Here is a 56000-nt window from a genome sequence, read left to right as displayed (position 1 = left end):
GCGCGGCGACATGAGCCTGGTCGGTCCGCGTCCGCCGCTGCCCCGCGAGGTCGCGAAGTACGAGCAGAAGGTGCGTCGTCGGCTCCTCGTCAAGCCCGGCCTCACCGGGCTGTGGCAGGTGGGCGGGCGCTCCGACCTGTCGTGGGAGGAGAGCGTGCGTCTCGATGTGTACTACGTCGAGAACTGGACCCTCTTCGGCGACTTCCTCATCCTCGCCCGCACCGCGCGGGCCGTGTTCTCCGGACACGGCGCCTACTGAGGTCCTGGGGTGGTGCACCGTGCGCGTCTCCGTCGTCGGGTGCGGGCGCCGCGGCGTCCTGCAGGCGGCGTGCCTGGCCGCCGCGGGCCACGAGGTCGTCGTGCTCGAGTCGGACGTCGAGGCGCGCCGTGCGCTCCGGGCGGGCCTCCCGGGCACCGCTGAGCCCCGGCTGCGCCGGCTGCTCGCCCGCGCGCTCGTCAGCGGCCGGCTGCGCGTGACCGGCGACCGGACCGCCGTCGCCGGCTCGCGCGTGCACCTGCTGTGCACGGGACGCGGCGCGGGGCACGTCGGCGCGACGGGGGCGGACGACGACGCACGGTCGCGCGCGGTGGTCGACGCCCTGGACGTGCTCGCGCCGCACCTCGGATCGGGCGACCTCGTGGTGGGGCGCGAGCGCGTGACGCCCGGGACGGCGGCCTGGCTCACCGCCGGGCTCGCCGCGGACGGTGTGCCCGCCGAGGTCGTCTGGGTACCGGACGAGCACCGCTCCGGGCATGCCGTCCTCGACACCCTGCGCCCCGCCCGCCTCGTGTACGGCGTGCCGACGGGAGCGCGGGGCGAGCGCGCGACGGCGATCCTCGACGCCCTGCACCACGTGCAGCTGGCCGCCGGGACGGAGCGCAGGACGACGGACCTCGCGGCCGCCGAGCGCCTCGGCGGGGACCTCGCGGCACCGCTGCGGCCGAGCGGCCCCACCGGCGTCGACCGGGCCCTCGCCACCGCCGGCGTCGCGTGACGTGGACCGCGTTACCACGCGGACACGCCGCTCTGGCAGCATTCTCCCCATGCCCTCACCCAGCTCCGTCCGCGAGGACGCGCGGGCGTCCTCGCCCGCCCCGAACGCGATCGACCGGTTCTTCAAGGTCACCGAGCGCGGCTCGACCATCGGCACCGAGGTCCGCGGCGGCCTGGTCACGTTTTTCGCGATGGCCTACATCATCGTCCTCAACCCGCTCATCATCGGGACGGTGCAGGACGGCACGGGGGCGTTCCTCGGCGGCGGTGCGGAGCCGGACCTCGGCAAGGTCGCCGCCGCGACGGCGCTCGTCGCCGGCGTCATGACGGTCGCGATGGGCGTGTTCGCCAACTTCCCGCTCGGTCTCGCCGCGGGGCTGGGCCTGAACGCGGTCGTCGCCTACTCGATCGCGTCGCTGCCGGGCGTCACCTGGGCGGACGCGATGGGGCTCGTGGTGATCGAGGGGCTGATCATCCTCGTCCTCGTGCTCACCGGCTTCCGCGAGGCCGTGTTCCGGGCCGTCCCGGTCGAGCTGAAGACGGCGATCAGCGTCGGCATCGGCCTCTTCATCGCGCTCATCGGGCTCGTCAACGCCGGGTTCGTCACCGCGGGCAGCGGCACGCTCCTGGCGCTCGGCAACCTCGGCACGTGGCCGATCCTCGTGTTCGTCGTGGGTCTCGTCCTGACGATCGTGCTGTGGGTGCGCAAGATCAAGGGCGCGCTGCTCATCGCGGTGCTCACGGCGACCGCGCTCGCCGTCGTCCTGGAGAACACGCTGCGCATCGGCGCCAAGGCGCCCGACGGCTCGAACCCGAACGGCTTCAACCTCAACGCGCCGACGTTCGACGGCGTCGCGCAGGTCCCGGACTTCGGCCTCATCGGCCAGTTCTCGCTGCTGGGGTCGTTCCAGAACATCGCGACCGTGTCGGTGATCCTGCTCGTCTTCTCGCTGCTGCTCGCCGACTTCTTCGACACGATGGGCACGATGGTCGCCGTCGGCGCGGAGGCGAAGCTGCTCGACGCCGAGGGCACCCCGCCCCGCTCGCGCGCGATCCTCGTCGTCGACTCGCTCGCGGCGGCCGCCGGTGGTGCGGGGTCCGTCTCGTCGAACACGAGCTTCGTGGAGTCGACGACGGGCGCGGGCGAGGGCGCGCGGACCGGCCTCGCGTCCGTGGTGACCGGCGTCGCGTTCCTGCTGGCGACGTTCCTGTCGCCGCTCGTCGCGCTCGTGCCGTACGAGGCGGCGGCACCCGCGCTCGTGTTCGTCGGGTTCCTCATGATGACCCAGATCGCGGGCATCTCGTGGCGCGACGTCGAGATCTCCATCCCGGCGTTCCTCACCATCGTCGTCATGCCGTTCACGTACTCGATCGCGGACGGGATCGGCGCCGGCTTCCTCGCCTTCGTCCTCATCAAGCTCGCGCTGGGCAAGGTGCGCGCGATCCACCCGCTCATGTGGATCGCGTCGGCGATGTTCGTCGTGTACTTCCTGCTCGGACCGATCCAGGAGGCGCTCGGCCTGTAGGGCCGTGCGCGCGGGCATGACGACGGTCGGGGAGCAGGTGGCGTTCTTCCGCCTGCGCAACTCCGTCCAGCGCTACGACTGGGGCTCCACGTCGGCCATCCAGGAGCTCCTCGGGCTGGAGGTCGACGGGCGCCCGGCCGCAGAGCTCTGGATGGGGGCGCACCCGTCGGCCCCCTCCGTCGCGGTGCCCCTCGACGGCGTGGGCGGTGCCTCGTCCGGCGGCGACGCCGCCGGCACGCTGCTCGACCTCGTGCGAGCGCAGCCGGTCGCGATGCTCGGTGCGCGCGTGCTCGACACGTACGGGCCGCGGCTGCCGTTCCTGCTCAAGGTGCTCGCGGCCGAGCGGGCGCTGTCGCTGCAGGTGCACCCGCACCCCCACCGTGCCCGTGCCGGCTTCAACCGCGAGAACCGTGAGGGCGTGCCCCGCGACTCGCCGCTGCGCAGCTTCCACGACGACCAGCACAAGCCGGAGATGGTCGTCGCGGTCTCCCGCTTCGACGGGCTGTCCGGCTTCCGCCGCCCGAGACGGGTCCTCGAGCTCCTCGACGGGCTCGACGGCGACCTCGTCGCGCGGATGCGCACCGTGCTCGCCGCCCGGCCCACCGAGGCCGGCGTGCGCGAGGCGTTCACCCTCGCCCTGCACGCCCGCACCGAGCCCGACGTCGCGGACGACCTCGCGCGGACCGTCGCCGCGGTCCGCGCCCGCCACGGAGCGGGGTCGGCGGGGACAGGTCCGGGCACAGGTCCGGGCGCCGGGTCCCGGCGCGCCGACTCGACCGTCCTCGCCCTCGCCGAGCAGCACCCGGGCGACCCGGGGGCCGTCGTGTCCCTCATGCTCAACCGCGTGACGCTCGAGCCCGGGGAGGCGATGTTCGTGCCGTCCGGCCACGTGCACGCGTACCTGTCGGGGTGCGCGGTCGAGATCATGGCCAGCTCGGACAACGTGCTGCGCGCCGGGCTCACGAGCAAGCTGGTCGACGTCGACGCGCTCCTCGAGTGCGCGACGTGCGAGCCCGGGCCGGCCGCCCGACCGCGCGTCGTCGCGGACGCCTCGTCCGGCCTGACGACGTACCGGCCGCCGGTCGCGGAGTTCGCCCTGGGGGCGGGCGAGGTGCTCCCCGGGGGCGCGGTCGACCTGCCGGACGCCGGCCCGCGCGTCGTCCTGAACCTCGCCGGGGAGCTCGTGCTCGCCGCCGGTGCCGACGGCGAGGCGCTGCTGCGGCGGGGGGAGTCGGTGTTCGTGCCGCACGCGGCGGGGCCGCTGTCGGTGCGGGGCGACGGACGGGTCGTCGTGGCGTACGTGCCCTGACCCTCACCCGCCACGGGTGAGGCCTCCGGGCCGGTCCGGCTGTGACCGTGGACCGAGCACCGGAGAGGAGCCCACGATGACGGCTGCGCAGGTCTCACGGCAGCAGGTCCCTCCCGACCCCGGCCCGTGGCACACGGCGACCGCCGAGTCGGTGTGCGCGGGTTTCGGGGTCGACCCGGGCGTCGGGCTGACGTCGCAGGAGGTGGCGCAGCGCCGCGCACGGTACGGGCCCAACGCGCTCGCGGTGGAGCGCAAGGAGCGCCCGTGGCAGGCGTTCCTGCGGCAGTACCGGGACCTCATGCAGCTCGTGCTCGTCGGTGCGGCGGTCGTGAGCATCGTCGCGCTGGGCGACGTGACGACCGGCGTCGTCGTGCTCGGGCTGACGGTGCTCAACGCGCTCATGGGCCTGCACCAGGAGGGCAAGGCGGCCCAGAGCGTCGCGGCGCTGCGCGAGATGCTCGTCATGACGGCGCGCGTGCGGCGCGACGGCCGCGAGGTGCAGGTGCCGGCGGAGGAGCTCGTCCCGGGCGACGTCGTGGGCTTCGAGGCGGGCGACAAGATCCCGGCCGACGGGCGCCTGCTCGTCGCGGCGTCGCTCGAGATCGAGGAGGCGGGCCTCACGGGGGAGAGCACGCCCGTGGCCAAGGGTGTCGAGGCCGTCGTGGCCGACGACGCCCCGCTCGGCGACCGCACCGACATGGCGTACATGAACTCGCAGGTCACGCGGGGCCGCGGCGAGATGGTCGTGACGGCCACGGGCATGACGACCGAGGTCGGGCGCATCTCGGGGATGCTCAGCGGGGTCGAGCAGGACAAGACGCCGCTCACGCGTCAGCTCGACCGCATCACCGTGATCATCACCGTCATGGCGGCCGTCGCGCTCGTGGTCGTCGTGGTGCTCGGCCTCGCGCGCGGCGAGGACTTCGACAGCCTCTTCGTCGTCGGGATCAGCCTCGCGATCGCCGCGATCCCGACCGGCCTGCCCGCCGTCGTCACCATGCTGCTCTCGCTCGGCACGCGCCGGCTCGCCGACGAGGGGGCGATCGTCAAGCGGCTCAAGTCGGTCGAGACGCTCGGCTCGACGTCCGCGATCTGCTCGGACAAGACGGGCACGCTCACGCTGAACCAGATGACGGCGCGGCGCCTCCTCCTGGCCGGGCGGCGGTTCTCGGTCGACGGCGAGGGCTACTCGACGACCGGCCGGGTCCTCGCCGCCGCGGGCTCGACGGACGTCCCGCTGGAACCGTTCGCGCTGCCCATGGCGCTCGCGAGCGACGCGGTCGTGCGCGACGGCGAGTGCCTCGGCGACCCGACGGAGGGCGCGCTCGTCGTGCTCGCCGCCAAGACGGGGCTCGACGTCGAGGAGACGCGGCGCGAGCACCCGCGCGTCGCCGAGGTCCCGTTCGACGCCGAGTACAAGCTCATGGCGACGTTCCACGAGATCGACGGCGCGATCCGCTGCTACGTCAAGGGCGCGCCCGACGTCCTGCTCGCCCGCTCGGCCACCTTCCTCACGGCCGACGGCACGACGGCACCCCTCGACGACGACGCCCGGGCGCGCGTCGCGCGGGAGAACGACGGTCTGGCGCGCGAGGGCATGCGCGTCCTGGCGGTCGCGCGGCGCGACGTCGCGCGCGCCGACCTCGGCGGCGACCTCCTCCCGCTCGTGCGCGACCTCGAGCTCCTCGCGCTCGTCGGCATCGTCGACCCGCCGCGGCGCGAGGCGCGCGACGCGATCACCGAGTGCAAGGAGGCCGGGATCCGGGTCCGCATGATCACGGGCGACCACGTGACGACGGCGGCGGCGATCGCCGGGCAGCTCGGGATCGAGGGGCGCGCGCTCACGGGCGCGGAGTTCGCCGCGATGCCCGACGCGCAGCTCGACGCCGAGGTGGACTCGATCGGCGTGGTCGCGCGCGTCGCCCCGGAGGACAAGGTGCGCCTCGTCGACGTGCTCAAGCGCCGCGGCGAGGTCGTCGCGATGACGGGCGACGGCGTGAACGACGCCCCCGCCCTCGCGCGCGCCGACATCGGCGTGGCGATGGGGATCACCGGCACGGAGGTCACGAAGGACGCCGCGGAGATGATCCTCACCGACGACAACTTCGCGACGATCGTCGCGGCCGTCGAGGGCGGGCGCGGGCTCTACGACAACCTCATGAAGTACATCCGCTTCCAGATGGTCGTGCTCGTCGGCTTCATCCTCACGTTCGTCGGTGCCGGGATCTTCACCATCGCGGCCGGGACGCCGCTCACGCCGCTGCAGATCCTGTGGATCAACTTCGCCATCGACGTGCTGCTCGCGATCGGCCTCGGGTTCGACGCGGCCACGCCCGGCCTCATGCGGCGCCGGCCACGGCCCCCGAGCGAGCCGGTGATCGGGCGCGCGCTCGGCGTGCGGCTCGCGGTCGGCGGCGTCCTCATCGCCGTGGGGACGCTCGTGGCCGTCGCGTGGGGCGAGGCGAACGCCGACCTGGCGGTCGCGACCACGATGGGCCTCACCACGATGTCCCTGCTGCACGTCGTCGCCGCGCTCGAGTGGCGCGACCCGTACGCCGGCATCCTGTCGCACGAGACCCTCGCCAACGGCCGGTTCGTCGTGCTCCTGCTGTCGTCGCTGGGCCTCACGTTCCTCGTCACGACGCTCGACGGGCTCGAGCGCATCTTCGGCACGGTGAGCCTCGACGGCGGGCAGTGGGGCGTGTGCGCGCTCGTCGCGCTCGCGTTCTTCGTGCTCGTCGAGCTCGGCAAGCTCGTCCTGCGGCACGTCCGGCCGCGGCGCGCTGCCGAGTCCCACGTGGCGGCCCACGCGCTGCGGGCCTGACCGTGACCGAGAAGGGGGCGGCGGCCGGCGCGGGCGGGCCAGGGGCGCCGCAGGCCGTCGACCGTCGCCTCGCGGTCCTGCTCGCGATGGCGATGTTCGTGCTCGTCGTCGACACCTCGTTCATGAACGTGTCGATCTCGGCGGTCGTCCACGACCTCGGGACCACGGTGAGCGGCGTCCAGACGGCGATCGCGCTCGAGGCGCTCGTCTCCGCGGCGTTCATCCTCATCGGCAGCAGAGTGAGCGACCTCGTCGGCCGGCGGCGCGGCTACGTGCTCGGGCTGCTCGGCTACGGCGTCGGGGCCGTCGCGATGACGCTCGCGCAGAGCCTCGTCGCCGTCGTCGTGCTCTGGTCCGTCGTCGGCGGCCTCGGCGCGGCGCTCCTCCTGCCGTCGATGCAGGCCCTCGTCCACGGCAGCTTCGAGGGCACGGCGCGCACGAAGGTGTACGCGCTCGTCGGGGCCTCCGCGTCCGTCGCCGCGGCCGTGGGCCCGCTGCTCGGCGGGTTCATCACCACCTACCTCTCCTGGCGCGTCGCGTTCGGCCTCGAGGCCGCGGTGATCGCCGTCGTGCTCGCGGGCGTCCGGCTCGTGCGCGACGTCCCGTTCACGGGCGACCGGTCCGTCGACGTCGTCGGGGCGGTGCTGTCCGTGCTCGGCATGGGCGGCGTCGTGCTCGGGGTCCTCGTGTGGCAGGAAGGCGGCGAGGCCGTGGGCGTGACGATCGCGGTCGGCGTCGTCGCGCTCGTCGGGCTCGCGCGCTGGGTCGTCGTGCGCGAGCGCCGGGGCGCCGCGCGGCTCCTCGAGCCGGACCTGTTCCGCTCGCCCGCGTTCCGCGTCGGGGTCTCCCAGCAGACGCTCCAGCAGGTCGCACTCGGCGGCGCCATGATCGCCCTGCCCGTCTACCTGCAGATGGCGCTCGGCTACGACGCCATGCTCGCCGGCCTGTCGCTCGCACCGCTGTCGCTCAGCATGTTCGCCGCCGCGGTCGTCGCGGGGCGCCGGGCGGGCCGGCGACGGCCCGCGACGCTCGTCCTCGCCGGCTTCGCGCTCCTCGTCGTCGGGGTGCTGCTGCTCCTGCCCGTGGTCCCGCGCGCGACGTCCGGCTGGTACCTCGCCGCGCCCCTCGTCGTCGCGGGCTGCGGCCTCGGCCTGCTCGTCAGCCAGCTCAACGCCTTCACGCTCTCGCCCGTCGCCGAGGAGCGCGTCGGGGAGGCCGCCGGCGTGAACTCCGCGGCCGGGTCGTTCGGGCTGTCGTTCGGCCTGGCGCTCGCGGGCGCCGTCATGCTCGCCTCGCTCGCGGCGGGCTTCACGGCCGACGCGCAGGACAGCGCCGTGCTGCCGCCAGAGGACAAGGCCCGCGTGAGCGAGGTCCTCGAGGACGACGCCGAGGTGATGAGCGACGCCCAGCTCGGCGCGCTGCTGGCCGACGAGCCGCCCGAGGTGCGCGCGGAGATCCTGCGGATCAACGACGACGTGCGCGCCCGGGCGCTCCAGGTCGCGCTGCTCGTGCCGCTCGTCGCCGGGCTGCTCGGCGTCGGGCAGGCGTTCCGGATGCGCCGTCTCCCGGACCCGCCGCAGGGCGCCGGCGCGCCCCCGCTCGGCTGACCCGGCCCGCCCGCTACGGGAGGAGGCCGAGCTCGCGCCCGCGCCGCACGGCGTCGCGCCGCGTCCCGACGCCGAGCTTGCGGTAGACCGACTTGAGGTGCGCCTTGACCGTGTTGACGGACACGAAGAGGTCCGCGGCGATCTCGACGTTGCTCTCCATGGTCGGGAGGGCACCCAGGACGGCGAGCTCGCGCTCGGTGAGCGGCTCGACGAGCGGTACGGGCTCGGGCGCGGGTCGGGAGCCGTCGAGGCGGGTCTGCAGCGCGAGCGCGAGCGCGTCGCCTCGCGCGGCGACCGCCCGCGCGAGGACCGGGCGCAGCTCCGGCACGGGGAGCGTGAGGAACGGGCGCGCGAGCCGTTCCGCGACGGCGAGGTCGAGCGCGCGCGCCAGCAGCACGCCGGCGCGCCGGGCACCGCTCCGCGCGAGGGCGGACGCCTCGACGAGCGCCGCCTCGACGCGCACGAGATCGCCGGTGTCGCCGGCCTCCGCGAGCCCCGACACGGCGTGCAGCGCTGCCCCGGTGCGCCCGGCCGCGAGCAGCTCCCGGGCGTGACCCACCGCGGCGGCCGCGGGCGACCCGAGGAGGTCCCGGTCCACGCGCAGGGGTGAGAGGGGGAGCGCGTCGTCGAGCAGCCGCACCTCGGTGGCGGCGCGGAGCCGGAGATCGGCGAGCAGGGGAGGCGTCCCGACCGGCTCCAGCGCGCGGTCCGCGGCCGCGAGCGCCTGGCTCGCGGTGCCGCGGTGGCCCTTCGCCGCGGCGACCAGCGCCTGCAGGAGGCGCACGGCGGCCTCGGAGGCGGGCTCGCGTCCGCCGGCGTCGGCGGCCAGCGCGCGGGCGAGCTGTCCGTCGAGGCCCTCGTCCTCCGCCCGCAGGTACCGCACCCAGGCGAGGGCTGCGTAGGCGGGGCGCGCGTGGGCGTGCGTGTCCCAGCCCCGGGCCTCGGCGAGCGCGACGACGTCCTGGGCCGATGCGGCGCCCTCGCCGAGGTGGCCCTCGGCGACCGAGCGCAGGGCCGCGACCGCCTGCGCACCGAGGCCGATGAGCGCGGGGCCGGTCGCCGCCGTCCCCGCGCCGATGCCGCGGGCCCGGGGCGGACCGGACGAGGCGTGCGCGGCCTCGGCGGTCGTGGCGCCGCACCAGGCGAGCCCCGCCGCGCGGTGCGCCGCGGCGACCGCGCGGTACACCCCGAGCGCGGGGAACGGGTACGCGGCCCTGTCCGCCGACGCGAGAGCCGCGGCGGCTGCGGTCGCCAGCCTGCGCACGTCGCCCGTCGCGCGCGCGACCGACGCGTCGAGCAGCTCAAGGAGCACGGCGTCGGCGGTCCGTCGGTCGCCCCCGCCGAGGAGCGCCCGCGCCTGCGCGACGTGACGGCGCGCGGCGTCGTACCGCTCGTCGACGACGGCGAGCGAGCCGGCGCACAGGTGCAGCCGGGCGTCGGGCTCGAGGCTCTCGTACGGCACCGTCGCGAGCACGACGGCGATCGCCTCCCGATGCGGTCCGGCGAGCCGCGCCGCGGCACCCTCGACGAAGACGTCGGCGAGGAGGGGCCAGTCGCGCGCGGCGGCGGCGTGGTCGAGCGCCCGCAGGGGATCGTCGTTGGCCGCGAACCACCGGGCCGCCGTGCGGTGCGCCTCGCGCAGCGCCGCCGGGTCCTCCTCGGCGAGCTCGGCCTCCAGCATCTGGCGCAGGAGCGGGTGGTACCGGTACCAGACGCGGTCCTCGCCCGAGCTGGTCACGAACCCGTCGGCGGCGGCGAGGGACGGCAGCAGGTGCGTCGCGCGCGCGCCGGCGTCCAGCTCCGCGGCGAGCTCGGCGCACAGGGCCGGGACGACGCTCGTGCGCAGCAGGAACCGGCGCACGGCCGGCGTCTGCCGGTCGAGCACCTCGGCGAGCAGGAACTCCGCGGCGGAGCGGTCGGCGCGGACGCGCTCGAGGGGGTCGGCGGCCTCGAGCCGGAGCCGTACCCCGACCGCCCAGCCGCCGGTCTCGTCGAGCAGCCGGCCGAGCTCCGCGCCGTGCAGCGCGCGGCCGTGCGACGTGGCGAGGGACTCCGCCGCGGCGGCGTCGAACGCGAGCTCGGCGGCGCCCACCTCGGCGACCTCGCCCTGCCCGCGGAGCCGCTGGAGGCCGAGCAGGGGGTCGGACCGGGTGAGCACGACGAGGTGCAGCGGCAGCGGGTAGCGCAGGAGGTCGTCGATCGTCGCGGCGACCTCCGCGCCCACGTGGTGGAAGTCGTCGAGCACGAGGACGACCGGTTCGGGGAGGGTCTCGAGCGCCGCGAGGACGCGGCGCAGCACGCCGGGCTGGAGGCGGCCGGAGACGGCGAGCGTCTGGAGGGGGTGGCCGGCGGGGACCGCGCCGGCGTCCCGGAGCGCCATGACGACGTCGGCCCAGAAGGCGGCCGGGCGGTCGTCGGACGGCTCGAGCGTCAGCCACGCGGTCCGCGGGCTCGTCGTGGACCGCGCCCACCGGGCGACCACCGTGGTCTTGCCCCAGCCAGGGCCCGCGGACACGAGGGTGAGCCGACGCGCGAGCGCCTCGGCGAGCCGTGCCTCCACCGCAGGACGGGCGACCGTCGGGCCGCGCAGCCGGGGGACCGCCGTCCGGGCGTGGACGGACCCCGGGGCGCCCGGCGCGCGGACGAGCACCTCCGGCTCGGCACGCTCCTCGACCGAGGCCATACCGGTAGGCTACGCGCGCGGTGGGGGTCGTGCGAGGGACGCGCGGAGCCCTGCCCGCCTACGCGAGCGCCTTCGCCTTGAGCCGCACGAACTCGGTGTGGTCGATCGTCCCGGCGTCGTACAGCGCCTTGGCCTCCGCGATCTCGGACGAGGGGGCCCGGCCGGTGCCCGCGGTCGCGCGCACGTAGTCGTCCATGATCTCCCGCCGCCGGCGCTCCTCCACGGCGTGGCGCTCGGCCATCCCGCGGCCCCGGGCGATCACGTAGACGAGAGCCGACAGGTAGGGCACGAGCACGAGGGCGACGACCCACAGGGCCTTCCACCAGCCGCTCAGCTCCTTGTCGCGGAACAGGTCCGCCACGATCTGGAACAGCACGACGAGGTAGGCGATGAGGAAGAACCACCACACCATGAGCCAGAACCAGTCCCAGAACCCGTCCATCGGGCCCTCCTCACGTCGGGTCACGGTCGTCCGTGACGCTCTCCACGGTCGACGCCGCGTCCCGTCGGCTCCACACCCCTCGCGGGTAGTCGTCGGCCGCGGCCGGTCCGCGCCCGGCGCGCTACCCGCGCCGGGTGATCTGCCCGCGGGTCCCCGCCCGCATGCTGGGGCGAGGCGCGGGACGCGGTGGCTCGCCGCCGGAAGGAGGAGGCCGTGACGGGCACAGCGGTCGAGCTGGTGGTCCTCGGGGCCGTCGACGGGATCGACGTCGACCTCGCCGAGATGGGTGTCCACCGCACGGTCGAGTGCACGCTGCTCGAGACGACGGTCCGCGACCAGTCGGCGCTGTACGGGCTGATCCAGCGGCTCTCCGCGCTCGGCCTCGACCTCCTCGAGCTGCGGACCGCGCGCACCGGCGGCCCGCCCGACGTCGCGATCCTCGTCCGGGGTCCCGTCGGTTCCCTCGCCCGTGAGGTGGTCGTCGGCGACGGGCGCGCCGTCACCGGGACGCTCTCCTCGGGGCAGGTGGAGGGTGCCGACCTGACGCGGCTCATCACCACCGCGTGGGAGCGCTCGTTCCCGGCGGCGCCGACGTCGCCGGGCGACGAGCGCCCGGTGGACCCCGAAGGCGGTCGTGAGCGATGAGCGCACCGCAGGAACCGATGAGCACACCGCAGGAGGCGACGACGGGGAGACCGGGCGGGGACGCCGGCCACCACCACAGCGCGCTGCACCACGCGCCGAGCGAGACCGTCCGGCGGCGGTCCGCCTACCTGTACGGCCTCGTCATCACCGGCTCCGTCCTCGCGGCCGCGCCCACCGATCTCGGGCTCGTGCGGGTCGCGGCGCTCCTCGGCGGGACGCTCGTCGTCTACTGGTGCGCCGAGACCTACGCGCACCTCATCGCCGCGCGGACGCTCGCCGGCCGGGCGCTGAGCCCGGTGGAACGTCGCGAGGTGGCCGCGGGCGGCCTGCCGCTCGTCGCGGCGTGCGCGGTGCCCGTCCTCGTCCTGCTCGCGGAGGCCCTGCTGCAGGTGGAGCCGTCGCTCGCCGTCGACGTCGCGCTGACCGTCAACGTGGCCCTCCTCGTGGTCGTCGGCTGGCGCATGAGCTCGGCGGGCGGGCTGACGGGCGCCCGACGCGTCCTGACGACCGCGGGCGCCGGGCTGCTGGGCGTCGCGATGATCGCGCTCAAGCTGTCCCTCCACCACTGACCGGCCCGCCGACGACGCGAGGACGACATGGACGACTACCCGCTCATCGCGGACCACGGGCTCATCGGCGACCTCCAGACGGCCGCGCTGGTCAGCACGGACGGCTCGATCGACTGGTTCTGCTCGCCCCGGTTCGACTCGCCGAGCATCTTCGGCTCCCTCCTCGACCGCCGCGGCGGCGGCCACCTGACGATCCGGCCGTCGCAGGCCGCGTTCAGCGCCAAGCAGCTCTACCTCCCCGACTCGGCGGTCCTCGTCACGCGGTTCCTCACGGAGGTGGGCGTGGGGGAGGTGGTCGACTTCATGCCGGTCACCGGCGCCGTCGCCACCACGCGGCACCGCATCGTGCGCCTGGTCCGGTGCGTCCGCGGCCGGATGGACTTCGACCTCGACGTCTCGCCGCGCTTCGACTACGGGCGCCGTCCGCACGAGCTCACCGTGACCGAGAACGGCGCGGTGTTCCGGAGCGGGAGCTCGTCCCTGACGCTGCACGTCGTGCGCGAGCCCGACGACGTCCGGCTCGCCACCCCGCGCGCCGCCCCCGGCGACAGCGTCCACGCGTCCTTCCCGCTCGAGGCGGGGCAGGTGCGCGGGATGGTCGTCGAGACGGACGCCGACGGCCCGCCCCGCGCGGTGCGCGTGGCGGAGGTGGAGCGGCTCATGGACGAGACCGAGCGGTACTGGCGGTCCTGGGTCGCCCGGTCCACCTACACGGGACGCTGGCGCGAGATGCTCGACCGGTCGGCGATCACGCTCAAGCTCCTCACCTACGCGCCGACCGGTGGTCTGGTGGCCGCGCCCACGGCCGCGCTGCCGGAGCAGGTCGGCGGCGAGCGGAACTGGGACTACCGGTTCACCTGGATCCGGGACGCCTCGTTCTCCGTCTACGCCCTCCTGCGCATGGGGTTCACCGACGAGGCGGTGGCGTTCGCCGGGTGGCTGCGCGACCGCGTCGAGGAGAAGGCCGGCGGTGCCGGCGGCCCGCTGCGGATCATGTACCGGATCGACGGGACGAGCGACCTCGCCGAGGAGACGCTTGGGCACTGGGAGGGCTACCGGGGGTCGCGGCCGGTCCGCGTCGGCAACGGCGCGGCGGACCAGCTCCAGCTCGACATCTACGGCGAGGCGATGGACAGCCTCTGGCTCGCGGAGCGCAGCGGCCTGACGATCGGCCACCGCGGCTGGGTCGCCGTCCGCGACATGCTCGACTGGCTGCTCGAGAACTGGGACCGTCCGGAGGAGGGCATCTGGGAGACGCGCGGCGGGCGCAAGGACTTCACGTACGGCCGCGTCATGACGTGGTGCGCGTTCGACCGCGCCGTCCGGCTCGCGACGGCGCTGGGCCGGCCGGGGCCGGTCGACCGCTGGGTGCGCGCGCGGGACGCGGCGTACGAGCAGGTGATGAGCCGGGGCTGGCGGCCGGAGCGCGGCGCGTTCGTGCAGGAGTACGGCAGCGACGTGCTCGACTCCTCGCTCCTGCGCATGCCGACGGTCGGGTTCATCGCGCCCCAGGACCCGATGTGGCTCTCGACCCTGCGCGCGATGGACGCCGAGCTCGTGTCCGACAGCCTCGTCTACCGCTACGACCCGGCCGCGTCGCCGGACGGGCTGCTGGGCACGGAGGGGACCTTCTCGCTGTGCACGTTCATGTACGTCGACGCCCTGGGGAAGGCCGGCCGGCTCGACGACGCGCGCCTGACGTTCGAGAAGATGCTCACCTACGCGAACCACCTCGGGCTGTACTCCGAGGAGATCGCCCTCACGGGGGAGCAGATCGGCAACTTCCCGCAGGCGTTCACCCACCTCGCCCTCGTCGACGCGGCCATCACGCTCGACGAGCGGCTGGACCGGTCGGAGCGCTACCGGCGGACGCCGGCGTAGCGCTGCAGGAACAGGGCCGTCGCCGTGGCCAGCCGCTCGATCTCCCTGGGGTCGACGCTCTCGTTCGGGGCGTGGATGAGAGCGAGCGGCTCCTCCACGCCCATGAGGATCAGCTCGGCGTCCGGGTAGGTCTCGGCGAACACCGTGCACAGGGGGATCGACCCGCCCTGACCGAGCCGGACGACGTCGCGCCCGTACGCCTCCTTCATCGCCGCGGCCACGGCCGCGTGCGCCGGGCCGTCGGTGCCGGCGCGGAACGGCGCGCCCTTCGACTCGGTCCGGACGGCGACCTCCACGCCCCACGGCGCGGCCCTGCGGAGGTGGTCCGTCAGCGCGGTCTCCGCCTCGTCCGGGTGGGTCCCCGGCGGGATGCGGAGGTTCAGCCGGGCGCTCGCCCGGGGGACGATCGCGGCCGACGACCCGACGACCGGGGGGCAGTCGACGCCGAGGACGGTGAGCGCCGGCCGCGCCCAGAGCATGTCCGACACGGTGCCCGAGCCGAGGAGGGACTCCTCCGGGGTCACGCCCGCGTCGCGGCGGAACGCCTCGGGGTCGTACGGCGCACCCGTCCAGGTCTGGGAGCGGTCCAGGCCCACCACGGTGGTGTCGCCCTTGTCGTCACGGAGCGACGCGAGGACGGACACGAGCGCTGCGAGCGCGTCCGGGGCCGGCCCGCCGAACATGCCGGAGTGCAGCTCGGACGGCAGCGCCACGACGTCGACGACGACGTTGACCATCCCGCGCAGGCTCACGGTCACGGCCGGCTCGCCGACCGCGGCGTTGCCGGTGTCGCAGACGAGGATCGCGTCGGCGCGCAGCAGGTCCGCGTGCCCCGGCACGAACTGCTCGAGACCGCCCGTCCCCTGCTCCTCCGAGCCCTCGACGACGAGCCGGAGGTTCACCGGGACGTCGTCCCCGAGCGCCCGCAGCGCGGTGAGCAGCATGACGACGTTGCCCTTGCAGTCGGCCGCCCCGCGCCCGTACCACCGCCCGTCCACCTCGGTGAGCTCGAACGGCGGAGTGCGCCACGCCGCGTCGTCCAGCGGCGGCTGGACGTCGTAGTGCGCGTAGAGCAGGACGGTCGGGGCACCGGGGACCGCGGCCGGCCGCGACCCGACCACCGCGCGGCTGCCGTCGGGGGTCTCGTGGAGCGCGACGTCCTCGAAGCCCAGCCCGGCGAAGGCGTCGAGGACCCAGCGGGCGGCACGGGCGCACTCCTCGGGCGGGAACTGGCGCGGGTCCGCCACGGACCGGATGCCGACCAGCTCGGCGAGCTCCGACCGGGCCTGCGGCATCAGGGCCCGTACCCGTGCGCGGACGTCCTCGGCCGTCATCCCTGCACCACGTCCCTCAGGTCGAGGCCGGACACCGCGTCCTGCAGGTCCTGCAGCTCCTCCGGGCAGTAGATCTCGACGATCAGCAGCTCGCCCCGGACGGCTCGGCCGTCCGCGAGCACGGGCCGCGACCCCGGACCCGTGGCGCCGTTCGTCAGCTGGGCGAGCAGGTTCGCCTTGCGCAGGGCGTTGCCCGGGTCCTCGCACGCCGCCCCGCCGTCCTCGCCGAGGACCCGCACGACCTGCTCCTGCGACGGCGGCCGGACGCCCGCGTCCTCGAGCGCGGCGATGAGCTGGTCGGCCTTGTCCTGCGCCTGCGCGGTCGACCGGGCCGCCTGGAAGGTGAGCAGGGCGACCACGGTGAGGACGACGAGCAGGCCGAGCGCCACCCCGTAGACGACCCGGCGCTTGGGGTCCGGACGCTCCGTCCCGTGCTCCGTCATGACGACGTCACCTCCCCGGCCGGGGTCTCCGGCTGCTTCCACGACGGCTTGCGGAGCTTGTAGAAGAGGAACGGCACGAGCAGCCCCAGCCCCAGCGCCCCGCCGCCGACGACCAGCAGGTAGACGAGCGGGTTGCTCCCGCCGAACTGCGAGGGCGGGACGAAGCCCACGAGCAAGGCGGCGAGCGAGGCGGCGAACCCGACGCCGCACAGCCCGACGAGCATCGGCGCCCGGTAGCCCCGGGGGTGGTCCGGGTGGCTGCGGCGGAGCCGCACGGCGGCCACGAACATCAGCAGGTACATGATGAGGTACACCTGCGTGGTGATCACGGAGAAGATCCAGTACGCGCTCGAGACGTTCGGGATGAGCGCGTAGCCCAGGGCGATGACGGTCGTCACGACCCCCTGCGTCACGAGGATGTTCTGCTGCACGCCGTGCTTGTTGAGCCGCTGCAGGAACGGCGGGAGGTAGCCCTCCTGCCGGGAGATGAGCAGCAGGCCCTTGGACGGTCCCGCGAGCCACGTGAGCATGCCGCCGAGCGAGGCCGCGACGAGCATGACGCCGAAGACGGGCGTCAGCCACTGCGTGCCGAACTGGGCGAACACGGCGTCGAAGGCCTGCATCACGCCGGCGGTCAAGGAGAGGTGCTCGGCGGGGACGACCCAGCTGATCGCGAGCGCCGGCAGGATGAAGATGAGGAGCACCAGTCCCATCGCCAGGAACATCGACCTCGGGAACTCCTTGGCGGGGTCGCGCAGGGAGCCGACGTGGACGGCGTTCATCTCCATGCCGGAGTAGGACAGGAAGTTGTTGACGATGAGGACGAGGCTCGCCAGGCCCGCCCACGCGGGCAGGATGTGCGAGGAGTCCATCGGGGCGGCCGAGGGGTTGCCCTGGCCGAGGAACACGGCGCCGAGCACGACGAGCACGGTGCCGGGGATCAGCGTCCCGATGACGAGCCCCGCGCTCGCGAGGCCGGCGACGCCCGAGGTGCCCCGTGAGGAGACCCAGACGCCGGTCCAGTAGACGACGACGATGACGAGCGCCGTCCACACCCCGCTCGACGCGAGCGCCGGGTTGATCACGTACGCCAGCGTGCTCGCGACGAACCCGAGGAGGCTCGGGTAGTAGAAGATCGTCATGGCGAACTGGCACCAGATCGCGAGGAACCCCATGGGGTTGGAGATGCCGAGGGACACCCACTTGTAGACCCCGCCCTCCCAGCCCGAGGCGAGCTCGGCGGAGACGAGCGAGGTGGGGAGCAGGAACACGATCGCCGGCACGATGTAGAGGAAGACGCACGCCAGGCCGTAGACCGCCATCGTCGGGGCCGCGCGCAGGCTCGCGACCGAGCTCGTCGTCATCAGCGCGAGAGCGATCCACGAGATCCAGACCGTCGTGGTCGGCCTCGCCCGGGCCACGGCCTGGGGGATCGACCTGTCGGCCGGCAGGTCCATGGTGCTCATGGGGCCGCTCCTCCCGCTCGGGGACCGCCTCGTCCGCCCGGAGCAGCAGGTGCCGCGCCGCGGGCCCGCGGTTCGGCCCCATGGTCGCGAGACGCGCTCGGGGCCCGCCTCACCTGCGGCGGGTGATCCCACCGCTCATTACCCGAGGTAATGAGTTAGGGTAATGATCATGCCCGTTGCGGATCCCACTGTGCCTGATCGTGACCAGTGCCGGCCCGCGACGCTCGGCGGCGAGCTGCGCGTCGCGCTCACCCGGATCTCGCGCCGCCTGCGCGCCCAGCGCGGCGAGGCCGACCTGCCCGAGGGGCAGTTCGGCGTCCTCACCGTGCTCCACAAGGAGGGCGCCATGTCGCCCGGCGAGCTCGCCGCGCACGAGCGCGTCCGGCCGCCGTCCATGACGCGCGCCGTCAACCGGCTCGTCGAGCTCGGCCTCGTCGAGAAGGTCGAGCACGAGACCGACCGCCGTCAGGTCGTCGTCCGGCTCACCGCCGCGGGCGTGGACGAGGTGACCGAGACGCGCCGCCGCCGCGACGCGTGGCTCACCCAGCAGCTGACCAGCCTGACCCCCGACGAGAGAGAGACCTTGGCCCGCGCCAGCGAGCTGTTGATCAGGATCGCCGCCCGATGAGCGCGACGTTCTCCTCCCTCCGCTACTTCAACTACCGCGTCTGGTTCGGCGCCGCCCTCGTCGCCAACATCGGCACGTGGATGCAGCGCGTCGCCCAGGACTGGCTCGTCCTCACCGACCTCACGGAGGACTCCGGCGTCGCCGTCGGCATCGTCACCGCGCTGCAGTTCGCGCCCGTCCTCGCGCTGTCCGCCTGGGCGGGCCTGCTCGCCGACCGGCTCCCGCGCCGCCGCCTTCTCATGGCCACTCAGGGCGCGATGGGCCTCCTCGCGCTCGGCCTCGGCGCGCTCGTGCTCTCCGGGCACGTGCAGCTGTGGCACGTCTACCTGTTCGCCGGGCTCCTCGGCGTCGTCACGGCGTTCGACAACCCCGTGCGGCAGACCTTCGTCGCCGAGATGGTGCCCTCCGAGCGGCTCTCCAACGCCGTCGGGCTCAACAGCGCGTCGTTCAACGCGGCCCGCCTCGTCGGCCCCGGAGCCGCCGGCCTGCTCATCGCCGTCGTCGGCACCGGCTGGATCTTCGTCATCAACGGCGTCACGTTCGCCGCCACCATCGCCGCGCTCGGCCTCATGCGCGCCCGCGAGCTCCACGCCATGCCCAGCGCGCCACGCAGCAAGGGACAGATCCGCGAGGGCATCCGGTACGTGCGCAAGCGCACGGACATCGTCGTCATCATGGTCGTCGTCGGCGTCGTGTCGACCTTCGGCCTCAACTTCCAGCTGACCTCCGCGATGATGGCGCGCGTCGAGTACGGCAAGGGCCCGGAGGAGTACGGCATCCTCGGGTCCGTCCTCGCCATCGGGTCGCTCACCGGTGCCCTGCTCGCCGCACGCCGCGAGCGCCCCCGCGTCCGCCTCGTCATCGGGTCCGCGTTCGCCTTCGCCGTCACCACCGGCGTCATGGCGCTCATGCCGACCTACGAGAGCTTCGCCGTCGCGTGCATCCCCGTGGGGCTCGCGTCCCTGACGATGATGACCGCCGCGAACTCCACCATCCAGATGTCCGTCGACCCCGTGATGCGCGGGCGCGTCATGTCCCTCTACATGATCGTCTTCCTCGGCGCGACGCCCGTCGGCTCACCCCTCGTGGGCTGGGTCGCCGAGGTCCTCGGGCCGCGCTGGGCGATCGGGATCGGCTCCCTCAGCGCCGGGCTCGTCGCCGTGGGTGCCGCGCTGTGGGCGGTGCGGCGCTGGAACCTGCAGGTGCGCTACCGCGTCCTCTAGCGGCCCCACCTGCTCGTGCGCTACCTCGACGCCGGGACGTCGGCCGAGGACGAGGCGCGCGCCGAGACCCGACGCCGACTCCGCTCCGACGACGCGGAGGACGCCGCGCGCGCGGCCTGAGCCGTCGATTCTGCGGGCGGGTTCGGGAGGCGGTCGGGGACGCTCGCGCCGGGTCTACCATCCGCGCCGCTCGTCCCTCGCGCCGCTCCCGCCAGACCCGCCACGACCCGGCGCAAGCGCCCCCGACCGCCCACGTCACCTCACCCGCGCAGGCGTCCAGCAGGCCGGCTGACGTCACCGTGCGAGCGCAGCGCAGCGAGCCGGGCGACGCGACGGCCGTGCGGGCAGGGCCATGCCGGTAAGCACGACGGTCGAGCGGGTTCGGCCGCGGTGGTGACGTGGCGGACGAGCGGGTGGGACGCGACGTCGGATGCGAAGGGCGTCAGAGCCGCGCGCGGTCGCTGACAGCCGACCGCGGGAGGTGACGGCGCGGCAGCCCGAGCACCGACGGCGCCCCGCGCGCGGACCCCGCCCCCCGGAGCGTGCGGACTCAGGCCAGGCGCTCGACCACGTGGTCGACACAGGCGGTGAGGGCGCGGACGTCGTCGGGCTCGATCGCCGGGAACATCGCGACGCGGAGCTGGTTGCGGCCGAGCTTGCGGTAGGGGAAGACGTCGCGGATGCCGTTCGCGCGCAGGGCAGCGATGACCTGGGTGGCGTCGACGGTCGCGTCGAGGTCGACGGTGCCGACGACGGTCGAGCGCTCGGCCGGGTCGGCGACGAACGGCGTGGCCCACTCGCGCGACTCGGCCCAGGCGTACAGGTGGGCGGCGGACTCCGCCGAGCGGGCCGACGCCCACGGCAGGCCGCCCTGCTCGAGGAGCCACTCGACCTGCTCGGCGAGCATGACGAGCGTCGCGATGGCGGGGGTGTTGAGGGTCTGGTCCTGCCGCGAGTTCGCGGCGGCGGTGCGCAGCGACAGCGACTCCGGCACCCAGCGCGTGCCGCTCGACCCGACCTCGTCGGCGCGGGCGAGCGCGTCGGGCGAGCACAGCGCGAGCCACAGGCCCCCGTCCGACCCGAACACCTTCTGCGGGGCGAAGTAGTAGACGTCGGTCTCCGCGACGTCGACCGGCAGTGCGCCCGCGCCCGAGGTGGCGTCGACGAGCGTGAGGGCGCCGCGGTCGCGGGACCCGGGGACGCGTCGGACGGGGGCCATGGCGCCGGTCGAGGTCTCGTTGTGCGGCCAGGCGTGGACGTCGACGTCGTCCGCGGGCTCCGGGTGCGCGACCGCGCCGGGCGCGGCGGTGATCACCTGCGAGTCCTCGAGGAACGGCGCGGCCGTCGTCGCGGCGGCGAACTTCGCGCCGAACTCGCCGAACGCGGCGTGCTGGGCCTTGCGCCGCACGAGGCACGCGGTCGCGACGTCCCAGAACGCGGTCGAGCCGCCGTTGCCCAGCACCACCTCGTAGCCGTCGGGCAGGTCGAACAGGGCCGCAAGGCCCTCCCGCGTGCGGCGCACGAGCGAGCGCACGGGCGCCTGCCGGTGCGACGTGCCGAGGAGCGAGGTGCCGGCCTCGGCGAGGGCGCGTACCTGGGCGGCACGCACCTTGCTCGGGCCCGAGCCGAACCGGCCGTCGGACGGCAGGAGGTCGGACGGGATCGTCACCAGGGTCGGGTTCACGGGCTCGCTCACGCCGTCACCCTACGCGCGCGCGCCGCGCGCGAGGCGCGGCGTCCGCCGCCTGGTCGGGCCGCGTGCGGCGCGCCGGGACCGTCGGCTCGGGCACGGCTTCTCCCGGAACGCGTCAGGAGCGCCCCATAGACTGGTCGTGGCGCACCGGTGCGCCGGTGCGGGCAGGCCGTGGGCGGCCCCGGGCCCACGAACGACAGGAGCGTGGCGTGACCGACCTGATCGACACCACCGAGATGTACCTGAAGACGATCTACGAGCTCGTCGAGGAGGGGATCGTCCCGTTGCGCGCCCGCATCGCCGAGCGGCTCGGGCACTCGGGCCCAACCGTGTCGCAGACGGTCGCCCGGATGGAGCGCGACGGGCTCGTCGTGGTCGCGGGGGACCGGCACCTCGAGCTCACGCCCGCGGGGCACGACAAGGCGATGCGGGTCATGCGCAAGCATCGACTTGCCGAACGTCTCCTCACGGACGTGATCCGCCTCGACTGGGAGCACGTCCACAACGAGGCGTGCCGGTGGGAGCACGTGATGAGCGAGCTGGTCGAGGAGCGGCTCGTCGGCCTGCTCGACCACCCGCACCACGACCCGTACGGCAACCCCATCCCCGGTCTCGCCGAGCTGGGGGAGCCCGGCGGTGCCGCCGGCTTCCTGGACGGGGTCGTCTCGCTGCCCGTGCACCTCGCCGGCGCCGCGCCGGGCGACGAGGTCGAGGTGGTCCTGCGCCGCATCGGGGAGCCGGTGCAGGTGGACGACGAGCTCCTCGCACGGTTCGCCGCGGCGGGGCTCCTGCCCGGGCGCACCCTCCTCGTGCGCCGTGGCGAGCGCGGGATCGCCGTGCGCGAGCCCGGGTCCGCGGCTCGGGACGGGGGTCAGGACGAAGGCCCGGACGAGGCCGGGCTCGACCTGCCGGACGACGTCGCGCGTCATCTCTTCGTCGCCCGCCGTTAGCCGGGCCGCCGGGCGAAAAGCGGCTCTGACCAGGCGCGATGCCGTTCGCGGCGCGCGACCGTGATGGGAACGTGACTTTTGCCGAGGGCTCATGTACGGTCAGTGCTGCTCCACCGGAACATCCGTCCGGCGAAGCCCTCGAGCGGAACGCCTAACCCTGTCGCCGCAAGAGGTTCACGACGACCCGACGACAGGGGCGGGGGACCCACTTCCGGGCGCTGGAGACAGCGTCCTCGGGGTGAAGCCCCGCGGATCTCGATCCGCAGGGCCGGGTGTTTCTCCCACCCGAACCCGACAGCTGACTTCGTAGGCGTCCAGGAGAGGCAACAGTGACCGTGAGCTCGACTCGCGCCCGCCACCGTGCGGCGCGGCGTCCCGTGACGCCACTCAGCACCATCGCCCAGGCCGCATCCGAGCAGATGTCGACCGTCGGTCGTCGGACCGCCGTCGTCGCCGCGTCCTCCGGCCTCGTCGTCTCGATGATCGGTGCGGCCGCCCCGGCCAGCGCCGCCCCCGTCGACAACGAGAACAACAAGCTCAACTCCGTCGACCTCAGCGCCGTGACCGCGCAGGCGCGCCAGGCGCTCGAGGCCGCACCGGCCGTGACGGTCGCCGCGGACGCCGCCTTCACGATCGAGGCCGCCCCCGTGACGGTCACCCCGGCGCCCGAGCCGGAGCCCGAGCCGGAGCCGGAGCCCGTCGTCGAGCGGGCCGAGAGCACCAGCCGCACGCAGGAGCGCCAGTCGGTCGAGCAGGCCGAGGCGCCCGCGCAGGAGGAGGCGGCTGTCTCCGTCCCCGCCTCGGCGTACGGCAGCACGATCGTCTCGATCGCCGCGCGCTACGTGGGCGTCCCGTACGTCTACGGCGGCACCACGCCGGACGGCTTCGACTGCTCTGGCTTCACGAGTTACGTCTACGCCCAGGTCGGCATCAACCTGCCGCGCACCTCCGGTGCGCAGGGCTCGGTCGGCACGAAGGTCCCGCGCTCGCAGGCGCAGCCCGGTGACCTGATCTGGACCCCCGGCCACATCGCCATCTACGCCGGCGACAACATGCAGATCGACGCGCCGCGTCCGGGCAAGACCATCCAGTTCCGTCAGATCTGGCAGTCGAACCCGACGTTCATCCGCGTCGCCTGATTCTCGACCTCTCCCGTCGGCCGGCTCGACCTGACGGCGGCGGTCCACCGAACCCCGTCCACCGCGCGACCTTGTCGCGGGTGGGCGGGGTTCGTGGCATTCTTGACTTGTTCGTGACCTGCCCTGGGCGTTAGGGTCCAGGTCACCTCGGCAGGGTTGGCCGCCGGATGGGAACCCTGCCGTCGAGAGGAGAGTCATCGATGACCCGCACGGAAACGGTCCTTGTCGGCGTGGATGGATCGGCGCCGAGCCTTCACGCTCTCGACTGGGCGGCCGCCTACGCCCGGCGGGTCGGGTGGCCGCTGCACGTCGTGTGCACGTACTCGCTGCCGTCCTTCACGGCGGCGTCCCTGGACGGCGGGTACGCCGCGCTCGACGATTCGGCGATCCAGGAGGGTGCTCGCGCGGTCCTCGAGGAGGCGCGTGCGCGGGCCGAGGCGTCCGGCGTGCGGACGACGGCGACCGTCACCACCGGCGACGCCGCCGGGGTGCTCGTGGAGATGTCCCGTGAGCACGCGCTGGTCGTGGTCGGGACGCGCGGACGCGGCGGGTTCACCGAGCGGCTGCTCGGCACGGTCTCGTCCGCCCTGCCCGCGCACGCCCACTGCCCGACCGTGGTCGTGCCGTACCGCGGGGAGGGTGCCGGGGCCGGTGAGCTGCCGCCCGTCCGGCCGCTGCGACGCATCGTGGTCGGCGTCGACGGCTCACCGTCCGCGGAGATCGCCCTGCGGCACGCCATCCGGCAGGCGCAGGCGTGGGAGGCCGAGCTCGTCGCGGTCGCGGGCGTGCCCGTCGGGGCGGGAGCCGGTCTGCTCGCGTGGCTGCCCGCGTCCATCGACCACGAGCAGGTCCTCGCCGACATCACCGAAGGGCTCAACGTGATCATCGACCGGCACGAGGCGGAGAACCCCGGTCTGTCGATCAAGCGGATCGTGCTCGACGGGACGGGCGCCGAGCTCCTCACGGAGTTCTCGTCCGCGTCCGACCTCATCGTCGTCGGGTCGCGCGGACGCGGCGGGTTCCGCGGCCTCCTGCTCGGGTCGACGAGCCAGGCCGTGCTGCACCACTCGTCGTGCCCGGTGATGGTCGTGACCAAGAAGTGCGACGAGGAGGAGCCGGCGCAGGGCGACTGAAGCCCGCGCCGGCCCTCCCCGCGGTCAGCTGCGGTTGCGGTACAGGCGCATCGTGATGGGGGCGAGCACGGCCGTGAGCACCACGGACGCGACGAGGACCCACATGATGCCGGTGAGGTCCGGGTCGCCGCCCATGAGGCTGCGGACCGCCGTCACGAGGTGCGTGACCGGGTTGACGTCGACGAAGCGCTGCAGCACGACCGGCATCGTCGACGGGTCGACGAAGATGTTCGACGCGAACGTCAGCGGCATGAGCACGAGCATCGACGTGCCCATCACGGCGTTGGGCGAGCGCAGGACGAGCCCGAGCGCCGTGAAGACCCAGCTCAGCGCGAACGCGAACACGAGCAGCAGCACGATGCCGAGCGCCACGCCCACGACGCCGCCCGGCGGACGGAAGCCCAGCACCAGGCCGAGCGCGAGGGTCACGAGCGAGGCGATCGTGTAGCGCACGGTGTCGCCGAACAGGGCGCCGACGATGGGTGCGGGCCGCCACACGGGCAGCGAGCGGAAGCGGTCGAACACCCCCTTGGAGATGTCGGTGTTCATCGTGTAGCCGGTGTAGATCGTCGTGAAGAGCACCGCCTGCACGAGGATGCCGGGCAAGAGGAACTGCAGGTAGCTCTGCACGTCGCCGGCCAGCGCCCCGCCGAACAGGTACGTGAACATCAGCGTGAAGATGATCGGCGACACGGTGACGTCGAACAGCTGCTCGGGCACGTGCTTGATCTTCAGCAGGGCGCGCCAGGTGTAGGTGAGCGTCGCGGAGACCGGCGAGGGCCGGCTCGGGCGGGTCTCGAGCGCGACGGCCTCGCGCAGCGCGCTCGCCTCGGGCGCGCGCAGCTCGGCCGTGGTGGTGGGTTCGGTCGCCATCAGGCCACCTCCTCGATCGTCTCGTCGGCGTCGTCGACGGGCTGGCCGGTCAGGGCGAGGAAGACCTCGTCGAGGCTCGGCTGGCCGAGCGTGAACTCGGGGACGGTGATGCCCTCGTCCCCGAGGGCGGGGAGGATGCGTGCGACGGCCGGGCCGCCGTCGTCGGGCACGCGGGCGGAGAACGCGTACGGGTCGTTCGCCAGCGACACCTCGGTGCCCAGCAGCACGCCCACGACCTCCGCGGCGCGGGCACGCTGGGCGGAGTCGGCGAGCCGCAGCTGCACCGATCCCTCGCCGACGGACCGCTTGAGCTCGGTCGCGGTGCCCTCCGCGATGACCTTGCCGTGGTCGATGACCGCGATCTTGTCCGCGAGCTGGTCCGCCTCCTCGAGGTACTGCGTCGTCAGCAGCACGGTGGCGCCGTCGGCGACGAGCACGCGCACGATGTCCCAGACCTGGTTGCGGCTGCGCGGGTCGAGACCGGTGGTGGGCTCGTCGAGGAACAGCACGCGGGGGCTCATGACGAGGCTCGCCGCGAGGTCGATCCGCCGCCGCATGCCGCCGGAGTAGGTCTTGACCTGCCGGCCGCCCGCGTCGCCCAGGCCGAACGCCTCCAGCAGTTCCTGCGAGCGCCGCCGCGCCGTCCCGCCGAGGAACCCGTACAGGCGGGCGAGCATCACGAGGTTCTCGGTGCCGGTGAGGTCCTCGTCCACGGACGCGTACTGGCCCGTGAGCCCGACGACGGAGCGCACCTTGTCGGCGTCGTGCACCACGTCGTGGCCGAGCACGGTCGCGGTCCCCGCATCGGGCTGCAGCAGCGTCGCGAGCATGCGGACGGCCGTCGTCTTCCCCGCGCCGTTCGGTCCGAGCACCCCGAGGACCGTGCCCTCGGGGACGGCCAGGTCGACGCCGTCGACGGCCTTGGTGACGGACTTGCCGGACGTGAAGTGCTTGACGAGCCCGCGCGCCTCGATCGCCAGGCCGCTGCTCGACGATGAGCTCATGTCCCCTCCTCTGGTCGCGGAGCGCGGGTCGTCGCGCTCTCGGGTGGTCACACCCACGCTCCGACCGTGGCGGGGCCGCGAACTCATCGGGTGCTCGCACTCCATCGTGCTCCCCGGGGGTGACACGGGACCAGTGAGTTTCGTCAGCGCCCTCGAGGGGCGGGCGCTACCTCGCGGCGGCCTGCTCCGCCGCGGCGAGCAGCACGCACGTCGCGACGCCGTCCATCGCGACCCGGACGTCCTCGAGCGGGGGCAGGGACGGGGCGAGGCGCAGCACCTTGTCCTCGGGGTCCTTGCCGTACGGGTAGGCGGCGCCCGCGGGCGTCAGGACGATGCCGGCGGCCTTCGCGAGCTCGACGACGCGTGACGCCGTGCCGGACGGCACGACGAGGCTCACGAAGTAGCCACCGCGCGGGGTGTTCCATGTGGCGACGTCCCAGGGGCCGAGGCGTTCGGCGAGGGTGTCGGTGACGGCCTGGAACTTCGGGGCGAGGATGCGGCGGTGCTCGCGCATGTGGGCGCGGACGCCGTCGGCGTCGCCGAAGAAGAGGGCGTGGCGCAGCTGGTTGACCTTGTCCGGCCCGATGGACTGCGCGGACAGGTGCTTGCGGAACCACGCGACGTTCGCGGGGGAGGAGCCGAGGAACGCGACGCCGGCGCCGGCGAAGGTGATCTTCGACGTCGAGGCGAAGAGCACGACGCGGTCCGGGTGGCCGGCGTCTGCCGCCATGCGGATCGCGTCGGCGCTCGTCACCTCCTCCTCGGTGAGGTGGTGCAGCGCGTACGCGTTGTCCCACAGGATCCGGAAGTCCGGCGCGGCCGTCGGCATCGACACGAGGCGCCGGGCGACGTCCTCGCTGACGACGGAGCCGTCCGGGTTGGCGTACGTGGGCACGACCCACATGCCCTTGATGCTCGGGTCGTCGGCGACGAGCGCGGCGATCGCCTCGGCGTCCGGGCCGTCCGGGGTCATCGGGACGGACACCATCTCGATGCCCAGCTCCTCGCACACGGTGAAGTGGCGGTCGTAGCCGGGCACGGGGCAGATCCAGCGCACGCGCTCCTCGCGGCCCCACGGGCGCTCGGAGCCGGGGACGCCGAAGAGCGTCGCGTAGACGAGCGTGTCGTACATGAGGGTGAGGCTCGCGTTGCCGCCCGCGAGGAGCTGGTCGGCAGGCAGCCCCAGCAGCTCGGCGAAGATGCGACGCAGCTGCGGCAGGCCGTCGAGCCCGCCGTAGTTGCGCACGTCGGTGCCGGTGTCGTCGGTGTGCACGCCCTCGCCCGGGAGGGCGAGCAGCGCCTCGGACAGGTCGAGCTGCTCGGCCGACGGCTTGCCGCGCGTGAGGTCGAGACGCAGACCGAGGGACTGCAGCTCGGCGTAGGCGCGGCGCAGGTCGTCGAGGGACGCGGCGAGCTCGGTGCGCTCGCTCGTCCCGCTCGGCGCGGCGGCGGGGACGTGGGGCTCGGACGGCTGCGCGGTGGTCACCCCCAGGACTCTACCGAGCACCCGCCAGCCACGTCAGGGCGTCCTCGAGCGCGGACAGCCCGACGTCGAGGTCGTCGGCCGAGACGGTCAGCGGCGGGGCGAGCCGGATCGTCGACCCGTGGGTGTCCTTCGCGAGGACGCCGCGCGCGAGCAGCGCCTCGCACAGGTCGCGCCCGGTCCCGCGGTCCGGCGCCAGGTCGAGGCCTGCCCACAGCCCGACGCCGCGCGCCCTCTCGAGGAGCCCGCGCCCGACGAGGCCGGCGAGCCGGTCGTGGAACCGCTCGCCGAGCAGACGCGCACGGGCCTGCGGCTCGCCGGAGGCCAGCAGGTCCACGACGGCGAGCCCGACGGCGCACGCCAGCGGGTTGCCGCCGAACGTGCTGCCGTGCGTGCCCGGCGTGAGGACCTCGAGCACGTCGCGGCGCCCGACGACCGCGGACACGGGCAGGATGCCGCCGCCGAGCGCCTTGCCGAGCGTCACGAGGTCGGGCCGCACGTCCCACAGCTCGCACGCGAGCGTCGTGCCGGTGCGCCCGAGGCCGGACTGGATCTCGTCCGCGACGAGCAGCACGTCGCGCTCGGCCGTGAGCCGGCGCAGCGCGGGCCAGAACCCGTCCGGCGGCACGACGACGCCCGACTCGCCCTGGACCGGCTCCATGAGCACCGCGACGGTCGTGTCGTCGATCGCGGCGGCGACCGCGTCGACGTCGCCGTACGGCACCACCCGGAACCCGGGCGTGTACGGGTCGAAGCCGCGGCGCGCGTCGGGGTCGTCGGAGAACGACACGATCGTCGTCGTCCGGCCGTGGAAGTTGCCGGACGCGACGACGATCGTCGCCTTCCCGGGGGCGACGCCGCGCACGTCGTAGCCCCACTTGCGCGCCGTCTTGATCGCGGTCTCCACCGCCTCGGCGCCGGTGTTCATGGGCAGGACCATCGCGCCGCGGCCGTCGGGCCCGCCGGCCGCGGTCAGCGGCCCGACCAGGCCGGCGAGGGCGTCGGCGAACGGGTGCAGCAGGTCGTGGTCGAACGCCCGCGACGTCAGGGTCACCCGCCCGAGCTGGCGGGTGGCCGCGTCGACGAGCGCGGGATGGCGGTGCCCGAAGTTCAGCGCGGAGTACCCGGCGAGCAGGTCGAGGTAGCGGCGGCCCGCGACGTCGGTCACCCACGCGCCCTCGGCGGTCGCGACCGTGACGGGCAGCGGGTGGTAGTTGTGCGCCAGGCTGTCGGTGCGCGGCGCCCCGGGGGAGCGCAGCTCCTGGGTGGTCATGGCCGGCGGTGCGCGGACGGGCGGATCTCGAGCGTGCAGCACTTCGCGCCGCCACCGCCGCGCAGGAGCTCGGACGTCTCGACCGGCACGGGCTCGTAGCCGCGCTCGCGCAGCGCGCCCGCGACGTGCTCGGCGCGCGGGTTGAGCACCACGTGGTGCCCGTCGCTCACCGCGTTGAGGCCGAGGACGACGGCGTCCTCCTCCTTCGCGTGCAGCGCGTCCGGGAACCGCTCGCGCAGCACCTCCTGCGACGCCGGCGAGAACGCCGCCGGGTAGTACACGACGTCGACGCCAGCGCCGAGCGCCTCGCCCGCGTGCGCGTCCGCCGGGGTGCTGCGGGCGGACGTCGTGCCGGTCCCCGCAGCGGGTCCTCCGTCGTTGCCGCGCAGGACCGTGAGCGCGGTGTCGAGGTGGTAGAAGCGCGGGTCGACGAGCTCGAGCGTGACGACCTCGCGCCCCCACAGGGCGGCGGCCTCGGCGTGCGCCGCGCGGGTCGTGCGGAAGCCGGTGCCGGCGAGCACGACGTCCCCGGCGACGAGCAGGTCGCCCTCGCCCTCGTTGACGTGCTCCGCGAGGTGGGTCACGTACCCGTGGTCGGCGAACCACTTGAGGTAGGCCGGCCCCTCGGGGCCGCGCTCGGCGTGGTGGAACCGGGCGGAGTAGACGAGCCCGTCGACGACGGTCGCACCGTTCGCCGCGTAGACCATGTCCGGGAGCCCCGGCACGGGGTCGATGGTGTCGACGGTGTGCCCGAGGTCGCGGAACGTGTCGCGCAGGCGCTCCCACTGGGCGACGGCGAGGGGCGTGTCGACCGGCCTGCTGCGGTCCATCCAGGGGTTGATCTCGTAGCTGACGGTGAAGTACGTCGGCCGGCACATGAGGTAGTGCCTGGGGTGCATCGTCGCCTCCGATCTCGTCGGCCCGCGCGGGTGGTGCGGTGCCGGGCGTCGCCCGGGCGACGGGTGTCCGCCGGGCGGCGTGCTGGACGCCAGCGTACGTCCGCCACGCGCGCCGGTCTCGGTGACGCGGGCGCGGACGTCGGACGACGGCGATCGTTGACGACGATAGATCAGCGATATATCGTTAGCGTGTCGTCGACAGGAGGAGCCCCGCTCCTCCCGGCGCGACGCCCACCACGGCACGGCGGGCCGCCCGCGAGAGACCGGCCCCGCACGCCGCACCACAGCCCGCCGGACCCCCGGCCCGCTGCACCGCCCGAGGCACGGCCCGGGCCCACGTCCCCCGGTGCGTCCTCGAGGACGCACCCGCACGACCACGCAGGAGATCGACCATGAATCGCGCACACGACCACGGTGGCCACGGCCACGCGTCCGACCCCTACTTCCCCCGCTCCGCGGCGCCCCGCCGCCGGGGTGGTTTCCCGCCCGTGCCCGACGACGCGGGCTGGTTCCGCGGCGACGGCCCCTCCGCACGCCGCCCCGGCGGACCCGGCGGCCGCGGCGCCGCGCGCGGCCCCGGCCGTGGCGGCTTCGGCGGCCCTGGAGACGGCGGCCGGGGCTTCGGCCCGGGCCCCGAGGGCCGGGGCGGTCCCGGCTTCGGGCCGGGCTTCGGGCCGGGCGGCCGTGGCGGCTGGCGCCACGGCGGCCGCGGGCCCCGCCGCGCGGGCCGCGGCGACGTCCGCGCCGCGATCCTGCTGCTCCTCGCCGAGCAGCCGATGCACGGCTACCAGCTCATCCAGGAGATCGCGGAGCGCAGCGAGGGCCAGTGGCGCCCGAGCCCCGGCGCGGTGTACCCGGCCCTCAACCTGCTCCAGGACGAGGGGCTCGTCGAGCTCTCGTCGGAGGGCGGGCGACGGCTCGCGTCGCTCACGGAGGCCGGCCGCACCGAGGTCGCGGAGCACGCCGACCGGCTCGGGGACCCGTTCGCCGAGGCCGCAGGGCGCGGCGGGCGCTCGCGGCACGCGCTGCGGGCCGGCGTCGAGGCGGTCGCCGCGGCGGTGCACCAGGTCGCGCGGACCGGCACCGACGAGCAGGCGACGGCTGCCGCCGAGCTGTTGGAGCGCACGCGTCGCGAGCTCTACCTCGTCCTCGCCGGCCCCTCGCCAACGGCGGACGGCGGCACCGGGGGCGCCGCGCCGTCGTCGGGCACCGCGACGGACGACGCCCCCGTCGAGGACGCGCCCGTCGAGGACGGCCCGGTGGAGGACGGCCCGGTGGAGGACGCGCCTGCGGAGCACTGAGCGGACGGGTGCCGAACCCCGGTTTGTGCGCCACTCAGGACCATGGGTGGCGCACAACCCGGGGTTCGGCGCGCCGGGCGGCCTCACAACCCCGGGCTCGGCGGGGCGGGGCGCTCAGGCCGTGCGGTGCGCGAGACGCTCGGCGAGGCGGCCCAGCGAGACGTGCATCATGCCGCGCAGCGCGAGGCCGACCAGCGGGGCGGTGACGCGGCGGGGGAGCGGGCCGGCGAGGTACGCGTCCTCCCACCACACGACGCGGCACCGACCCGGGCCGAGCGGCTCGACGTCGAACCCGGCGTCGCCGAGCAGCACGGGGCCGAGCTTGCGCACGGTGGTGCTCCCGACGCGTCCCGTCGCCGTCGAGGGGCGCTCGAGGGAGTCGACGACCATCCGGTCGGGGAAGCCCGGCGCGCCGCGCCCGACGAACGGGCCGCTCACCATCGTGAACCGGTCGCCGACGTCGGGCCCGCGCACCGCGGGCGTCGCCATCCGGGTGAGCGGGATGAACCGCGGGTGGGTGCGGGGGTCCGCGACCCACGCGAACGCGACGGAGGCGTCGACGGGCAGCTCGCGCCCGACCGCGACGCGGTGGTCCTTCGCGCTCACCCGTCCGCGTCCCGCGTGCTGCCGCGCCGCCGGCGGCCCGGCAGGAGGCGGCGGCGCTCCCGGGGCGCCGCGTCCTCGGGCACGGGGACGAGCACCGGGCGGGCGTCCTCGGTGGCGGCCTCCACGACCTCGAGCACGCGGCCGAACACCGACGGCGGTGGGCCGAATGCGCGGCGCGACTGCGCGACGACGCCCTGCCCCAGCGCGCGGCCGCCCGCGACGCCGACGACCGCCCCGATCCCGAACGGCACGAGGCGACCGAGCGCGAGCCCCGACTGCTTCGCGAGCTGGGTGCGCAGGAAGCGGTTGGCGAGCGCCTTGTTGACCTTCGTCAGGGTGCCCGACGGCATGCGCGTCAGCAGCACCTTGCCCCAGGCCGTGCCGGATCCCTGCGCGGCCCGCTCGACGTCGCGCGCCCCCTTCTCGCCGAGGACGGAGGCGAGGAGCAGGGCGCGGCGGCGCCCGACGTCGTCCACGGCGATCCCGTGCACGTCCGCCACCGCGAGGGAGAAGGCCGCCGACGACGCGAAGAACGTCGCGATGTCGCTCGACGTGAGCGCGATGCCCACGCCCGTGCCCACCGACGGGAAGGCCGCGGCCGCGCCGACCGCGCCGCCCGCGGCCTGCACGACGAGCAGGTACTCGCGCTCGAGGAGCCGGATGACCTCGGCCGGGCCGGCCTCGGGGTTGCGGCGCCGCACCGAGTCGACGTGCGCGCGGATCACCTGCGACGGGATCGTCACCGCCTTGTCGAGCGCGGCGTCGAGCAGCGGCGTGGGCCGGTACGCGGTCCAGTCGGTCGCGTCACGGGTCGCGGCGTCGCGCGTCGTGACGTCGGTCGGCACCCCGCCGGGCGGGGGCGTGCCGTACGCCGGCATGCCCTCCGGTCGTGCCTGCCCGCTCCCCGTGGAGCCCTGCTCGTGCGCCATCGCGCCTCCCGTCGGTGTCACACGTCGGACTCGAGCACCGGGCCCGCGCCCTCCGGCTGGAAGAGGTACTCGACCTCCGCGCCGGCCTTGACCGTCCGTCCTACCGTGCACGCCTTGTCGATCGCTCGCTCGGCGACCGTGACGAGGCGCTCGCGCTGGCCGTCGTCGAGCGCCGACAGGTCGATGTCGTACGTGCCCGTGATCCTCGGGTAGCGGTCCTCCTCGACGAGCTTGTCGCCCTCGACGCGGATCGTCACCTGGTAGTCGTCGCCCAGCCGGCGCGCGAACGTGCGGTCCGTGCTCATGCCGGCGCACGCGGCGAGCGCGATCTTCAGCAGCTCGCCGGGCGTGAACACCGCGCCCTCGCTGGCCGGCCCGATGAGCACGTGGGCGCCGCGCGCGGAGTGCCCGCTGTACGTGCGGTTCCCGGTGCGCTCGACCCACAGCGCGTCCGTGGGGGCGGGCGACGCCGGGGGCACGTCGAGGTCGGCCTCGGCGGCGGGGCTCAGGGTGGTCTCGGCAGGCTCGGTCGTCATGCGTCGATCCTCGCACCCGCGCCGCGCGCGCGTGACCGCCGTCCCCGGTGCGGACGGTCGGTGTCACGTCCGGCCGCGCTGCGCGGTCGAACGGGTGACAGGCGGCCGCGCGCCGCTCCACGCAGCACAGGAGGACCTCATGAGGATCGTCGTCGTCGGCGGCACCGGGCTGATCGGACGCCAGGTGGTCGCACGACTGCAGGAGCAGGGGCACGACGCCGTCGTGGCCGCGCCGAGCACGGGCGTGGACACGCTCACCGGGGCGGGCGTCGACGACGCGCTCGCGGGCGCCGACGTCGTGGTGGACGTGTCGAACTCGCCGTCGTTCGCGGACGACGACGTGATGCGCTTCTTCACCACGTCCACGCGGACGCTGCTCGACGCCGAGGCGCGGGCGGGCGTGCGTCATCACGTGATCCTGTCCATCGTCGGGGTCGACCGCACCGACGCCGGGTACATGCGCGCCAAGGTCGCGCAGGAGGAGCTGGTCCGCGGGTCGGGCCGCGGCTGGTCCGTGGTGCGCGCGACGCAGTTCTTCGAGTTCGCGAAGTCCATCGCGGACGGCTCGACGGTCGACGGCGTGGTGCACGTCCCGCCGGTCGCGTTCCAGCCCATCGCCTCGGCCGACGTGGCGCGCGCGGTCGCGGACGTCGCGACGGGCGAGCCGCGGGACGGCGTCGTCGAGATCGCCGGCCCGGAGCGCGTGCGCTTCGACGCGTTCATCCGCGACGCGCTCGCCGCGACGGGGGACACCCGCGAGGTCGTGGGCGACCCGGACGCCACCTACTTCGGGGCGCACCTCGCCGACGACTCGATCGTGCCGCAGGGCACGTCGGCGACGGGCGAGGTCACCTACGCGCAGTTCGCCTCCGCCTGAGCACCGACGGGCCGCACGGGGGCAGACGCCGCGCCACCCCGCGGCGTACCGTGGCCGCATGACGTCGCACCCGACGGCGACCGAGCGTCCCGGGGTCCTCGAGGACCCCGGGGCGCTCGACGCGTTCCTCGCGGTCCGGCCGCGGCTCTTCGGCCTCGCATACCGCATGCTCGGCAGCGTCGCGGAGGCGGAGGACGTCGTGCAGGACGCGTGGGTGCGCTGGCAGGGGACGGACCGCTCCCGCGTCGAGAACCCCGCGGCGTTCCTCACGACGACGACCACGCGGCTGGCCATCAACGCCGCGACCTCGGCGCGGGCGCGCCGTGAGACGTACGTCGGCCCGTGGCTGCCGGAGCCCGTCGACACGAGCGACGACCCGGCCCTCGGGGCCGAGCGTGCGGAAGCCCTCGAGCTCGCGACCCTCGTGCTCCTCGAGCGGCTCACCCCGGTCGAGCGAGCCGTGTACGTGCTGCGCGAGGCGTTCGGGTACCCGCACCGCCGGGTCGCCGAGATCCTCGACATGACCGAGGCGAACGCCCGCCAGCTCGCACGCCGTGCCCGCGACCGGATCGGCACGCGCCCGGCGGTGCCGGTCGACCCGGGCGAGCACCGCCGCCTGTTCGAGGAGTTCGTCGCCGCGGCGCACGACGGCGACCTGGCGCGGTTCGAGCGGTTCCTCGCCGACGACGTCGTCGCCCGTCCCGACGGCGGCGGGAAGGTGCACGCGTCCCGCAAGGAGCTCGTCGGGGTCGCGCGCGTGTCGCTGTTCTTCGACAACGTGTGGCGCAAGTACTGGGCCGACGCGCAGGTGCGCGCCGTCGAGGCGAACGGGCTGCCGGCCATGCTCGTGGTGCGCGACGGCGCCCCGTTCGCGCTCGTGGCGCTCGACGTCACCCCGGCCGGCATCGAGCACGTGTACGTCCAGGTGAACCCGGACAAGCTGGGTGGCTACGTGGACGCCGCCCGCGCGGCCGGCTGACCGGCCGCCGTCCGGCCCAGGGCCATGAGGGCGCCGACGGCGGCCGTCGCCGCCGCGACGAGGAACGCGACCGGGTAGCCGGCCGTCGGCACGAGCGCCCCGACGGCGGCCGCGCCGAGCGCCTGGCCGAGGACGAGCGTGACGAAGAGCAGCGCGGTCCCCGACGGCGCTCGCGGCGGGTCGATCCGGGCCGTCCAGGCGATGAGCGCCCCGGTGCCGGCGGTGTAGCCCCAGCCGAACGCGGCGCACGCGACCAGGGCGAGCGGCGTGCTGCCGGGGGCGACGGCGAGCGCGGCGGAGGCCCCCGCGACGGTGCTCGTCGTCAGGAGCCACGACGTGCGTGGTCCCCGCCGCTCGGCCCAGCCCGCCGTGGCGGCCGCGGCGGCCCCGCCCGTCCCGAGCGCGAGCCATGCCGCGACGGAGACGGTCTCACCGGTGCCGGACGCGACGAGGAGCGCGCGTCCGTAGTTCCACACCGCGGCCGACCCGCCGCCCAGGAGCAGGGCGGCGAGCAGCACCCTGCCGTGGGCTGCGAACCACGGTCTCGGCGGCAGCGACGCACGGGAAGGAGCGGTGCCGCGCGCGTGCGCCGTGACGAGGACCAGGACCCCGGCGACCAGGGCGACCGCCGCCGCGACGACCCAGGCCGCCCGCCAGTGCGGGAGGAGCACGAGGGCCAGCACGCCGGCCGCGACCACGCCCGGTCCGGTGCCGGAGTTGACGACCGTCTGCGCGCGGGGTCGGCCGCGCGTCCTCGGGTCGCGCTGCAGCACGGCGACGAGCGCGGGGGAGGCGAGGCCTGCCCCGGACGAGCTCGCGACGGCGAACACCGCGAACGCCCCGGCGCTCGGTGCGAGCGCCATCCCGAGCGCGCCCACGGCGGCGCCGAGCGCCGCCGCGACGACGAGCGCCCGCGCGTGCCGCCCGGCCGCGAGGAACCCGACGAGCGCGCCGACGCAGTAGACGACCGAGGCGCCCCCGGAGACGAGGCCCGCCGCCGCGACGTCGAGACCGAGGTCGTGCTCGACGTCGGGCAGGTAGAGCCCGTACGCGAAGCGGACGAGCCCGTACGTGGCGGCGATCAGGGCCGTCCCCGCGACGAGGAGCGGCATGGCGGAGGTACCCTGAAACGAAAACGAGCGTTTCATGTTGACGAGTCTAAGGTGCTGACATGGCGATCCGCGCGACGACCGAGGCGAAGCTCCTCGACGCCGCCGACGAGCTGTTCTTCTCCCGCGGCATCGCGGCGACCCCCGTCGACGCGGTGCTCGAGCGCGCCGGCGTGTCCGCGGCGACCCTGTACCGCGGCTACGCGAGCAAGGAGGCGCTGCTCGCGGCCGTGCTCGACCGGCGCCACCGCGAGTGGCTCGACACCTGGGACGCGGCGGTCGCCGCCCAGCGCACCGACGAGGGGCGGCTGCTCGCCGTCTTCGACGCGCTCGACGCGTTCCGCTCCCGGCCGCTCGGGTCGCGGTGGTGCGCGTTCCTCGGCTCCGCGGCCGAGTACGCCGACCCGCCCGCGGAGGTCGAGCAGGCGATCCGCACCGACACCGAGACCATGCGCGCCCGCCTCGCCGAGCTCGCCGCCGTGGTGGCCCCGGGCCGTGGCGACGAGCTCGCCGACGAGCTCCTGCTCGTCGTCTCCGGCTACCTCGCGATGCGGCTGCGCGCCCCCGCCGAGACGACGCGCACGGCCCGCCGCGTCGCGGGGGCCCTCGTCGCCGCCCGCTGAGCCGGGACCCGCTCACGCGACGCGCGTGCGGGTGGCCTCCGCGGTCGTCCCCGCGTCGTCCTGCCCGACGGCGGTGCTCAACTCGGCAGCGGCGTCGGCCCGTGGCACGCCTGCCACGAACGCCTCGCGGGGGCGTTGCACGGCCGTGAGGGAGACGACGTCGCGTCCGAACAGCGCGGCGGTGAACCACACCGCGAGGACGCGGACCTTGCGCTCCCACGTCGGGATCGCGAGCACGTGGTATCCGCGGTGCATGAGCCACGCGAGCGCGCCGCGCACGACGAGCCGGCGGTACTCGAACACGCCCGAGCCGATGCCGAGCGTCGCGACGACGCCGAGGCTGCCGTGCGCGTACGGGTGGGTCGGCCGGCCGCGGCGGGCCGCTACGAGGTTGCGCGCGAGGCGCCGCCCCTGCCGCACGGCGTGCTGCGCGTTCGGCACGGTGAGCGCGCCGGGGCGGGGGACGGCGAGGTCGGGGACGGCGGCGCCGTCGCCCGCGGCCCACGCGTCGTCGACCGGGGCGTCGTCGGTCCCGACCCGCAGGTCGGGCCGGACGACGACGTAGCCCCGCGCGTCAACCGGCAGGTCCGTGTGGGTGGCCACGACGGGGTTCGCCGCGTTGCCCGCCGTCCACACGAGCAGGCCCGAGGCGAACTCCTCGCCGGTCGAGAGGCGGACGACGCCGCCCTCTGCCGACTCGAGCCCGGCGCCCAGGTGCACGTGCGCTCCCCGGCGCTCGAGCTGCTCGACCACCCAGCGCCCCGGGCGCTCGGTGACCTCGGGCAGGATGCGCTGGTTGCGCTCGACGAGGTGGAACCGCACCTCGGGCGCGTCGATCTCCGGGTAGAGGCGCAGCAGGTCGTGCGCGAGCGACAGCAGCTCGGCGAAACCCTCGACGCCCGAGAACCCGCCGCCGACGAACGTCACGGTGAGCAGGCGCTCGCGCTCCGGGCCCGCGGGCAGGCTCGCGGCGCGGTCGAACGACGTGAGCAGGCGGTCGCGGATCGCGACGGCCTCCTCGACGTGCTTCATGCCGATCGCGTGCTCAGCGACGCCCGGCACGGGGAACACGCGCGTCACGGCTCCGGCGGTGACGACCACCGTGTCGTACGACAGCCGGTACTCGGAGCCCGAGCGCGGCCGGACGACGACCGAGCGGTCGGCGTGGTCGACGCGGGTGACGGTGCCGTCCACGAGGCGCGTGCGGTGCAGGTGCCGCCGGTGCGCGACGGCCGCGTGGCGCGCCTCGACCGAGCCCGCGACGACCTCGGGCAGGAACGGCTGGTAGGTCATGTACGGGCGGGGGTCGACGAGCGCGAGCTCGACCTCGCCGCGGCGCAGCTCGCGCCGCAGGTGCTTCTCGAGCTCCCGAGCCACGGTGAACCCGGCGTAGCCCCCGCCGACGATGACGATGCGTTCCATGACCGCCTCCTGTGCGGCGCGCTCTCTGCGCGCTCACCCTCTCGACCGCGCAGCACGGCGATCCGTGACACCTGTGTTGCGCCGGGCGTCGTCCGAGGCGAGGGCTTGACCTGGAGCACGCTCCAGGTCGCATGCTCGGGTCATGTCGGACGTCCTGATCCCCGCCCCGCCCGTCGCGGTGCCGCCCGAGGGCCTGTCCATCGGCGACGCCGCGCGCGCCGTCGGCCTGAGCGTCGACACGCTGCGCTACTACGAGAAGGAGGGACTGCTCCTCGACCCGGCGCCGCGCGACGGCGGCGGTCGGCGCCGCTACGGCGAGCACGACCTCGCGTGGCTCGCGGGGCTCGTGATGCTCCGCGAGACGGGCATGTCGATCGCCGACGTGCGCGTCATGGCGGACCTCAGCCGGCGCGCGGGCACGGAGGCCGAACGGCTCGTCGTGCTCGAGCGGCACCGCGAGCGCGTCGTCGCGGAGATGGAGCGCACGCGCCGCCACCTCGCCGCGCTCGACACCAAGATCGCGTCGTACCGCGCGGTGACCGGCACGTCCGACGACGACCAGCACCCTCAGGACGAAGGAACCCGATGACTCACGACACCAGCACCACGAGCACGACCACGACCACGACCTTCCCGACGGTCCCGCTGGGCGACGGCCTGCGCGTCCCGGCGATCGGCCTCGGCGCCATGGGCATGAGCGCGTACTACGGCCCGACCGACGAGGCGGAGGCGGTCGCGACCCTGCGCCGCGCCGTCGACCTGGGCGTGACGTTCGTCGACACCGCGGAGGCGTACGGCCCGTTCGAGAACGAGAAGCTCGTCGGGCGCGCGCTCGGCGACCGGCGCGACAAGATCGTGCTCGCCACGAAGGCGTCGGCCGAGACCGACGACGACGGGACGATCCACGGCCGCAACGGCACGCCCGAGTACATCCGTCGCGCCGCCGACCGCTCGCTGCGCCACCTCGGCACCGACGTGATCGACCTGTACTACCTGCACCGCGCCGACCCGGCCGTGCCGATCGAGGAGTCGGTCGGGGCGATGGCCGAGCTCGTGACGGCGGGCAAGGTGCGCCACATCGGGCTCTCGGAGGTCTCGGCCGGGACGATCCGCCGCGCCCACGCCGTGCACCCGCTCGCCGCGGTGCAGTCGGAGCTGTCGCTGTTCTCCCCGGACGTGCTGCACAACGGCGAGAAGGCCGTCATGGACGAGCTGGGGATCGGGTTCGTCGCGTTCTCCCCGCTCGGGCGCGGCGTCCTGACGAGCAGCGTCCGCAGCCTCGACGACCTCGCGCCCGACGACGCGCGTCGCGGCCTGCCGCGGTTCCGGCCCGAGGCGTTCGCCGCGAACCTGCGCCTCGCGGACCGCGTGCGCGAGATCGCCGCCGAGAAGGGAGTCACCGGGGCGCAGGTCGCGCTCGCGTGGGTCGTGGCGCAGGGCGCCGTGCCCATCCCCGGCACGCGCCGGCGGGAGCGGCTGGAGGAGAACGCCGCGGCCGCGCACGTGCGGCTCACGACCGACGAGCTGCGGCGCCTCGCCGACGCCGTCCCCGCGGCAGAGGTGGCCGGGCACCGGGACTACGCGCCGGTGCCCGACGGCCACGACCGCTGACGGCGGGGCGGCGTGCGCCGGGCTCGCGATGCGAGACGGGCGCGTGGTGGTGTCACAGACCGGTCACGGCCTCGGTCATGACCTGTGGCGGCCGGCCGTCGCCGGCCGCCCGGCCCCTCGTGGACCGTCCTTCGAGCAAGGAGCACGAGCATGAGCGAACACGTCCTCGAACCGCAGGCCCAGGAGTTCGCCGAGGCGACCTCGAAGCCGCCGTTCCTCTACGAGCTGGGCCCCGAGGGGGCCCGCAAGGTGCTCGACGACGTCCAGTCCGCCCCCGTCGACCTGCTCGACGTCGCGGAGGAGTGGCGCACCGTCCCGGCCGACGTCGGCGACGTCGCGGTGCGGATCGTCCGGCCCGCCGGCTCGACCGGCACGCTGCCCGTCGTCCTCTACATGCACGGTGGCGGCTGGGTCCTCGGGAACGCGGGCACCCACGACCGCCTCGTGCGCGAGCTCGCCGTCGGGGCGCGCGCGGCCGTCGTGTTCGTCGAGTACGACCGCTCGCCCGAGGCGCAGCACCCCGTCGCCGTCGAGCAGGGGTACGCGGCGGCGCGGTGGATCACCGCCGAGGGTGCGGCGCACGGGCTGGACGCCTCCCGCCTCGCCGTTGCGGGCGACTCCGTCGGCGGCAACATGGCTGCCGTCCTCGCCATCCTCGCGAAGCAGCGCGGCGACGTGACGTTCGTCCACCAGTCGCTGTACTACCCGGTCACCGACGCGGGCCAGGACACCGCCTCCTACCGCGAGTTCGCCGACGGCCCGTTCCTCACGGCCAAGGCCATGGCGTGGTTCTGGGACTGCTACCAGCCCGACGTCGACAAGCGCGCCGACCTCACCGCCTCACCGCTGCGCGCGAGCCTCGACGACCTCGCGGGACTGCCGCCCGCGCTCGTGATCGTCGACGAGAACGACGTCCTGCGCGACGAGGGCGAGGCGTACGCGCGCCGCCTCGTCGAGGCCGGGGTCCGCGTCACCAGCACGCGCTACAACAACGTGCTGCACGACTTCATGATGCTCAACCCGATCCGCCCGACCGCCGCCGCGAGCGGCGCCGTCGCCCAGGCGATCGACACGCTGCGCACCGCGCTCGGCACCCGCTGAGCGCACCGCCTGCCCGCGAACCCCGCACCGCACCCGCTGCACACTCTTGGAGAAACCCATGTCCACACCCACCGTCGTCCTCGTCCACGGGGCGTTCGCCGACTCCACGAGCTGGAACGGCGTCGTCGAGCACCTCCGCGACGCCCGCGTGCCCGCCGTCGCGAACGCCAATCCGCTGCGCTCGCTGTCCGGTGACGCCGCCTACCTGCGCGACGTCCTCGCGTCGATCGAGGGCCCCGTCCTCGTCGTCGCGCACTCCTACGGCGGCATGGTCGCCACCCAGGGCGCCGCGGGGGCGCCGAACGTCGTCGGCCTCGTCTACGTCGGCGCGTTCGCGCCCGACACCGGCGAGAGCGCGTTCGAGCTCTCGGCGAAGTTCCCCGGCAGCACGCTCGGGGACGCCGTGGCGCCCACGCCCCTCGCGGACGGCGGGCAGGAGCTCACCATCCGCCAGGACGCCTTCCACCAGCAGTTCGTCGCCGACGTCGACGAGTCCACCGCCGCGCTCATGGCCGTGGCGCAGCGACCCGTCACCCTCGCGGCGCTCAACGAGCCGCTCGGGACCGTCGACCCGGCCTGGCGCACCCTCCCGTCGTGGTTCGTGCACGGCGCGGAGGACCGCAACATCCCGGCCGAGGCGCTGCGGTACATGGCCGAGCGCGCCGGCTCGCGCAGCACCACCGAGGTGCCCGGCGCGTCCCACGCGCTCGCGGTCTCGCGGCCGGACGCCGTCGCGCAGGTGGTCCTCGAGGCCGTCCGCGCGGTGAGCGGAACCGCGGCCTGAGCCGCTGACCAGCGCGATCGGCGGCGTCGGGCGCGTGCTCGGCGCCGCCGGTCGGCGCGCGCCTACACTGGCGGCCGTGGCCATCGACTCGACCGGCATCCCCACGCCCTATGAGGACCTCCTGCGCGACGTCCTGGAGAACGGGACCCCGAAGGGCGACCGGACGGGGACGGGCACGCGCAGCGTGTTCGGCCGGCAGATCCGGTTCGACCTGTCGCAGGGTTTCCCGCTGGTCACGACGAAGCGCGTGCACCTGAAGTCGGTCGCGTACGAGCTGCTGTGGTTCCTGCGCGGCGAGTCGAACGTGCGCTGGCTCCAGGAGCGCGGCGTGAGCATCTGGGACGAGTGGGCGGGCGCCGACGGCGAGCTCGGCCCGGTCTACGGCGTGCAGTGGCGCTCCTGGCCGACGCCGGACGGCCGCCACGTGGACCAGGTCGCCCAGGTGATCGAGCAGATCCGCAGCAACCCGGACTCGCGCCGGCACATCGTCTCGGCGTGGAACGTCGGGGAGATCACGAACATGGCGCTGCCGCCGTGCCATGCGCTGTTCCAGTTCTACGTCGCCGACGGCCGGCTCTCGTGCCAGCTCTACCAGCGCTCGGCCGACCTCTTCCTGGGCGTGCCGTTCAACATCGCGTCGTACGCGCTGCTCGTGCACATGGTCGCGGCGCAGACCGGCCTCGAGGTCGGGGACTTCGTGTGGACGGGCGGCGACGTGCACATCTACGACAACCACGTCGACCAGGTGCGCGAGCAGCTCACGCGCGCGCCGTACCCGTACCCCACGCTGCGCCTCGCGCCGCGCGACTCGATCGACGCGTACGAGTTCGAGGACATCGAGGTCGTCGGGTACCAGCACCACCCCACGATCAAGGCGCCGATCGCGGTATGACGCGCGTGGCCCGCTGATGCTCGGACTGATCTGGGCCCAGGCCCGCGACGCCGCCGGCCGCCCCGTCATCGGCGCGGGCGGCACGATGCCCTGGCACCTGCCCGAGGACCTCGCGCACTTCCGCCGCGTCACGTCCGGCCACCCCGTTGTCATGGGTCGGCGCACGTGGGACTCGCTCCCGACCCGGTTCCGGCCGCTGCCCGGCCGCACGAACGTCGTCGTGACGCGCCAGGAGGGCTGGGTGCCCGACGGCGGTCGCGCGGCCGAGGAGGGCCGCGCGCCGGTGCGCGTGGCCGGGTCCGTGGACGCCGCCTTCGCGCTCGCGCGCACGGCCGCCGGGCCGGACGGCGAGGTGTGGGTCATCGGCGGCGCGCAGCTCTACGCGGCCGCGGTCGGGCACGCCGACCGGTGCGTCGTCACGGAGATCGACGCCGAGGTCGAGGGCGACACGTTCGCGCCTGCCGTCCCTGCCGGGTGGCGGGCGGACGCGGGGGAGTGGGCGACGTCGTCCACCGGCCTGCGGTTCCGCATGGTCACGTACCGCCGCGCCTGACACCGCCGGCGGTCGACCCCGTGGTGGTGGCGGGGCACCGCTCTCCCTCCCTATGTTGACTGCCTATCTAGTCGGGGATACGGTCTAGTCGTGACCGCGAACGAGGAGTGGCCCAGCGAGTGGCTGCGCGGCGTGCTCGGCCTGTGCGTGCTGCGCGTCCTCGCCGACGGGCCCACCTACGGGTACGCCATCGCGTCCTCGCTCGCCGACAGCGGCCTCGGGCCGCTCAAGGGCGGGACGCTCTACCCGCTGCTCAAGCGTCTGGAGGACGCCGGCTGGGTCGTCACCGAGTGGCGCCCGGGCGAGGGCGGGCCGGGGCGCAAGTACTACGCGCTGACCGACGAGGGGGCCGGCGAGCTGCGCCGGTCGGCCGCCCGCTGGGACGCGTTCACCGTGACGACCCGCCGGATCGTCGCCGACGGCACGTCGGCACCCGCCGAGGAGGAGACCGCATGACCAGCACCAGCGCGCGAGAGCGCCGAGAGGCTCGTCGGTACGCGATGGAGCGCGAGCTCGCCCCGCACGTCGACCCGCGGTGGGCCGAGGCCGCCCTGCTCGAGCTCCGTATCGAGGGCGTCGCGGGCGACCGGATCGGCGAGGCGCTCGGTGAGGTCGACTCCCACTGCGCCGAGAGCGGGGAGGACGCCTACGAGGCCTTCGGCGACCCCGTCGCCTACGCGAGGTCGCTCGAGCTGCCGCGCAGCCCCGACCAGGGCTCGGCGGCGATCGTCCGCACGGTGCTGCCGACGGTGGTCCAGCTCGCGGGCATGTTCCTCACGCTCTGGTCCGTCCCCGCGCTGGCCGCGGGCGACGCGGTGGAGATCACGGTCGGCCAGGTGCTCGCCGGCGCGGTCCTCGTCGCCGGGCTCCTGCTGCTCGCGTGGCGCTCCGAGCCGGTGCTGCGCGCGCTCGTGCGCAGGCCCGTCCTGGGGACCGTCGCGTTCGGTGCGGCGTCTGCGGCCCTCGTCGTCCCGCTCCTGCTCCTGCGCGGGGTGCTCGTCACGCTGCCTGCCGCCGCGACGGGCGCCGTCGGCGTCGCGCTCCTCGTCGCGGGCGTCGCCGTCGACCTGTCACGCGCGCGGCGTCCCGACGCCGACGACCCGGTGCTCGCCCCCCTGCAGGACGTCGGCACCGCCACGCGCCGCCGGCGTCAGAGCCGCCGCGTCGGGCTGGTCGCGGCGCTCCTCGTGCCCGCCTGGACGCTCGTCGTCGGCGTGCTGCTCTGGTGGCTCGCGTAGGCCTTCTCCCAGGTCACCGCAGGTCGACGACGACGCCCGGCCGGGCGATATCGGTGCTCGACATTCACGACCTCTGTTGGACGGCCGATAGGTCATTGCGCCTGGACGATCGTCCTGGTCATGAATGAGGGAGCTGTGGCGTGGGTGTACTGACGAGACGTCGTGCGCAGGACGACGTGGTGGCCGACCAGCAGCAGGTCATGACGGCCGAGATCCAGGCGCTGGCTCAGGTCATGGAGCGACTGGGTGACGTGTCCGGCGCGGACTCCGTGGGCGCGGGCATCGAGGCGGTGCTCGACGCGACCCGGCGGGCGTTCGGCTTCGACTACGCCTCCGCGTGGGCCGTGCGGGAGGGTTCGGACCACCTCGAGTTCGTCGCGCAGGTGGGCACGTTCGGCCCGGAGCTCGACGCGATGACGCCGTCGCACCGGCCGGGCAAGGGGTACGGGCTGTGCGGCATCGCGTGGGAACGCGGACGCGTGGTCGACGTCCCCGACCTGACCGAGCACGCCCCCAACTGCTCCCGCGGTGTGGCGGCCCTCGCGGCGGGGGCCCGGGCGGGGATGTCGCTCCCGCTCCGGCGCGACGGCGAGATCGTCCTGGTCCTCGACTTCGTCACCACGGACCTCGGCACGCCGAGCCCCACACGGGCGTACGTCCTCGACGCGCTGTGCCGCGCGGCGTCGCAGTCGCTGACCACGCTGCACGCGGCGGGCCGGGTGCGGGACTCCGTCGGTGACCAGCAGGCGGTCACCACCGTCGTCGCCGAGGTGGGCTCGTGCGTCGACGAGGAGTCGGCGGTCCGGACCGCGCTCGACTCGGTGCGCACGGAGTTCGGGTGGGCGTACGGGTCGTTCTGGAGCCTCGACGAGGACGCGCAGGTGCTGCGCTTCGCGGTCGAGTCCGGGACCGCCGGCGAGGAGTTCCGGCAGGTCACGCTCGCGGCGAGCTTCGCCGAGGGCGTCGGGCTGTCGGGCCGTGCCTGGAAGGCGCGCGACCTGGTGTTCGTGCCCGACCTCGGCGAGCTCACGGACTGCGTCCGGGCGCCCGCTGCGCAGCGGGCGGGAGTGCGTTCGGGGGTGTGCCTGCCCGTCGTCATCGACGGCGACGTCATCGGCACGATGGACTTCTTCACCACCGAGACCATCGAGCTGTCGGAGAGCCGTGCCGACGCCTTGCGCAACGTGGGGCGCCTCGTGTCGCAGCGGCTCGACATCCTGCGTCGCGCCACCCGCGACGCGGAGGCGGCCACCGCGCTGCTCGGCAGCGTCGAGCAGCTCTCCGCCAGCGCGACGGAGGCAGGGACCGTGGCCGCCGGGGCGGTGGCCCAGGCGTCCGAGATCGCGGACGAGGTACGCGCGCTCAGCGACTCCTCGACGGCCATCGAGGACGTCATCAAGATCATCTCGACCATCGCCGACCAGACGAACCTGCTGGCGCTGAACGCCACGATCGAGGCGGCGCGCGCCGGCCAGGCGGGTCGCGGGTTCGCCGTCGTGGCCACCGAGGTCAAGGAGCTCGCGGGCGGCACGACGACGGCCACGAGCAAGGTGGGCCAGCAGGTCGCCGACATCCAGACCAACACCGCGACCGTCGCGCGCGGGATCGAGGCGATCTACGCGACCATCGGGCGCATCGACGAGGTCCAGCAGCGCATGAGCGACGTGCTGGAGAGCCAGCGCGCCATGGCCCGCGCCTTCGAGAGGCGCTGACGCCCTGCCCGCGTAAACCACCCGGTGCGACGCGCACGCCGGGTCGCCCCCGGTCGATAGAGACCTCTGCCCCGGGCAACCACTGGGGGCGGACGAGCAGGGGGGCGTGCAGTGGGTGTACTGACGGGACGTCGCGGACACGGCGACGTGGTGGCCGACCAGCAGCAGGTCATGACGGCCGAGATCCAGGCGCTGGACCAGGTCATGGAGCGGCTGGGCGAGGTGGCGTGCGCCACCTCCGTGCACGCCGGCGTCGAGGCGGTGCTCGACGGCGCACGCCGGGCGTTCGGGTTCGACTACGCCTCGGCGTGGGCGGTGCGCGACGGTTCGGACGACCTCGAGCTCGTCGCGCAGACGGGTTCGCTCGGCACCGAGCTCACCGAGATGACGCGCACCCACCGGATGACCCGGGGGTACGGCCTGTGCGGGGTCGCCCTGGAGCGCGGGCAGATCGTGGACCTCGTCGACCTGGCGGCGTACCCGGCCAACTGTGCGCGCGGCGAGGCGAGCCTGCGCGCCGGCGCGCGGGGCGCCATGGCGATCCCCGTCCGGCGTGACGGCAGGATCGTCATGATGCTCGACTTCCTCTCCCCGCGGCTCGGCACGCCGAGCCCCACGCGGGCGTACGTCCTCGACGCGCTGTCCCGCGCGGTGTCCCAGTCGCTCTCGGCGATGCACGCGAGCGGGCAGGTGCGGGACGCGGTGCGCGACCAGCAGGCGGTCACCGCCGTCGTCGCCGAAGTGGGTTCGTGCGTCGACGAGGAGTCGGCGGTGCGAACGGCCCTCGACTCGGTGCGCAGGGAGTTCGGATGGGCGTACGGGTCGTTCTGGCGGCTCGACGAGGACGCGCGGGTGCTGCGGTTCGTGGTCGAGTCCGGGACGGCCGGCGAGGAGTTCCGGCAGGTCACGCTCGCGGCGAGCTTTGCGGAGGGTGTGGGGCTGTCGGGGAGGGCGTGGAAGGCGCGCGACCTGGTGTTCGTGCCGGAGCTCGGCGAGCTGACGGACTGCGTGCGGGCACCGGCAGCGCAGCGCGCGGGGGTGCGTTCGGGGGTGTGCCTGCCGATCGTCATCGACGGTCAGGTGATCGGCACGATGGACTTCTTCACCACCGAGACGATCGAGCTGTCGGAGAGCCGTGCCGACGCGCTGCGGAACGTGGGCCGTCTGGTGTCGCAGCGGCTCGACATCCTGCGTCGCGCCGCGCGTGACGCGGAGGCGGCCGCCGCGCTGCTGGGCAGCGTGGAGCAGCTCTCCGCGAGCGCCGCCGAGGCGGGGACGGTGGCTGCCGGGGCGGTGGCGCAGGCGTCGGAGATCGCGGACGAGGTGCGCGCGCTGAGCGAGTCCTCGGCGGCCATCGACGAGGTCATCAAGATCATCTCGACCATCGCCGACCAGACGAACCTGCTGGCGCTGAACGCCACGATCGAGGCGGCCCGTGCGGGTCAGGCGGGTCGCGGGTTCGCGGTCGTGGCCACCGAGGTCAAGGAGCTGGCGGGCGGCACGACGACCGCGACGAGCAAGGTCGGTCAGCAGGTCGCCGACATCCAGACCAACACCGCGACCGTGGCCCGGGGGATCGAGGCGATCAACGCGACGATCGGGCGCATCGACGAGGTGCAGCAGCGCATGAGCGAGGTCCTGGAGAGCCAGCGCGCCATGGCCCGGGCGTTCGAGAGGCGCTGACCCGGCGGGGGCCCCGGGTGCCGGTCAGAGGCCGGTCGGCTCGATCGGTTCCAGGCGCGGCGGCGGCACGGGGTGCGGCTCCTCGAGCGTCTCGACGTGCGTGTCGAGCGGCGCCGTGAGGCGCTCGACGGCGGCGTCGAGGTTCGCGGTGAGGGCGGCGACGAGCCCGTCGGCGTCGCGCGCCTCGAACCGCTCGACGAGGTCGGCGTGCGACACGGCGGAGTCGCGCCGCACCGCGTACTCGTCGCTGACGGTGAAGCTCGCGATGCGCACCTCGACGATGAGCGTGCTCATCCACCGCAGCAGCCAAGGGTTGCGGGCGGCGGCGACGAGGGTCCAGTGCAGCGTGAGGTCGGCGTCGCCGATGCGCCGGGCGTCCTCGGACCGACCCGCGGCGACGAGTGCCTCGTAGGCGGTGCGGACAGCGGCGGTCTCGGCCTCGCCGGCCGAGACGACGGCGATCCGCGCCGCCGTCGTCTCGACGCTCGCGCGCGCGGCGTACAGGGCGGGGATGCGGTCACGCCCGATCGTCATGACGCTCAGGCCGCGCCCGGGCGTGGCGCTGAGCAGGCCCTCCTGGACGAGCCGCTGCGCGGCCTCGCGGAACGGGCCGCGGCTCACGCCGAGCTGGTTCGCGATCTCGACCTCACGGATCGGCGAGCCGACGCGCAGCGCGCCGGAGTAGATCGCGTCGCGGAGCTCTCGCGCGATGAGGTCGACCGTCGACGGTCGCGTCACCGGTGAGAGGAACGGCGCGGCGCCGAGCGGCGCCCGCGAGGCCGGGCTCATCGGCTCTCCCTTCCCGTGGTGGTCGTGCGCTGGTCGAGGTCACGATCCGGTATCACATCATCCCCTGCCGACGGCGTGGTGCGTCCCCCGGGGACGCGATCTTCTGTCTGCGGGCCGTGTCGGCGTCCGTCGAGCGTCTGCCCTGGTCAGAGCGGGTGTCGCGCGCCGTCGTCTCCCGGTGCGACGGGTCGCCACGGCCCGCCTGTTGTCTGATTGTAGACAATCGGACGGTAGGACGGTCGCATTGTTGAATGGTCGACGACCGGTTAACGTCGTGGAACGTCCAACGACCCACGACCGTCCGCGACCGCTCGCGTCGACGGGCACGAAGGGAATCATGACTTCCACGCGAACCACCCCGAACCGGCGTCGCGCGCTCCTGGCGGCGAGCGCCGTCGGGCTGCTCGCCGTGACCACCGCCTGCTCGAGCGTCGACGACGGCGGCGAGAACGGTTCCGGTGGCGACACCGACGGTGGCACCCTGGCGCAGCTCCAGGACTCCGGCACCATCACCGTCGGCTTCGCCGGCGAGGAGCCCTACAGCTTCCAGGACGACAGCGGTGAGCTCACCGGCGCGGCCGTCGCCCTCAACGAGGCCGTGTACGCCGAGCTCGGCATCGACACGGTCGAGGGCACGCTCACCGAGTGGGGTTCGCTCATCCCGAACCTCACCGCGGGTCGTGTCGACTCGATCAGCGCTGGGATGTCCATCCTGCCCGAGCGCTGCGAGGAGGCCGCCTTCAGCGAGCCCGAGATCATGTACACCACAGCCTTCCTCGTGCCCGAGGGGAACCCGCAGAACCTCACCGACTGGCAGTCGGCCGTCGACGCGGACATCACTCTCGCCGTGATGTCGGGCGCGATCGAGGCGGGCTACGCCGAGGAGACCGACGTGTCGACGCTGAGCGTCGGCAGCCCGCAGGACGGCCTCGACGCCGTCGTGTCCGGCCGTGCGGACGCGTTCGCGCTCACCGGCATCTCGCTGCGCGCGCTGGCGGAGAACACCGACGCCGCCGTCGAGGCGACCGACGCGTTCGTCGCGGTCGTCGACGGCGTCCCGCAGATTGGTGCCGGCTCGACGGTCTTCCGTCAGGGCGACACCGAGCTGCTCGAGGCCTACAACGAGCAGGCCCAGGAGATCATCTCCGACCCCGACCGCTACGCCGAGGTTCTCGGCCCGTTCGGGTTCACCGAGGCTGAGCGTCCGCCGTCGGGCCTGACCGCGGAGATGCTCTGCGAGGGTGACCTCGAGGCGATCGCGGACGAGATCGGCCCGGAGCTGGGGCTGGACTCCTGACCTGATGTCCGACGACATCCAGACACTCGTCGACCGGCTTCCTCGCCTCGGGGAGGCCCTCGTCGTCACACTGGAGCTGACGATCGGCGGTGCTCTGCTCGCCGCCGTCGTCGCCTTCCTCCTCGGGTTCGGCTCGCGCGCTCAGTCCCTCTGGGTGCGCGGGCCGTCCCGGGCGGTCGTGGAGTTCTTCCGCGGCACCTCCCTCGTCGTCCAGCTCTTCTGGATCTTCTACGTGCTGCCCGTGTTCGGGTACGAGATGCAGGCGCTCGCCGTCGGCATCGTCGCGCTCGGTCTCAACTACGGCGCGTACGGCTCCGAGGTCGTGCGCGGCTCGATCGAGTCCGTGCCCAAGGGGCAGTGGGAAGCCGCCACGGCGTTGAACCTGAGCTGGCTGCACCGGGTGCGCCGAGTGATCTTCCCGCAGGCGTGGGCTCTGATGATCCCCATGCTGGCCAACCTGCTCATCCAGCTGCTTAAGGGCTCGGCGCTGGCGTACTACATCACGTTGCACGATTTGAACTACTGGACGGACCAGCTGCGACGGTCGACCAACGATGTCTTCTTCAGCTACACGGTCGGCCTGCTCGGGTATTTCGCGATCGCTTACCTGCTCACCTGGGGCATGAACTACCTCGAAGAGCGCGCGAAGCGTCGGCTCGGACGTGGCACCAAGCGGCCCTCGGTCCGCGAGGCCCTGCGCGTCAAGCCCGACGTCCGTCCTGAGGTCATCACCGGGAAGGGAGGCGCGGCATGAACGACGACACCATCTGGCGCTGGGACCGCGCCTGGGACGTCCTACCGGAATTGCTCGAAGGTCTGCGGATCACGGTCCTGGCGACGGTCGTCGGCATGGTCATCGCCTCGATCCTCGGATTGGTCATCGCGCTCGCGATGCGGGCGCCCAGTCGGTGGGTCACCGCGCCGCTGCGCCTGGTCTCAGACTTCATCCGGATGACTCCGCTACCAGTGCAGCTCGTCTTCATCTGGTTGCTGCTCCCGTCGGTGCCGTCTCTCGTGATCGGTTGCACCGTCCTCGGCGTGCACTACTCGACGTACATGTCCGAGGTCTACCGCGCCGGGATCGAGGCCGTGCCCCGCGGGCAGTGGGAAGCCGCCACCGCGCTCAACCTGCCGCGCTCGCGCACGTGGCGCGACGTCGTGCTGCCGCAGGCGATCCGCAAGACCCTGCCCGGCCTCGGCAACTACGCGATCTCAATGTTTAAGGAGACGCCGTTCCTCTTCGTCATCTCGGTCGTCGAGATGTTCACGAAGGCCCAGGAGTACGGCGCCCGCACGTTCTCCTACATCGAGCCGCTGACGATGGTGGGTCTGCTCTTCCTGCTGGTGAGCTACCCGACCTCGCTCCTCGTGCGACGGATGGAGACCCGCCTTGCCTGACGTGATCGACCCCGCGACCAACCCAGCCAGTCACCCGGAGGACAGCGTGTCGACCACGCCGGACACCACCCCCGCCATCGAGTTCCGCGACGTCATCAAGCGCTTCGGCGACAACGTCGTGCTCGACGGGCTGAGCTTCAGCGTCGCCAAGGGCGACCGCGTCACGCTCATCGGCCCGTCCGGCTCCGGCAAGACGACGATCCTGCGCCTCCTCATGACGCTCGAGGAGGCCGACGGCGGGCTCATCCTCATCGACGGCGACCCCTACACCCACGAGTACCGCGGGCAGAAGTGGGTCGAGATCCCCGAGAAGCGCCGGCGCACCGTGCGCAAGCGCGTGGGCATGGTGTTCCAGCAGTTCAACCTGTTCCCCAACATGACCGTGCTGGAGAACATCATCGAGGCGCCCATGCACGTGCTCGGGCTCAACCGGAAGCAGGCCACCGCTCGCGCCGAGGAGCTGCTCGAGCAGGTCGGCATGGCCGAGAAGCGCGACGCCAAGACCACCGAGCTCTCCGGCGGTCAGCAGCAGCGCGTCGCCATCGCGCGAGCGCTCGCCATGGACCCCGAGATCCTGCTGCTCGACGAGGTCACCTCAGCGCTCGACCCCGAGATCGTCGCCGACGTCCTCGGGGTGCTGAGGGATGTTGCCGAGAACACGGACATCACCATGCTCCTTGTGACGCACGAGATGCAGTTCGCCCGCGAGGTGTCGAACCGCGTGCTCATGTTCGACCACGGACGGATCATCGAGGAGGCTCACCCCGAGACGATGTTCACCAACCCGACGCACGAACGCACGCAGGAGTTCTTGAAGGCTGTGTTGGGCTGACGTTCGTCGGGTCGTGGTCGGTTCCGCGGCCGACGGTTCCGCGAGGGGCGGGGCGGGTCTAGCATCCGCCGCTCGTTCCTCGCGGCTCCCGCCAGACCCGCCACGACCCGCCCCACCCCTCGCTCCACCGTCGGCCGCTCACTGCATCGTCGACAGCACCGCTGTGGCCCGTCCGATACTCCGGGCGGGCCACAGGTGCGTGCACAAACGTTGGCAGTCGGCGGCGGGCGGGCTTTCGCGGCGTCAGGCCGGGTCGCCGATGCGGTGGAGGGCGCCGAGGACCTGGGTCCAGAAGCGGTCGTGGTCGAGGGTGATGCCGACCTGGGTGCGGCACTCGGCGGGCTCGTCGCCGCGGAGGTCGACGACGGTCATGCCTGTCGTGAGGGTGCCGGTGAGCTCGACGTCGATGGGGGCGCGGCGTGTCGTCATGACTGCCTGGTCGGCGACGTAGGCGACGGCGCACGGGTCGTGCACCGGCGGGTGCGGGAAGGCCTGCGCTGAGCGGTAGGTGCTGCCGTAGAAGTCGAGCAGCTCACCGACGAAGCGCGCCGGTGCGGTGTCGAGCGCGGCGATGCGGTCGCGGACGTCGGGCGTGGCTACGGCCTGGTGCGTGACGTCGAGGCCGACCATCGTCACCGGCCACGCCTCGTTGAGGACGACGTGCGCGGCCTCCGGGTCGGCGAGGACGTTGAACTCCGCGGTGGGGGTGCGGTTCCCGCCGTGGAACGCGCCGCCCATCATGACGACGTCCCGCACGCGCGGGACGATGCGCGGCTCCTTGCGGGCCGCCATCGCGATGTTCGTCAGCGGCCCCACTGGGACGAGCGTGATCTCGCCCGGCTCGGAGTCGAGCACCGTCTCGACGATGAGGTCGACGGCGTGGCGGTCGTCGACGACGCCGCGCGGCGACGGGAGGACCGGGCCGTCCATCCCGGTGTCGCCGTGGATGTCCGGCGCGACGATCCGCGGCCGGACGAGCGGGCGGTCGCAGCCCGCCGCGATCGGGACGTCGATCCGCGCGACCTCCGCGACGGCGAGCGCGTTGCGCGTGACCTTCTCGAGCGTCTGGTTGCCGGCGACGGTCGTGACCGCGACGAGATCGATCGCGGGGGAGCCGTGCGCGAGCAGCATGGCGACAGCGTCGTCGTGGCCGGGGTCGCAGTCGAGGACGATCTTGCGGGGGAGCGGAGGGGCACCGGTGAGCACCCCGCCATCCTCGCGCGTGCGGCAACGCCCGGCAGTCCGTGATTAAGGCCCGTGCCCGACGACGCGTGGCGCGCTTCGCATCCGGAGGCCCGCGGCGGCTAGGCTGTGCTCCGGCCCTGCCCCGGGGCCATGCGCCTGTAGCTCAGGGGATAGAGCACCGCTCTCCTAAAGCGGGTGTCGGCAGTTCGAATCTGCCCAGGCGCACCGGTGCCGTGTATGGCTCCGCCTGATGCTTGAGTTTCGGCTGACGGTTGACGGTGTTGCGGGTGATGGTTGACACCAACTTCGGCTAATGCTTGACGCTCGCTCATGAGGGAGTTGAGCGTGACTGAGCAGAGGTACAAGGCGGTGCTGGCGGTCATCCGTGATGGCCGTTCGGTCACCGAGGTCGCGGCGTCGTCGGGCATCGCGCGTCAGACGCTCCTACGTCGTTGACGCGGTGGGAAGCGGGCGGGCTGGAGGGCCTGGTGGATCGCTCGCACCGCCGGTCAGCTGTCCGCATCAGGTGGACCCGGGTGTGGAGGTCGAGGTCCTGGAGGCGCGTCGGGCGCATCCGGGGTGGGGTGCGCGGCGGATCGCGTTCGAGCTGGGCCGGCGCGGGGTGAGCGTCTGGAAGTCCGGGTGCGTACCAGGCGTTGCGCTGGGCGGGGCTTATCGAGCCGGGCGGGCGGCGCCGGCGCGCCGAGCACGGGACTGCGGCAAGAACGGCTGACACTCCATCTGCGGGACGAGGTTCCGCTGCGTGCGACAGGCGCTGGCGCAGCGACGGAGGTTGATGACGGCCGCGACTGATCTTGCATGGATGCGTCCGCGCGGGCACCAGCGGTCGCGACAGGGGGAGTGTCACCGTCGCTCACGTGAGGTACAGCCTGCCCGAGTGGGTGAAACGGGGCCACGCGATGCCAATCGGGAGCCCTGAAATTCCTTCGAACGATGGTCGTGCGCATTAGGTTGATCGCTGGCGGAGTTGATGCGAGCCGGAGGAGCGCCATGCAAGTCAGACCGAATGGGTCCCAGCAGCTCGCGGCGAGGCTAGCTAGCGGTCCTGCGTTCCTGTTGCTCGGATCTAGCGCCGACGTCTCGGAGAAGTCGGCGGTCGCGCAGTATCCCTGGAGCGGCGTATACACGACAAGATCCACGAGGGCGGCCGCCGACCTCTTCCGCACCGACTGGCGGACAGTCAGCTCGGTGGGCGCGATGTCCTCAACGGCCTCGCGGGACCGAAACGACCTACAGGTGTGTTTCCTCTTCGGAGGCGGACATCTGCCGCCCGGAGAGCAGCCAGCAACGGATGCGCTGGGCGAAGCGGACGCCCGTATCCGCGCCACCCAGGAACTCTCCCGGCTGGCCGCTGAGACGGTCACGCCGAAGGGAACGGTCCTCATCGACGGGTGGGCACCGGGCGACCTGCTCGCCGCGGAAGTTCTGGTGCCCGCACTGCGCGCCCTCGGCCCTGGCCAGGCTCACCTATTCTCGTGCGGACTGTGGGCGCAAGACGCCTTCGTCGCGAGCCTGGCGCAGGCGGGCCAGTTGATCCTGCATGAAGAGTCCGCGGACGAGTTGTTGCAGGCCCTCGCCCAGGTCGGCAGCGTCAGGCTTGAAGCTCCGTCGTCTGGCGGGCGCGAGGCGCACCATGTCATAGCCCTCGGTGACGGCTTCACCGATATCGACATCCATACGTGGAACCAGGTGAGGAGGACGGCTCGGCCGGTTGACCTGGAACTGCTCACGCCGCCGGTGTTCAGTTCGGAGGCCGCGCGCTACCAGGAGTTCCGCAATTTCACTGGGGCGCCCGAGGGCTCCCCGCGCTGGCGGGGCATCGCGGCCGGGATGAACGTCCGCCGCGATTTCGAGGAGCGGGTTGCGCGCCAAGTCGCTGAGATGCTGCGCGAGCGAGAACTGCCCCGCCCTGTCGTCGTCGCGGGACAAACCGCCACCGGGAAGACAATCGCATTGGCCTCCCTCGCGATGGAGTTCGCCCGAACTGGCGAGTTCGCCGTTCTTCATCAGTCGCGCCGCACGGTTCGGCCGTCGGTGGACGACCTCGACATGTATGCCGCTTGGTCAGAGCAGCATGGCTCAAAGGGGCTCGTTTTCGTTTGGGATGGGATGGTGAATCCCGGGGAGTACGAGGCCCTCGCTCGCCAACTCCACAGCCGAGGTCGAAAGGTGCTCATCGTCGGTTCGGCCTATCCCACCGACAGCGAGTCCTCGTTAATCGTCAAGGCTCCCGCCGAACTTAGTAGGGCTGAGTCCGGCCGCCTTGTGGCGCTGCTCAAGTCATACCGTATTGAGGTCGCCGCGCCGAGGGCTGCACTTGACGCCAGCTTTCTCGCGTTTCTGTATCATACGCTTCCCGAGACGGAGCACGTGCTTCGCCATGGCTTGTCGCTCGAGATGCGGGCGGCCGAAAAGGGGATGGCACAATTCGTTCGAGAGCGCGGCGTCGAAGCGACCCAAGAATCTCGTATGACGGCGATGGCGGCCGCATTCCAGGCTGC

At 73.8% G+C, this 56000-nt stretch carries 51 protein-coding genes, 1 tRNA gene, 1 pseudogene and 1 riboswitch (2 of these 54 cut by a window edge); of the genes and pseudogenes, 35 read left to right on the top strand and 18 right to left on the bottom strand.

The window, feature by feature from the left end; translation table 11 throughout:
* The 6 genes from ACFTZA_RS11855 to ACFTZA_RS11830 all read left to right on the top strand — a co-directional run.
* Window positions 1-259 carry the 3' portion of a sugar transferase gene (locus ACFTZA_RS11855; RefSeq protein WP_378194662.1) on the top strand. 1259 nt of this gene lie to the left of the window's left edge, so the window shows 259 of its 1518 coding nt (coding positions 1260-1518); the start codon falls outside the window, past its left edge; its stop codon occupies window positions 257-259.
* Window positions 260-278: 19 nt separating this feature from the next.
* Window positions 279-995, top strand: coding sequence for a hypothetical protein (locus ACFTZA_RS11850; RefSeq protein ID WP_378194660.1), 717 nt, complete (start codon window positions 279-281; stop codon window positions 993-995).
* A gap of 49 nt (window positions 996-1044) precedes the next feature.
* On the top strand, window positions 1045-2520 hold the full coding sequence (locus ACFTZA_RS11845; protein ID WP_378194657.1) for an NCS2 family permease: 1476 nt from the start codon (window positions 1045-1047) through the stop codon (window positions 2518-2520).
* A 16-nt stretch (window positions 2521-2536) separates the two neighbouring features.
* Window positions 2537-3829, top strand: a complete 1293-nt coding sequence (manA, locus tag ACFTZA_RS11840) for a mannose-6-phosphate isomerase, class I (RefSeq protein ID WP_378194654.1) — start codon at window positions 2537-2539, stop codon at window positions 3827-3829.
* Between the two features lie 76 nt (window positions 3830-3905).
* The gene (locus tag ACFTZA_RS11835; RefSeq protein ID WP_378194651.1) at window positions 3906-6653 is read left to right on the top strand and encodes a cation-translocating P-type ATPase; all 2748 of its coding nucleotides are present in this window, start codon (window positions 3906-3908) and stop codon (window positions 6651-6653) included.
* A gap of 86 nt (window positions 6654-6739) precedes the next feature.
* Window positions 6740-8260, top strand: coding sequence for an MFS transporter (locus ACFTZA_RS11830; protein ID WP_378194702.1), 1521 nt, complete (start codon window positions 6740-6742; stop codon window positions 8258-8260).
* Between the two features lie 13 nt (window positions 8261-8273).
* Here ACFTZA_RS11830 and ACFTZA_RS11825 read toward each other — a convergent pair whose 3' ends face one another.
* Together ACFTZA_RS11825 and ACFTZA_RS11820 are read right to left on the bottom strand one after the other, a co-directional pair.
* Entirely contained in the window at window positions 8274-10943 is a 2670-nt protein-coding gene (locus ACFTZA_RS11825; RefSeq protein WP_378194648.1) for a LuxR C-terminal-related transcriptional regulator, read from the bottom strand.
* Window positions 10944-11001: 58 nt separating this feature from the next.
* Complete coding sequence (locus tag ACFTZA_RS11820) at window positions 11002-11409, bottom strand: hypothetical protein (protein WP_378194646.1); 408 nt, start codon at window positions 11407-11409, stop codon at window positions 11002-11004.
* Between the two features lie 189 nt (window positions 11410-11598).
* Between ACFTZA_RS11820 and ACFTZA_RS11815 the strand changes: the two genes are divergently transcribed.
* Genes ACFTZA_RS11815 through ACFTZA_RS11805 form a run of 3 tightly spaced genes read left to right on the top strand, consistent with a single transcriptional unit; the run spans window position 11599 to window position 14480 of the window.
* Entirely contained in the window at window positions 11599-12030 is a 432-nt protein-coding gene (locus tag ACFTZA_RS11815) for a hypothetical protein (RefSeq protein WP_378194643.1), read from the top strand.
* Window positions 12031-12047: 17 nt separating this feature from the next.
* A complete protein-coding gene (locus ACFTZA_RS11810) occupies window positions 12048-12599 on the top strand; it encodes a hypothetical protein (RefSeq protein WP_378194640.1) in 552 nt (183 codons plus the stop codon).
* Between the two features lie 27 nt (window positions 12600-12626).
* Window positions 12627-14480, top strand: a complete 1854-nt coding sequence (locus ACFTZA_RS11805) for a glycoside hydrolase family 15 protein (protein ID WP_378194637.1) — start codon at window positions 12627-12629, stop codon at window positions 14478-14480.
* Here ACFTZA_RS11805 and ACFTZA_RS11800 read toward each other — a convergent pair.
* The 3 genes from ACFTZA_RS11800 to ACFTZA_RS11790 are packed head-to-tail and all read right to left on the bottom strand — an operon-like array spanning window position 14459 to window position 17723.
* Window positions 14459-15814 carry a dipeptidase gene (locus ACFTZA_RS11800; protein ID WP_378194634.1) on the bottom strand — a complete coding sequence of 452 codons (1356 nt, stop codon included), beginning with the start codon at window positions 15812-15814 and terminating at the stop codon, window positions 14459-14461. The two genes, ACFTZA_RS11805 and ACFTZA_RS11800, sit on opposite strands and share 22 nt — an antisense overlap.
* Complete coding sequence (locus ACFTZA_RS11795; RefSeq protein ID WP_378194631.1) at window positions 15811-16257, bottom strand: hypothetical protein; 447 nt, start codon at window positions 16255-16257, stop codon at window positions 15811-15813. Before ACFTZA_RS11795 ends, ACFTZA_RS11800 begins: the two co-directional genes overlap by 4 nt.
* Complete coding sequence (locus ACFTZA_RS11790) at window positions 16254-17723, bottom strand: APC family permease (RefSeq protein ID WP_378194628.1); 1470 nt, start codon at window positions 17721-17723, stop codon at window positions 16254-16256. Before ACFTZA_RS11790 ends, ACFTZA_RS11795 begins: the two co-directional genes overlap by 4 nt.
* 169 nt (window positions 17724-17892) lie before the next feature.
* Between ACFTZA_RS11790 and ACFTZA_RS11785 the strand changes: the two genes are divergently transcribed.
* Both ACFTZA_RS11785 and ACFTZA_RS11780 read left to right on the top strand, forming a co-directional pair.
* Window positions 17893-18351, top strand: a complete 459-nt coding sequence (locus tag ACFTZA_RS11785; protein WP_378194625.1) for a MarR family winged helix-turn-helix transcriptional regulator — start codon at window positions 17893-17895, stop codon at window positions 18349-18351.
* Window positions 18348-19574, top strand: coding sequence for an MFS transporter (locus ACFTZA_RS11780; RefSeq protein WP_378194622.1), 1227 nt, complete (start codon window positions 18348-18350; stop codon window positions 19572-19574). Before ACFTZA_RS11785 ends, ACFTZA_RS11780 begins: the two co-directional genes overlap by 4 nt.
* A gap of 550 nt (window positions 19575-20124) precedes the next feature.
* Here ACFTZA_RS11780 and serC read toward each other — a convergent pair.
* On the bottom strand, window positions 20125-21270 hold the full coding sequence (gene serC / locus ACFTZA_RS11775) for a phosphoserine transaminase (protein WP_378194619.1): 1146 nt from the start codon (window positions 21268-21270) through the stop codon (window positions 20125-20127).
* Window positions 21271-21476: 206 nt separating this feature from the next.
* Between serC and ACFTZA_RS11770 the strand changes: the two genes are divergently transcribed.
* From ACFTZA_RS11770 to ACFTZA_RS11760, 3 genes are all read left to right on the top strand, one after another.
* Complete coding sequence (locus ACFTZA_RS11770) at window positions 21477-22217, top strand: metal-dependent transcriptional regulator (protein WP_378194616.1); 741 nt, start codon at window positions 21477-21479, stop codon at window positions 22215-22217.
* 167 nt (window positions 22218-22384) lie between these two features.
* Window positions 22385-22545: riboswitch (cyclic di-AMP (ydaO/yuaA leader) on the top strand.
* A 49-nt stretch (window positions 22546-22594) separates the two neighbouring features.
* Entirely contained in the window at window positions 22595-23356 is a 762-nt protein-coding gene (locus tag ACFTZA_RS11765) for a C40 family peptidase (protein ID WP_378194613.1), read from the top strand.
* A 200-nt stretch (window positions 23357-23556) separates the two neighbouring features.
* A complete protein-coding gene (locus ACFTZA_RS11760) occupies window positions 23557-24489 on the top strand; it encodes a universal stress protein (protein ID WP_378194610.1) in 933 nt (310 codons plus the stop codon).
* A 24-nt stretch (window positions 24490-24513) separates the two neighbouring features.
* Here the strand turns inward: ACFTZA_RS11760 and ACFTZA_RS11755 are convergent, their stop codons facing one another.
* The 5 genes from ACFTZA_RS11755 to ddaH form a co-directional block, all read right to left on the bottom strand.
* Window positions 24514-25362 carry an ABC transporter permease gene (locus tag ACFTZA_RS11755; protein WP_378194608.1) on the bottom strand — a complete coding sequence of 283 codons (849 nt, stop codon included), beginning with the start codon at window positions 25360-25362 and terminating at the stop codon, window positions 24514-24516.
* Window positions 25362-26366 carry an ATP-binding cassette domain-containing protein gene (locus ACFTZA_RS11750; RefSeq protein WP_378194605.1) on the bottom strand — a complete coding sequence of 335 codons (1005 nt, stop codon included), beginning with the start codon at window positions 26364-26366 and terminating at the stop codon, window positions 25362-25364. Before ACFTZA_RS11750 ends, ACFTZA_RS11755 begins: the two co-directional genes overlap by 1 nt.
* Before the next feature lie 166 nt (window positions 26367-26532).
* The gene (locus tag ACFTZA_RS11745; protein WP_378194603.1) at window positions 26533-27852 is read right to left on the bottom strand and encodes an aminotransferase class I/II-fold pyridoxal phosphate-dependent enzyme; all 1320 of its coding nucleotides are present in this window, start codon (window positions 27850-27852) and stop codon (window positions 26533-26535) included.
* A 10-nt stretch (window positions 27853-27862) separates the two neighbouring features.
* On the bottom strand, window positions 27863-29122 hold the full coding sequence (rocD, locus tag ACFTZA_RS11740) for an ornithine--oxo-acid transaminase (protein ID WP_378194600.1): 1260 nt from the start codon (window positions 29120-29122) through the stop codon (window positions 27863-27865).
* The gene (ddaH, locus tag ACFTZA_RS11735) at window positions 29119-30021 is read right to left on the bottom strand and encodes a dimethylargininase (protein WP_378194597.1); all 903 of its coding nucleotides are present in this window, start codon (window positions 30019-30021) and stop codon (window positions 29119-29121) included. Before ddaH ends, rocD begins: the two co-directional genes overlap by 4 nt.
* A gap of 392 nt (window positions 30022-30413) precedes the next feature.
* On the opposite strand from ddaH, the gene ACFTZA_RS11730 reads away from it, so the two are divergent.
* On the top strand, window positions 30414-31322 hold the full coding sequence (locus ACFTZA_RS11730; protein ID WP_378194594.1) for a PadR family transcriptional regulator: 909 nt from the start codon (window positions 30414-30416) through the stop codon (window positions 31320-31322).
* Between the two features lie 114 nt (window positions 31323-31436).
* On the opposite strand, the gene ACFTZA_RS11725 is transcribed toward ACFTZA_RS11730, so the two are convergent.
* From ACFTZA_RS11725 to ACFTZA_RS11715, 3 genes are read right to left on the bottom strand one after another with little or no spacing between them, the layout of a single operon-like run.
* Window positions 31437-31928, bottom strand: a complete 492-nt coding sequence (locus tag ACFTZA_RS11725) for an SRPBCC family protein (RefSeq protein ID WP_378194591.1) — start codon at window positions 31926-31928, stop codon at window positions 31437-31439.
* Window positions 31925-32857 carry a hypothetical protein gene (locus tag ACFTZA_RS11720; protein WP_378194588.1) on the bottom strand — a complete coding sequence of 311 codons (933 nt, stop codon included), beginning with the start codon at window positions 32855-32857 and terminating at the stop codon, window positions 31925-31927. Before ACFTZA_RS11720 ends, ACFTZA_RS11725 begins: the two co-directional genes overlap by 4 nt.
* Window positions 32858-32874: 17 nt before the next feature.
* Window positions 32875-33393 (bottom strand): OsmC family protein, encoded by a 519-nt coding sequence (locus ACFTZA_RS11715; RefSeq protein ID WP_378194585.1) that lies wholly within the window; start codon window positions 33391-33393, stop codon window positions 32875-32877.
* 139 nt (window positions 33394-33532) lie between these two features.
* Between ACFTZA_RS11715 and ACFTZA_RS11710 the strand changes: the two genes are divergently transcribed.
* Together ACFTZA_RS11710 and ACFTZA_RS11705 are read left to right on the top strand one after the other, a co-directional pair.
* Complete coding sequence (locus ACFTZA_RS11710; RefSeq protein WP_378194582.1) at window positions 33533-34270, top strand: SDR family oxidoreductase; 738 nt, start codon at window positions 33533-33535, stop codon at window positions 34268-34270.
* Window positions 34271-34328: 58 nt separating this feature from the next.
* Complete coding sequence (locus ACFTZA_RS11705; protein ID WP_378194579.1) at window positions 34329-35249, top strand: RNA polymerase sigma-70 factor; 921 nt, start codon at window positions 34329-34331, stop codon at window positions 35247-35249.
* Here ACFTZA_RS11705 and ACFTZA_RS11700 read toward each other — a convergent pair.
* Window positions 35219-36361 (bottom strand): MFS transporter, encoded by a 1143-nt coding sequence (locus ACFTZA_RS11700; RefSeq protein ID WP_378194576.1) that lies wholly within the window; start codon window positions 36359-36361, stop codon window positions 35219-35221. The two genes, ACFTZA_RS11705 and ACFTZA_RS11700, sit on opposite strands and share 31 nt — an antisense overlap.
* 59 nt (window positions 36362-36420) lie before the next feature.
* Between ACFTZA_RS11700 and ACFTZA_RS11695 the strand changes: the two genes are divergently transcribed.
* Entirely contained in the window at window positions 36421-36981 is a 561-nt protein-coding gene (locus ACFTZA_RS11695) for a TetR/AcrR family transcriptional regulator (RefSeq protein WP_378194574.1), read from the top strand.
* Window positions 36982-36993: 12 nt separating this feature from the next.
* On the opposite strand, the gene ACFTZA_RS11690 is transcribed toward ACFTZA_RS11695, so the two are convergent.
* The gene (locus ACFTZA_RS11690) at window positions 36994-38403 is read right to left on the bottom strand and encodes an NAD(P)/FAD-dependent oxidoreductase (protein WP_378194572.1); all 1410 of its coding nucleotides are present in this window, start codon (window positions 38401-38403) and stop codon (window positions 36994-36996) included.
* Window positions 38404-38545: 142 nt separating this feature from the next.
* On the opposite strand from ACFTZA_RS11690, the gene ACFTZA_RS11685 reads away from it, so the two are divergent.
* From ACFTZA_RS11685 to ACFTZA_RS11640, 10 genes are all read left to right on the top strand, one after another.
* Window positions 38546-38992, top strand: a complete 447-nt coding sequence (locus ACFTZA_RS11685) for a MerR family transcriptional regulator (RefSeq protein WP_378194569.1) — start codon at window positions 38546-38548, stop codon at window positions 38990-38992.
* On the top strand, window positions 38989-40014 hold the full coding sequence (locus tag ACFTZA_RS11680; RefSeq protein WP_378194566.1) for an aldo/keto reductase: 1026 nt from the start codon (window positions 38989-38991) through the stop codon (window positions 40012-40014). Before ACFTZA_RS11685 ends, ACFTZA_RS11680 begins: the two co-directional genes overlap by 4 nt.
* A gap of 150 nt (window positions 40015-40164) precedes the next feature.
* Window positions 40165-41115, top strand: a complete 951-nt coding sequence (locus ACFTZA_RS11675) for an alpha/beta hydrolase (protein WP_378194563.1) — start codon at window positions 40165-40167, stop codon at window positions 41113-41115.
* A 58-nt stretch (window positions 41116-41173) separates the two neighbouring features.
* Window positions 41174-41899, top strand: coding sequence for an alpha/beta fold hydrolase (locus tag ACFTZA_RS11670; RefSeq protein WP_378194559.1), 726 nt, complete (start codon window positions 41174-41176; stop codon window positions 41897-41899).
* Between the two features lie 76 nt (window positions 41900-41975).
* On the top strand, window positions 41976-42791 hold the full coding sequence (locus tag ACFTZA_RS11665) for a thymidylate synthase (RefSeq protein ID WP_378194556.1): 816 nt from the start codon (window positions 41976-41978) through the stop codon (window positions 42789-42791).
* A gap of 16 nt (window positions 42792-42807) precedes the next feature.
* Window positions 42808-43344, top strand: coding sequence for a dihydrofolate reductase (locus tag ACFTZA_RS11660; protein WP_378194553.1), 537 nt, complete (start codon window positions 42808-42810; stop codon window positions 43342-43344).
* A 90-nt stretch (window positions 43345-43434) separates the two neighbouring features.
* A complete protein-coding gene (locus tag ACFTZA_RS11655; RefSeq protein ID WP_378194550.1) occupies window positions 43435-43800 on the top strand; it encodes a PadR family transcriptional regulator in 366 nt (121 codons plus the stop codon).
* Entirely contained in the window at window positions 43797-44582 is a 786-nt protein-coding gene (locus ACFTZA_RS11650) for a hypothetical protein (protein WP_378194547.1), read from the top strand. Before ACFTZA_RS11655 ends, ACFTZA_RS11650 begins: the two co-directional genes overlap by 4 nt.
* A 140-nt stretch (window positions 44583-44722) precedes the next feature.
* On the top strand, window positions 44723-46294 hold the full coding sequence (locus ACFTZA_RS11645; RefSeq protein ID WP_378194544.1) for a GAF domain-containing protein: 1572 nt from the start codon (window positions 44723-44725) through the stop codon (window positions 46292-46294).
* Window positions 46295-46444: 150 nt separating this feature from the next.
* Entirely contained in the window at window positions 46445-47977 is a 1533-nt protein-coding gene (locus ACFTZA_RS11640; RefSeq protein ID WP_378194541.1) for a GAF domain-containing protein, read from the top strand.
* A gap of 24 nt (window positions 47978-48001) precedes the next feature.
* Here ACFTZA_RS11640 and ACFTZA_RS11635 read toward each other — a convergent pair whose 3' ends face one another.
* A complete protein-coding gene (locus tag ACFTZA_RS11635; protein WP_378194538.1) occupies window positions 48002-48766 on the bottom strand; it encodes a GntR family transcriptional regulator in 765 nt (254 codons plus the stop codon).
* A gap of 337 nt (window positions 48767-49103) precedes the next feature.
* Here ACFTZA_RS11635 and ACFTZA_RS11630 point away from each other — a divergent pair, with 337 nt between their 5' ends.
* The 4 genes from ACFTZA_RS11630 to ehuA are packed head-to-tail and all read left to right on the top strand — an operon-like array spanning window position 49104 to window position 52293.
* Window positions 49104-50063 (top strand): transporter substrate-binding domain-containing protein, encoded by a 960-nt coding sequence (locus ACFTZA_RS11630; RefSeq protein WP_378194535.1) that lies wholly within the window; start codon window positions 49104-49106, stop codon window positions 50061-50063.
* A gap of 4 nt (window positions 50064-50067) precedes the next feature.
* Complete coding sequence (gene ehuC / locus ACFTZA_RS11625) at window positions 50068-50817, top strand: ectoine/hydroxyectoine ABC transporter permease subunit EhuC (protein ID WP_378194532.1); 750 nt, start codon at window positions 50068-50070, stop codon at window positions 50815-50817.
* Window positions 50814-51461 carry an ectoine/hydroxyectoine ABC transporter permease subunit EhuD gene (ehuD, locus tag ACFTZA_RS11620; RefSeq protein WP_378194529.1) on the top strand — a complete coding sequence of 216 codons (648 nt, stop codon included), beginning with the start codon at window positions 50814-50816 and terminating at the stop codon, window positions 51459-51461. Before ehuC ends, ehuD begins: the two co-directional genes overlap by 4 nt.
* A 46-nt stretch (window positions 51462-51507) precedes the next feature.
* Window positions 51508-52293, top strand: a complete 786-nt coding sequence (gene ehuA, locus ACFTZA_RS11615) for an ectoine/hydroxyectoine ABC transporter ATP-binding protein EhuA (protein WP_378194526.1) — start codon at window positions 51508-51510, stop codon at window positions 52291-52293.
* Between the two features lie 243 nt (window positions 52294-52536).
* Here the strand turns inward: ehuA and ACFTZA_RS11610 are convergent, their stop codons facing one another.
* A complete protein-coding gene (locus ACFTZA_RS11610; protein WP_378194524.1) occupies window positions 52537-53499 on the bottom strand; it encodes a nucleoside hydrolase in 963 nt (320 codons plus the stop codon).
* A gap of 131 nt (window positions 53500-53630) precedes the next feature.
* Here ACFTZA_RS11610 and ACFTZA_RS11605 point away from each other — a divergent pair.
* From ACFTZA_RS11605 to ACFTZA_RS11595, 3 genes and pseudogenes are all read left to right on the top strand, one after another.
* Window positions 53631-53703, top strand: a tRNA-Arg gene (locus ACFTZA_RS11605).
* Window positions 53704-53808: 105 nt separating this feature from the next.
* Window positions 53809-54182, top strand: a pseudogene (locus ACFTZA_RS11600) (helix-turn-helix domain-containing protein); the annotation flags it as partial.
* 307 nt (window positions 54183-54489) lie between these two features.
* On the top strand, window positions 54490-56000 hold the 5' portion of the coding sequence (locus ACFTZA_RS11595; protein WP_378194521.1) for a hypothetical protein. 1714 nt of this gene lie beyond the right edge of the window; only the first 1511 of its 3225 coding nucleotides appear in the window; the start codon lies at window positions 54490-54492; its stop codon lies off the right edge, out of view.

This window comes from Cellulosimicrobium sp. NPDC057127 (assembly GCF_042670945.1).
Classification (GTDB): domain Bacteria; phylum Actinomycetota; class Actinomycetes; order Actinomycetales; family Cellulomonadaceae; genus Cellulosimicrobium.
This window is presented reverse-complemented; position numbering and strand designations above follow the sequence as displayed.

Bases quoted from the DNA above. Each gene is read 5' to 3' on its own strand.
- ACFTZA_RS11835 (WP_378194651.1), top strand. From the start codon at position 3,906: ATGACGGCTGCGCAGGTCTCACGGCAGCAGGTCCCTCCCGACCCCGGC.
- ehuD (WP_378194529.1), top strand. From the start codon at position 50,814: ATGAACGACGACACCATCTGGCGCTGGGACCGCGCCTGGGACGTCCTA.
- ACFTZA_RS11685 (WP_378194569.1), top strand. From the start codon at position 38,546: ATGTCGGACGTCCTGATCCCCGCCCCGCCCGTCGCGGTGCCGCCCGAG.
- ACFTZA_RS11790 (WP_378194628.1), bottom strand. From the start codon at position 17,723: ATGAGCACCATGGACCTGCCGGCCGACAGGTCGATCCCCCAGGCCGTG.
- ACFTZA_RS11810 (WP_378194640.1), top strand. From the start codon at position 12,048: ATGAGCACACCGCAGGAGGCGACGACGGGGAGACCGGGCGGGGACGCC.
- ACFTZA_RS11780 (WP_378194622.1), top strand. From the start codon at position 18,348: ATGAGCGCGACGTTCTCCTCCCTCCGCTACTTCAACTACCGCGTCTGG.
- ACFTZA_RS11720 (WP_378194588.1), bottom strand. From the start codon at position 32,857: ATGGCGCACGAGCAGGGCTCCACGGGGAGCGGGCAGGCACGACCGGAG.
- ACFTZA_RS11715 (WP_378194585.1), bottom strand. From the start codon at position 33,393: ATGACGACCGAGCCTGCCGAGACCACCCTGAGCCCCGCCGCCGAGGCC.
- ACFTZA_RS11755 (WP_378194608.1), bottom strand. From the start codon at position 25,362: ATGGCGACCGAACCCACCACCACGGCCGAGCTGCGCGCGCCCGAGGCG.
- ACFTZA_RS11675 (WP_378194563.1), top strand. From the start codon at position 40,165: ATGAGCGAACACGTCCTCGAACCGCAGGCCCAGGAGTTCGCCGAGGCG.
- ACFTZA_RS11845 (WP_378194657.1), top strand. From the start codon at position 1,045: ATGCCCTCACCCAGCTCCGTCCGCGAGGACGCGCGGGCGTCCTCGCCC.
- ehuC (WP_378194532.1), top strand. From the start codon at position 50,068: ATGTCCGACGACATCCAGACACTCGTCGACCGGCTTCCTCGCCTCGGG.
- ACFTZA_RS11660 (WP_378194553.1), top strand. From the start codon at position 42,808: ATGCTCGGACTGATCTGGGCCCAGGCCCGCGACGCCGCCGGCCGCCCC.
- ACFTZA_RS11705 (WP_378194579.1), top strand. From the start codon at position 34,329: ATGACGTCGCACCCGACGGCGACCGAGCGTCCCGGGGTCCTCGAGGAC.
- ddaH (WP_378194597.1), bottom strand. From the start codon at position 30,021: ATGCACCCCAGGCACTACCTCATGTGCCGGCCGACGTACTTCACCGTC.
- ACFTZA_RS11690 (WP_378194572.1), bottom strand. From the start codon at position 38,403: ATGGAACGCATCGTCATCGTCGGCGGGGGCTACGCCGGGTTCACCGTG.
- ACFTZA_RS11680 (WP_378194566.1), top strand. From the start codon at position 38,989: ATGACTCACGACACCAGCACCACGAGCACGACCACGACCACGACCTTC.
- ACFTZA_RS11805 (WP_378194637.1), top strand. From the start codon at position 12,627: ATGGACGACTACCCGCTCATCGCGGACCACGGGCTCATCGGCGACCTC.
- manA (WP_378194654.1), top strand. From the start codon at position 2,537: ATGACGACGGTCGGGGAGCAGGTGGCGTTCTTCCGCCTGCGCAACTCC.
- ACFTZA_RS11700 (WP_378194576.1), bottom strand. From the start codon at position 36,361: ATGCCGCTCCTCGTCGCGGGGACGGCCCTGATCGCCGCCACGTACGGG.
- ACFTZA_RS11635 (WP_378194538.1), bottom strand. From the start codon at position 48,766: ATGAGCCCGGCCTCGCGGGCGCCGCTCGGCGCCGCGCCGTTCCTCTCA.
- ACFTZA_RS11670 (WP_378194559.1), top strand. From the start codon at position 41,174: ATGTCCACACCCACCGTCGTCCTCGTCCACGGGGCGTTCGCCGACTCC.
- ACFTZA_RS11785 (WP_378194625.1), top strand. From the start codon at position 17,893: ATGCCCGTTGCGGATCCCACTGTGCCTGATCGTGACCAGTGCCGGCCC.
- ACFTZA_RS11630 (WP_378194535.1), top strand. From the start codon at position 49,104: ATGACTTCCACGCGAACCACCCCGAACCGGCGTCGCGCGCTCCTGGCG.
- ACFTZA_RS11830 (WP_378194702.1), top strand. From the start codon at position 6,740: ATGGCGATGTTCGTGCTCGTCGTCGACACCTCGTTCATGAACGTGTCG.
- ACFTZA_RS11730 (WP_378194594.1), top strand. From the start codon at position 30,414: ATGAATCGCGCACACGACCACGGTGGCCACGGCCACGCGTCCGACCCC.
- ACFTZA_RS11695 (WP_378194574.1), top strand. From the start codon at position 36,421: ATGGCGATCCGCGCGACGACCGAGGCGAAGCTCCTCGACGCCGCCGAC.
- ACFTZA_RS11800 (WP_378194634.1), bottom strand. From the start codon at position 15,814: ATGACGGCCGAGGACGTCCGCGCACGGGTACGGGCCCTGATGCCGCAG.
- ACFTZA_RS11760 (WP_378194610.1), top strand. From the start codon at position 23,557: ATGACCCGCACGGAAACGGTCCTTGTCGGCGTGGATGGATCGGCGCCG.
- ACFTZA_RS11710 (WP_378194582.1), top strand. From the start codon at position 33,533: ATGAGGATCGTCGTCGTCGGCGGCACCGGGCTGATCGGACGCCAGGTG.
- ACFTZA_RS11750 (WP_378194605.1), bottom strand. From the start codon at position 26,366: ATGAGCTCATCGTCGAGCAGCGGCCTGGCGATCGAGGCGCGCGGGCTC.
- ACFTZA_RS11795 (WP_378194631.1), bottom strand. From the start codon at position 16,257: ATGACGGAGCACGGGACGGAGCGTCCGGACCCCAAGCGCCGGGTCGTC.
- rocD (WP_378194600.1), bottom strand. From the start codon at position 29,122: ATGACCACCCAGGAGCTGCGCTCCCCCGGGGCGCCGCGCACCGACAGC.
- ACFTZA_RS11825 (WP_378194648.1), bottom strand. From the start codon at position 10,943: ATGGCCTCGGTCGAGGAGCGTGCCGAGCCGGAGGTGCTCGTCCGCGCG.
- ACFTZA_RS11650 (WP_378194547.1), top strand. From the start codon at position 43,797: ATGACCAGCACCAGCGCGCGAGAGCGCCGAGAGGCTCGTCGGTACGCG.